Below are 55,855 nucleotides of genomic sequence, written 5' to 3'. Positions count from 1 at the left end.
CGGAAATCGAATCGTCGCCCTGCAAGCCATAGATCGCGAAGGAGCCCGACTGCGTCAGGCTGAAACTGTCACGCGCGTTGGTCAGGATACGCTTGATCGTCGCCATCGGTCATACTCCTTGTGGGCGTCGCGCGGAACCGACCAGCGGGCTCCGGATGAAGGACGCTCCGGCTAAGCCCGAGCGCCGAGGTGCTGCTGCGAGCGCATCCGCGCCCGCAGCAGCTGGTCCCCGTTCTCAGCAGTCGACCTGCGAGATCGAGTAGGCGTTCGAGTTGGCGCCGCCCTCACCCGCGAAGGTCTCGGTCGCAGCGAAGGTGTAGACATTGTCACCCAGGGCCTCGGCATCCGCCGCCGCCTCGGCCACATAGCCATCGAGGTTGAGATCGATACAGGTATTGTGGTTGACGCTGCTCGAGATATCCGTTTCGCCGTAAAAATCCCAAGCGATGGCGAGAACTTCATCCATAATTCTTCTCCTCTAACAAAAAGCTGGATTTCTTTTCCAGCAAAGAAATTGTGCCATTCAATATTCGCTAATTAAAGCATTAATATGGCTTATACGACTTAGGCGGTAGAGTTATATTTAAAAATATTGCTATTAAGTCATTTCTATATTTTATCTGCTCACGCAACTGTCGCGAAGATGTAACCTGAGGCGATCGACAGCCCGTCTGTCGCAAAACTATCCGTGAAAGCCTGGGCCAAAGCGGCGTCGCCATAGGCACTTGCTTCCGCCGAAACTTCGGCCTGGTGCCCAGCGGGCATATGGACAGGGCCGCCGCCGCCTTCACGCCAATCGTAGCCACCTCCTTCGCCGCCCCAGGGCCGCGACCGCTCGATCGAGAAGTCCATCGGCCCGTCGCGAAAGTCGAAGCCCTCGATATCGATCGCGATCACCTCGATATGCGCTTCGGACGCGGCCCAGCTCCCATGTCGATTATTCCGGCCGGAATCGTGCTCGACCACGTATGTGAACACGAAATCGGCCCCCGACACCGCAGCGTAGACGTCGGCGTCGGCCATGATGGCCTCGCCCCTTTCGCCCGTTGCGAGGGCGCTGAAGCTCGCCTCACCGCGCGCGACGCTGACTTCTCCCAGGTCACGAATTTCGCCCTCGACCACGCCTTGCGCGCGCGTGGCCCGGCCAGCCGCAAGGGCCTCGCCTCCCATATCGAGAGCCAGTGGGCCGTCGCTGCCATCGTCGGCAACGATGTCGGCGTTTCGACCAGTCATCGCGCGCTCGAACTGGCGGAAAGCCGATGTGAAACGCGGTAGATGCGCGAATTCCGCCAACGACTCACGCAGCGAATCGAAAAGCCCCCCGATTGGAGATCGATATAGGCTTTGCTCCATGACTCCTGCTCCCTTTTCCGGACAGAAGAGTATCGACAAGTAAATGTATTTTCCTAGGCAAATATAGATACACATCCTTCTGGATATATACGCCGTTTGACGTAGATTCGGCCTACCGATACGGGCGCCATCCTGCGACCCGTATGCGGTTCGTCAGGGACCCCCGGTTCGCGGGACGAGGCGAAGCGCCCCCGGGCGGCCGACATCAGTCACGCAGCTGCGGTCGGCCGCGACGGTCTCCCGCCTCGGCTCGAGATTCGTGTCCTGTGCCACCATGGACGAGCGCAGAGCTGCCTCGGTGCGGTTTCTGACGCCGAGCTTGCGCATGATTTCGCGCACGTGCACCTTGACGGTGGCCTCTCGCATGTCGAGTTCGCGGGCGATCACCTTGTTCGGTTTGCCGAGCCTGAGCCGTTGCAGGACATCGTCCTGGCGCGACGTCATCTTCTTCTCAGACGAACGCTCGTGGTTCAGCACCCTGCCGGGGCGGGACGCAGCATGATGCCGGCCATGCAGAAGCGCCGCCGGCGGAAAGAATACGCCGCCAACCAGGATGAAGCTGAGCGCTTGCAGCGCCACCGCCGGAAGCATCGAGGCTGGAATATAGCCTCGAATCCCCTCGCGCAGGACTGAGGCGACATACTGCGGATTCTCCGATTCCGCGAACACCACGATCGGAATCTGCGGAGCCGTCAATCGAACCTGCGCCACCCAGCCGCGCAAGCCTGTACAATCAAGTGTTTCCGCTCCGAGATTTATAATAATCAGATGAGGACCGTCTTCGAGTCGCGGAGCCCTGTCGCTGGTTTCGATACTGATGATGTCGAATCCGGCCGAATTAGCCCAAGCCCTGAGAAGGCTGACAAGGCTCTCGCGTCGAAGTCCTAACCTATCGACGACGACGAGCTTGCCCGATGAGGGCTGATTGGCTGCATCTTGGATCATCGGCCGTCTCCCGCTGCAAATCCGGATCGGTGGAGAAACTCGCGCTCACCGCTGCCCGGAGCCCCAAACGTGCGTGGGCGACGAACTGCATGAATTCGCCCGCGCTTCGGTTGATCGACTATGCGACGATCAGCTTCCGTAGGGCGTGAAAATGGGTTCCCGTACGGCGTGAGAAAACCGTGAAATCGCGGTGCGACCTGTCGACCTTTCGAACTTGATGAGCACCCATACCGGCTTCACGGCTTTCGAGAAGACGGGCACGTCGACCTGGGCGAGATGTGGGCCGGGTCAGTGACTAACGGCAATGTCGTGGCTGCGCCGGCTCGCTTGCTGGCGGGGTCGATACGAGTGTGATCCTCAGCCCGGGAGTGGCGCTGACAACGGGTGCGAACAACACGAGCACCGTCTTTAGCGGCGCCATTGGCGGCATTTTCGGTGATGGCTCCCTGACCAAGATCGGCACCGGCAGCTTCACCCTGAACGGGGTAAACACCTACGAGGGCGCGACCCTGGTCAACGCCGGCTCGCTGATCGTGAACGGCTCGATCGCGGCATCGTCTGGCGTGACGGTTGCGGCTGGCGCGACGCTCGGTGGTTCGGGCGTGGTTCCGACGGCAGTGATCAATGGCGGCACATTGTCGCCGGGCAACTCACCGGGAACACTGACTGTGCGGGGAGACCTGACCCTCAACGCGGGCTCGACCTATCTCGTCGAGGTGCAGGGTGCGAATGCCGACCGGGTCGACGTCACCGGCACGGCTTCGCTGGCGGGAACATTGCGGATCGTGCCGCTCGGCGGCGCCTATACCTTCTCCTCGCCCTACACGCTGCTCTCGGCGACCGGGGGCCGGACCGGCACCTTCAGCCCGGTCGATATGACAGGCAGCTTCGGCGATGGCGTCATCACGACAGTGAGCTACACGAGCAATGACGTGCAGCTGACGCTGACGCCGAAGCCGCTGACGCCTGTCGATCCACCCGTCACACCTCCGGTGACGCCTCCCGGCCCAGGCCTTATCGGGATGACGGAGCCGAAGAATGCCTACGCCATTGGCAAGGCCATAGACCGAGCGGTGGCGAATGGTGGTGATCCGTCCTCGCTGTTTGGGATCTACAATCTGCCGGCGGCATCGATTCCGGCTGCGGTGAACAGCCTGTCAGGCGAGGTGCACACCGCTGCACCTGCAATGGCGAATGCCGCGTCCGACCAGTTCCTGCGGGTGATGCTCGATCCGACGGCCACGGGTCGGCACGGCGATGCCGGGGCGGCTGGGCCAGGCACGGCAGCGTTCTCCGGCCTCGTGCGCAAGGGCGCGAATCGACCTGCTGGCCCCTCGCGTCTCGACCTGCCGTTCTATTCGGTCTGGGGCTCGGCCTATGGCTCCCATGGCCGCACCGACGGCAGTGCCTATATCGGCTCGGCCAGGCGCACGATCGACGCCGCGCATCTGGCGACGGGTATCGATGTTCGGCTGCTGCCGGGGACAGTCGCGGGTGTCGCGGTTTCGGGCGGCAAGGCGCAGGCTTCGCTGCCGGGCGTGCTCGGCAAGGTCGATGCGGAGGTGTCCAGGTAGGCCTCTACGGCGTGACGCAGCTCGGCCCGGTCAGGCTCGCCGCAGCGTTGAGCCATGCCAGACTCGAGAACGATGTCGGCCGCAGCATTCCGGTGCTGGGCTCGAGCCTGTCCTCCTCCTATGCCACGACGGCGTGGAGCGGGCGGCTGCAGGCGAGCGCGGCGCTGCTGAACTGGAACGGGCTCTCGCTTTCGCCATTGGCGGCGATCCAGGCGACGCGGCGCGCAGCCCGGGCGTGATCGAGGCGAACTGGGCGGGTGCCAATGCCGGCGCGCTCGCGCTGGCCAAGCGCGGCGATGTCACGGCCCGCAGCGAGCTCGGCCTGCAGCTCGATGCCGATCCGTGCTCGGCGGTGTTGCCGTCACCGGCTATGTCCGGGCGGCCTGGGCGCACTATTTCCGGCGTGATGCCGACCTGACCGCGAGCCTGATCGGACTGCCCGGCGCGAGCTTCACCGCGACTGGCGCTCAAGCCGACCGCAACAGCGCCCTCGTCGGCGCCGGCGTCATAGCCAGGTTCAGCGAGCGCGTCTCGCTCGGCCTCAGCCTCGACAGCGAGCTCTCCGCCAACAGCAGCCGCATCGGCGGATCGGCCCAGCTCAGGATCAGCTTCTAAGGGCAGATGATTTGTAGCAGAGGCGCGGGACGGTCGCCGCAGCCGACGCATGGGACGGTAATATGTCGACCTCAGGACGTTGAAGCCCGACGTCGCTTGAGCCAGCGACGAATGTCCAATTCCGGGCAACCACCCAACGTCTGGAGTTGGGGCTCAGCTAGCAGGTTCGTGGCGGCGCAGTCCGATCAGGATGACGTTGGTCATCGCCGTCGCGGCCGCGGCTGCATCCCGTTCGGCGATGGCGTCCACGATCTGCTCATGGGCCGCGACGGTGGCGCGGTAGTCGTCGGAATCCCTGGGTGCGCTGAGCTGGAACGACGCTCGCAGCGCCGCTTCGATGGCGGCGCCGATCGAGCGCATGAAGGGGTTTCCCGCGGCGTTGGCGACCGCGATGTGGAGGCTGAGATCGGCCTCGGCGAAATCCGCCGTCTGTCGAGCGGCCTCGGCACGCATCCGCTCGATCGCGGTGCGCATCAATGTGAGATCGGTCTCCGTCCTGCGCTCGGCGGCGAGCGCAGCGGTGCGCGGTTCGATGGCGAGACGGATCTCGGCGAGATCGGTCAGGAAACTTTTGTCGATGCCGGCGTCGAGGTGCCAGGCCAGCACGTCGGGGTCGAACATGTTCCAGGCGGCGCGCGGCCGGACCACCGTCCCGACACGCGCCTTGGTGCTCAGCAGTCCTTTGGCAACGAGGGTTTTCACCGCCTCGCGCAGCACCGGGCGCGAGACGCCGAAGGTGAGGGTCAGCTCGGCGTCGCCGGGCAGCTTCGCTCCGTCGGGATAGCGGCCGACGATGATGTCGATCCCGATGCTGCGCGCTATCTCCGCATGGTTCGAATGGGATCGGCGCGCCCGGATGACGATCAGGGGGGAGGTCATCGCGCCCCGGCTCCGAACGCGCGCGGGCGTCGCCGGCGCGCCAGAAGCAGCATCAGTTGTTGCAGGGCGATGAAGCCGAAGAGCAACAGGCCCGTCGCGATCTTGGCCCACCAGCTCGAGAGCATGCCGTCAAAGCTGATATAGGTCTGGATCAGCCCCTGGATCAGCACGCCGGCGAACGTGCCGAAGATGAAGCCGTGGCCACCGGACAGAAGCGTGCCGCCGATGACGGCCGCGCCGATGGCGTCGAGCTCGACCCCGACGGCCGAGAGCGAGTAGCCGCTCGAGGTGTAGAGCGAAAAGACGATGCCGGAGATGCCGGCGAGCACGCTGGAGAGGGTATAGATCAGCACCGTCGTGCGCCCGACCTCGATGCCCATCAGCGCAGCCGCGCTGCGGCTGCCGCCGAGCGCGTAGACATTGGCGCCGAAGCGCGTGAAGTGCAGCAGCATGGCGCACAGCGCCACCACGGCCAGCATGATCATGGCCGGCACCGTCAACCTGAAGCCGCCAGGCAGCAGGAGCGCATGTTCGGCGAGCTCGCTGTAGAAGGGCGCCGTGATCGGGATCGACTCGGTCGAGAGCAGGAAGCTCGCGCCCCGGGCCAGAAACATGCCTGCCAGCGTCACGATGAAGGGGGGCAGTTCGAAATACTGGATCGCCGCGCCCATCACTGCACCGAACAGCGCGCAGAGCAGCACGACGACGACGAAGGCGGCCAGCGGCGGCATGCCGGCCCGCTCGATGGCGAGCGCGAGGAAGACGGTCGTGAACCCGATCACCGAGCCGACCGAGAGGTCGATGCCGCCGGAGATGATGACGAAAGTCATGCCAACCGCGACGATGCCGAGGAAGGCGTTGTCGGTGAGCAGGTTCATCACCACCCGCGGTGAGGCGAAATTCGGATAGATCAGCGAGCAGATCGCGAAGCCGACGGCGAATACGACCGTCGTGGCGAGCACGGGCATGAAACGGTTCACGGGCGCCGCCTCCGCAGCAGCAGGCCGAGCCCGGCGAGCCGCGGCGACTGGGCGAGCAGCACGGCCAGCACCACGATCGCCTTGACGATGAGATTCATCTCCGGTGGGAAGCCCGACAACAGAATGCCTGTGTTCATCGCCTGGATGATGAGGGCGCCCAGCACCGCCAGGACCAGGCTGAAGCGGCCGCCGAGCAGCGAGGTGCCGCCGATCACCACCGCGAGGATGGCGTCGAGCTCCAGCCAGAGGCCGGCATTGTTGGCATCAGCTCCCATGATGTCGGCCGCGGCGACGATTCCCGCGAGCGCGGCGCAGAGCCCGCACCAGGCATAGATTGCGATGGTGATGACACGGGTGCCAACGCCAGCCAGCGCGCTCGCCCGGCTATTGCCGCCGGTCGCCTCGATCAGCAATCCGAGCGCGGAACCGCGCACGACGAGCAGCGCCAGCCCCAGCATGGCGAGTGTCAGGACGATCGGAGTCGGCAAGCCCAGCAGCGAGCCGCTGCCGAGCCAGGCCAGATCGGTGTTGGCGAAGGTGACGATGCGCCCCTCGGTGATGAGTTGCGCGATTCCTCGCCCTGCCACCATCAGAATGAGCGTCGCCACGATCGGCTGGATGCCGAGCAGTGCGACGAGCACCCCATTCCACAGCCCGCACATGAGGCCGGCGCCCAGCGCGCAAACAAGGACGAATCCCAGGGCATGGCTGTCCGCCAGGCTCGCCGCGATTGCGCCGCAGATCGCCATGACGGCGCCGACTGAAAGGTCGATGCCCCGCATGGCGATGATCGGCGCCATGCCGAGCGCCAGCAAGGCGACCGGCGCGCCCCGGTTGAACACATCGACGAGACTGCCGAAAAGTCGGCCGTCCTGTACCCGCAGCTCGAGAAAATGCGGCGAGAGGAAGCTGTTGATCGCAAAGATGACGATCAGCGCGACGATCTGCGGCATCCCAAGCCTCGGCAAGACAAACGACACGGCCTTGCGCGGCATCAGGCAGCCTTCGCAGCTTCGGCGGCGATCACCGCCAGGATGGTCGGCACACTCACCGCCTCGCCCTCCAGCCGCGCGACATGGGCCCGGTCGCGCAGCACCACGATCTCGTCGGCGTAGGTGACGATCTCCTCCAACTCGGACGAGGCAACGAGCAGGGCCATGCCTTCGGCGCAGAGCGCGCGGATGAGCTGGATGATCTCGGCATGGGCGCCGACGTCGATGCCGCGCGTCGGCTCGTCGAGGATGAGGATGGCAGGCTTCGTCGCGAGCCAGCGCGCCAGCAGGGCCTTCTGCTGGTTGCCACCGGAGAGCAGGCCGATCGGCCGTTCCGGGTCGGGCGGGCGGATGTCGAGCAGCCGGATCAGGCGGCCGGCGATGTCGTCCTGCTCGCGGCGCGAGAGCGGACGCAGCACGCCGCGTCTGGCCTGCAGGGCGAGCACGATGTTCTCGCGCACGGTCAGCTCGGCGACGATGCCTTCGGTCTTGCGCTCCTCCGGACAGTAGCCGAAGCCGAGCCGCATCGCCTGGCGCGGCGAATGGAGCGTGACCTCCTGCCCTCGGGCGGTCACGCTGCCGCTGTCGGCGCGCTCGGCGCCGAAGACGAGACGGGTGGTCTCGGTGCGACCGGAGCCCAGCAGGCCGGCGAGCCCGACGACATGGCCGGCCCGCAAGGTCAGATCGAAAGGCTCGACATAGCCGGCCTTGCCGAAGCCGCGGAAGACCGCGACCGGCTCGCTCTCGCGCGGTGCCGATACCGGACGCGCGGCCGTCGCCTCGCGCAACTCGCGCCCGAGCATCGTCCGGACGAGCTCCATGCGCGGCAGTTCCGCGGTGGCGGCCGAGGCCGCGAGCCTGCCATTGCGCAGCACGGTGATCCGGTCGCAGATCGCATAGACCTGATCCAGGAAATGGGTCACGAAGACGATGCCGATGCCGCGCGCGGCGAGCTGGCGCATCACCGCGAACAGGATCGTGACCTCATGCGCGTCCAGGCTCGCCGTCGGCTCGTCGAGGATGAGGACGCGCGCAGAGAGATCGACCGCGCGTGCGATGGCGACGATGTGCTGGACCGCGACCGAATAGCTCTCCAACGGCGCGCCGACGTCGATGTCGAGGTCGAATTCGGCGAGCAGCGCCCGCGCCCGGCGACGCATCTCGCCTTCGCGGACCAGACCGAAGCGTGTCGGCTGACGACCCAGGAAGAGATTCTGCGCCACCGACAGGTTCGGCGCGAGATTGACCTCCTGGTAGACTGTGGCGATGCCCGCCTTCGTCGCCTCGCCGGTCGAACGGGGAGCGATCTCGACGCCGTCGAGTTGCATCGTGCCGGCGTCGCGCGCGACGACGCCGGTCATCGTCTTGATCAGCGTAGACTTTCCCGCGCCGTTCTCGCCCAGCAAGGCATGGATTTCGCCGCTCTGCAGCGTGAAGTCGACGCCATCCAGCGCGTTGACGCCGGCGAACGACTTGGAGAAGCCGCGCAGCGCCAGCAGTGGAGCGATCTCGGGCGGGATCATGCGACCTCTGGATGTGTGCCGCGCGGGGTGGGCGCCGCGCGCGGCAGCGCCCACATCGAGCTTCGGCTCAGTAGCCGAGGTCCTTCTTGCTCTCGTAGACCGCCTGCGGATTGTCGGCGCCGGTGTAGAGCTTCGACACCGTCTGGATCCATTTCGGCGGGGTCGTGCCCTTGGCCTTGTAGGCGATGACGGCATCGAAGGCAGGTCCGGCCATGTCCGGGGTCAGTTCGACAGTGGCGTTGGCCTCGCCGGCCGCCATGGCCTTGAAGATGTCGGGCACCGCGTCGATCGAGACGGTCAGGACATCGGAGCCCGGCTTCAAGCCCGCTTCCTTCATCGCCTGGATGGCGCCGACCATCATGTCGTCATTATGGGCATAGACCGCGCAGATCGACTTGCCGCCGCCATCGGCCTTGATGAAGCTTTCCATCACTTCCTTGCCCTTGGCTCGGGTGAAATCCCCGGTCTGGCTGCGCACGATCTTCAGATTGGCATGCCCGGCGATGCCCTGCTCGAAGCCCTTCTTGCGGTTGGCTGCGACGCTGGCGCCGACCGTGCCTTGCAGTTCGACGACGTTGCAGGACTTGGAGCCCACGGTCTTGACCAACCACTCGCCGGCGACCTTGCCTTCATGGACGCTGTCGGAGGTGACTGCGGTCAGATAGAGGTCTTTCCCGGACGGATCGATGTCGCGGTCGAGCAGCACGACCGGAATCTTGGCTTCCTTGGCCTCCCTCAGCACGGCGTTCCAGCCGGTGGCGACGACCGGCGCGAGGAAGATGGCGTCTACGCCCTGGGCGATGAAGGAACGGATCGCCCTGATCTGGTTCTCCTGCTTCTGCTGGGCATCGGCGATCTTGAAGTTGATGTTGCGCTTCTTGGCCTCCGCCTTCGACACTGTCGTCTCGGCGGCGCGCCAACCGGATTCGGAGCCGATCTGGGAAAACCCGATCGTCAACTCCTTGGCGCCTGCACCCGAGCAAACGAGCGCGCCGCAGACTACGACAGCGGCATTCAAAGCCTTGAAATTCATGGGCGTTTCTCCGTTTCGTCGTTCGCTACGCGCCTCTGGAGAGCGCTTGTTGCAACGGGACCATGCCACAACCTCTAAGGGCTGAATAGTCATATTGTTTGACTTATCAGCGCCATTTCCAGCCCTTAGCCGAGCCTCCAAGCCGCGGCAAAGGCATCTTTTCTCCATGCCCAGATTGACACGGCGGCGGCGACTTGAGCGGAATCCAAGGCCGGAAGAACTGCAAAAGAGGTCCGCTTTTGGCCGTTGTGCCGGAGTCCGCAGGCTGGCGCATTTAGCCTCTAAGCTCTCTCAGCCGACGTAAAGTCAACGGCGACGACGGGACTCTGCAAGGCTGTTCGAGGGTCGTGGCTTCCGCAAAGGTCAACCGTCGGTGCAGAGCATCTGCCGAAGGTCTTCGTGGAGATCATCTTGATGCTCCAAACCGATCGACAACCGTACCAGCCCTGCTGGACAGTCGGATGCCTCTCCTTCCGTGCTTCGCCTGTGTTCGATAAGGCTTTCGGGCGATCCGAGCGAGGTTGATGAACGGAATATCTTGGCGCGGGAGCACAGGGCAACGGCAGCCGCGGCATCATCGAGCTCGAAGGAGAGCATGCCGCCGAAGCCGCCCTTGAACTGGCGGCGGGCCAGTTCATGCTGGGGGTGCTGAGGCAGGCCCGGATAATGCACGGCCCGCAGCTGGGGCTGGAGCACAAGCCATGAGGCTAGCGCCCAGGCCGTCTTGGAGACACGTTCCATCCTGAGCGCCAAGGATCGCATGCCGCGCAGGAGGAGCCAAGCCTCGAAGGGCGGCAGGATACTGCCTTGTGCCTCACGGGCGGCTACGATCTCACGCCACCACGCATCGTTCTCTGACGCGACGAGGACGCCGGCGACCAGATCGCCATGGCCGTTGAGATACTTCGTCGCCGAATGCAGCACGAGATCGGCGCCCAGCGTCAGCGGCCGGCAGAGCACCGGAGTCGCCGCCGTCGCATCGACCAGCAGCCTGGCGCCGTGACGATGCGCCAGTGCCGCCAGCCCAGCGAGATCCGGCACGCGCCAGAGCGGGTTGCTCGGGCATTCGGCCCAGATGAGTCGTGTCGGCGCGGCAGCGAGACTCTGGTCGACCGCATTGAGATCGCAGAGATCGACTTGCTCCAGTCCTAAGCCGAAGCGCATGGCGAACGCGCCGATAATGCGTCCAAACTCGTAATAGAGGCCGCTGTCGACCAGCAGCCGATCGCCCGGCGTGAGGGTTGCGAGCACAGCCTGAGCAGCAGCCGCGCCCGCCCCGAAGGCAGCCGCCGCCTCGCCACCATCGAGCTGGCGAAGAATGGTCTCGACGAGCGTCGCTCCGCCGTTTTCCGAGCGGGCATAACCCATCGCGCCGTCGCTGCCCGATCGTCGATGGGTCACGCCAGGATGGATCGACGGTACCAGTCCGCCTGTCGAAGGATCGGCGACGTGATCAAGCTGGGCGAGAATGGTTGCGGCGTGCATCGAGAATATTCTGTTCCAAGGGAGGCTTACTTTAAAAGTAGATTGTCGATTGTCGATCCTCGATCCAATTGCGATGGCTAAGGATCTGTGCGACGTTCCGTCTCCCTTACCGTCCGTCAGAGCTGAGATGACCGCCGACCGACCCAACGATCCCGCCGCCGATATCGAGCGACATGTTGCGGCCATCGAGCCGCAACTGATCGTGGTCCGGCGCGATATCCACGCTCATCCGGAAATCGGTTTCGAGACGGTGCGGACGGCCGAGCTTGTCGCGCATGAGCTGGAGCGGATCGGGCTCGCGCCGCAGCGTGGCGTGGGGCGCACCGGCGTCGTCGCCGAGATCGCCGGCCGGGCGCTTGGCCCTTGCCTGCTGATCCGCGCCGACATGGATGCGCTGCCGATGCAGGAGCGGACGGGGCTTCCCTTCGCCAGCACCATTCCCGGCAAAATGCACGCCTGCGGCCATGACCTGCACACGGCAACCCTGCTCGGCGTCGCCTCAGTGCTGCAGGCGATGGCACCTCAGCTGCGAGGCAGCGTGCGGCTGGTGTTCCAGCCGGCGGAGGAGACGGTGGAAAGCGGAGCCGCCGCCATGGTCGCCGATGGCGCGGCCGACGGCGCCGCCATCGCGCTCGCTTTCCACAACCGGCCCGAAATGCCGGTCGGCCGCTTCGGCTATGTTCGGGGAGCGTCCACAGCCTCGAGCGACGAGTTCGACGTGATCGTGCGTGGCAAGTCCGGCCACGCGGCCCGTCCGCATTCCGCGCTCGATCCGATCGTAGCGGCGTCGGCGATGGTCATGCAGCTTCAGACCGCGATTTCGCGCGTCATGGACCCGACGCGCTCGGCGGTGCTGACGATCGGCCACATCCAGGGCGGCTCGACGCACAACATCATCCCCGATAGCTGCCTCTTCCAGGGCACAGTCCGCTGCCGCTCGCCCGAAAGCCGCGACACGATGGAAGCCGCCTTCCGCCGCATCTGCGAGGGTGTCGCCGCCTCCATGGGTGTCACCTGCGAAATCGACTACAAGCGCGGCGCTCCGGCGCTGATCAACGATGACGGCGTCGTCGATGCGGTGATCGCCTCGCTCTCGGCACAGTTCGGCGCCGAACGGATCGACCAGCTCGAAGGGCGCTTCGGCGCCGAGGACTTTTCCTATTTCTCGGAGCGGATCCCATCCTGCCAGCTGCTCGTTGGTTCGTCGCAGCCGGGGCGCGACGACCGCGTGCACAACTCCGATTACCAGCCCGACGAGCGCTGCATCGGGCTCGGCGTTGCGGCGCTTTCCCGCGCCGCGCTCGACATTCTGTCCTGATCCCCCGCCATTTCGACAAGGCCCCGGAGACCTCGCCATGACCATCACACGCTCCGATTTCCTCAAGCTCGGCCTCGGCGCCGCAGCCGGTATGGCGCTCGGCGCCGCCCCACGCTCCGCCACTGCAAAGGAGTGGAAGCTCATCCGCGTCGCCACCGAGGGCGCCTTCCCTCCCTACAACATGCATGCCCCCGACGGCCGCCTGATCGGCTTCGAGCCGGAGCTGCTGCAGGAACTGTCGACCCGTATGGGCGTCAAATGCGAGATGATCGCCCAGGCCTGGGACGGCATGATCGCCGGCCTGACCGACGGCAAATACGACGCCATCATGGACGCGGTTTCGATCACGCCGAAGCGCGAGGAGGTCATCGCGTTCTCCCGTCCCTATGCTGCCGCCGGCTCGGGCTTTGCGATCATGAAGGAAGGCAGCATCAAGTCGCTGCCCGGCACAGGCGCGCCGCGTGTGCCCTTCGCGGATGAGGCCGCCGCCAAGAAGGCGATCGACGAGCTCGCCAAGTCCCTCGCCGGCAAGACCGTCGCCGTGCAGGTCTCGACCATTCAGAACGATGTCCTCAATCGCTACTTCAAGGATGTGCTGACCATCCGCACCTATTCGTCCGGGCCCGACACATTCCTCGACCTCAAGAGCGGCCGCGTCGACGCGGTGATGGCTTCGCAGATCAACATCCAGGCTAATGCCAAGAAGTCGAACGGCGAGATGATCCAGTCCGGCTATCTGTTCACCGGCGGACTGCTCGGCGTGGGGTCAGGGGTCGGCCTGCGCAAGAGCGATCCGGAACTGAAGGAGATGTTCGACAAGGCACTGAAGTCGACCATCGATGACGGGACCCTGAGGAAGCTGGCGCTGAAGTGGTTCGAAATGGATATCACCCCCGCGAGCTGACGCAGGCGGATCCAACGGGATGGACGACAGCCTGACATTGCTGGGCTTCGGCCCCGAGGGCTGGGGCCATGCGCTCTTGAATGGCGGGCTGATGACGCTCGCCGTCTCGGCCTGTGCCTTTGTGCTCGGCCTCGGACTGGGCACGTTGCTCGCATGGGCCCGGATCGCCGGGGCAGTGCCGGTGCAGCGTCTCGCGCAGGGCTACGGCGTCGTCATGCGCGGCATCCCGGACCTGCTGGTCATCTATCTGTTCTATTTCGGTGGCCGGCAAATCGTATCCGCCGTCGCGAAGCAATTCGGCCACGCAGGCCCGGTCGAGATCAGCGGCTTCGCGGCCGGCTGCCTCGCCATCGGCCTTCTGTCGGGCGCCACGCAGGCGGAGGTGCTGCGCGGCGCCTTCCACGCCATCGCACCAGGCACGCTCGAGGCGGCGCGGGTCACCGGCATGGGCCGCTGGACGATGTTCCGGCGCATCATCGCGCCGCTAGCGCTGCGGACGGCGCTGCCCGGCCTCGGCAACCAGTGGCAGTCCGTCATCAAGGAATCGGCGCTGGTCTCCGTCACCGGGCTGGTCGAGACGCTGCGCGCCGTGACAGTGGCGGCCAACTCGACCGAGCTGCCCTTCCTGTTCTTCCTCGCCGGAGGCGCGATCTATCTCGCCATCACCACCGTCTCGGGTTTCGTGTTCCGCATCGCCGAATGGCGCTCGATGCGGGGGCAGCCCACCACGGCCGGGCGAGGCTGAGCGATGGATCTCGCCTTCATCGCCCAGACGTTCCCCAAGCTGCTCGCCGGCCTGCCGCTGACCCTGCTGCTGGCGGTGCTGTCGCTGTTCGGCGGCGGCCTGGTCGCGCTCGGCCTTTCAGGTCTGCGGGCCTCGTCCTGGGTCGGCGCACGTATCGCGGATTTCTACGTCTACATCTTCCGCGGCACGCCGCTGCTGATCCAGATCTTCCTGATCTATTACGGGCTCGCCCAGTTCTCGGCCGTGCGCCATTCCGTGCTGTGGCCGCTGCTGCGCGAGCCCTATGTCTGCGCGTTGCTCTCGCTGATGCTGAACGACGCCGCCTATACCTCCGAGATCCTGCGCGGAGGCCTTCGTGCCGTGCCTGCCGGAGCGATCGAGGCAGCCCGCGTCGCCGGGATGACGCGACTGACGCTTCTGCGCCGCATCGTCCTTCCTCTCGCCTTCCGCCAGGCACTGCCGGCTTATGGCGCCGAGATCACCAGCATGGTCAAGGCGACCTCGCTCGCCAGCGTGGTCACGCTGATGGAGGTGACGGGCATCGCCCGTGCGGAAGTGTCCGAAACCTATCGTGCCATCGAAATCTTCCTTTGCGCGGCGGTGATCTATCTCGTGCTGGTGACGGTGATCGCGCGGGCGGTCGACCTGCTCGAAAACCACCTCACCCCCTATCGCCGCCCGACGAGCGCCCGGAGCGTGGCATGAAGCCGATCACGGTCAAGCTGAACCACATCCGCAAGAGCTTCGGTGGCCAGGAGGTTCTGCGCGGCGTCGATCTTGCAGCCCGCGATGGCGATGTCATCGCCATCATCGGCGCCAGCGGCTCCGGCAAGAGCACGCTGCTGCGCTGCATCCCTCTCCTCGAAATCCCGGATCAGGGCGAGGTCAGCGTCGGCGATGCGCAGATCCGCATCAAGGATGCCGGCCACCGTTTCTCGCGGGCCGAGCGGGAGACCGTTCGCCGCCTACGTGGCCAACTCGGCTTCGTCTTCCAGAGCTTCAATCTCTGGCCGCATATGACGGCGCTTCAGAACGTGATGGAGGTACCGCTGCACGTGCAAGGCCGCCCCCGCGCCGAATGCCGCGAAGAGGCCGAGGCGATGCTCGCCAAGGTCGGCCTCGCCGACAAGTTCGACGCCTGGCCGGCGCATCTGTCCGGCGGCCAGCAGCAGCGTGTCGCCATCGCCAGGGCCTTGGCAATGCGGCCGCGCGCGCTGCTCTTCGACGAGCCGACCTCGGCGCTCGATCCCGAGCTCGTCGGTGAGGTGCTGCGCGTCATCCGGGCATTGGCCGAGGAAGGGCGCACGATGCTGATCGTGACACATGAGATGGCCTTTGCACGTGAGGTCTCGAACCACGCCATCTATTTGCAAAACGGGCGTATCGAAGAGCAGGGTGCGCCTGAGCAGGTCTTTCTCGATCCGCAATCCGAACGCACTCGCCGTTTCGTCGGCATGCAGCGCGGAGGCTGAGGAGGTCATCATGCCGCTGACAAGCGACCAGCAGCCGATCGAGCGGCTCAGCCTCGCGGATGTGGCGATGCGCCGCCTGCGCGACGAGATCGTGCACGGCCGACTCTTGCCGGGCGAAGTGCTGACAGAGATCGCTCTGGCGGCCCGGCTCGGCGTCGGGCGCGGCACGGTGCGCACGGCGCTGTTCGCGCTGGAAGCCGACGAACTCATCGTGCGCGCGCCCTATTCCAACTGGCGCGTCGCCAACCTCGATGACCAGGTCATCTGGGAAATCTACACGCTGCGCGAGGCGATGGAGGGGCTCGCCGCCCGCATTCTCGCCGAACGGGCCGAACCGCGGTCAAAAAGTGTTCTCGTCGCCGCCTTCGCGCAGCTGGCACCGGCGGAAGCGGGTTCGATTGATGAGCGTGTCGCGGCCGATCTCGGCTTTCACCGTGCGATCGTCGAGACGACCGGCCACCGCCATCTGATCAAGCGATACGCTGCCCTCTCAACCAAGATGGAATGGCTCTACCGCTGGTCCGAAACGCATTGGCCGGCGCGCTTCCCGCTCGTAGACGATCATCGCGCTTTGTTTGAGGGCGTGATGGGCGGTACGCCCGACGAGGCGGAACGCGCCGTGCGCGCCCATATCGACCCCAGCCTCGCCGCCGATCTCGAGGGATATCGGGGACTCATGGCGGCCGGCGGCACAGTCTCGGAAGCAGCAATCATGAAGAGCGGTCAGTGATGGCAGGGCAGGTTATCGTGCTCGATGGCGGGATGGGCCGCGAACTAAAGCGCATGGGCGCGCCGTTCCGCCAGCCCGAATGGTCCGCGCTGGCGCTGATGGAGGCACCGGAAACTGTGGTCGCGGCCCACCGCGCCTTCATCGAGGCTGGCGCCGAAGTCATCACGACCAACAGCTATGCGGTTGTGCCCTTCCATATCGGAGAGCAGCGCTTTGCGCAGGACGGCGCGCGGCTGGCCGCTCTTTCGGGCGAACTCGCGCGGCGTGCCGCCGATGAGGAGTTTCAACGCAGCGGGCGCGCCATCAGGGTAGCCGGATCGCTGCCGCCACTGTTCGGCTCCTATCGGCCTGATCTCTTCGACGCCAAGCGGGCCCCCGCCATGCTGGCGGTGCTGATCGAGGCGCTGCTGCCTTCCGTCGATCACTTCCTCGCCGAGACGCAAAGCTGCATCGAAGAAGCGCTGGCGGCCTGCATGGCCGTCGCTCCCACGAGCAAGCCGATCTGGATCTCCTTCACACTGCATGATGAGTGCGGTGTCAGCGGCCTGCCAGCACTCCGCTCTGGCGAAAGCGTCGCGGAGGCCGTCGCCGCTGTCCGAGAGGCTGGAGCCGCCGCCGTGCTCTTCAACTGCAGCTTGCCGGAGGTCATGGGCCCGGCTGTCGACGTCGCGCGCTCTGTGCTCGGCGATACCGGGCTCCCGATCGGCGTCTATGCCAATGCCTTCCCGGAAAAGACCGGGACCGCGGCGGCCAACGAAGGCCTAAGCGATCTGCGCGACGATGTCGGGCCTCAAACCTATCGCGACTTTGGACGAGATTGGCGCCGCCGCGGGGCACGTATCATCGGCGGATGCTGCGGCATCGGCCCCGATACGGTCTGCGCGCTCCACGCTGAATTCAAAGCCGATTGAACGTCCGCTTCTGGCCAACGCGCCAAGGTCAGCTTATGGCGCGGTGACGCCCTACAGCTACTGCGATCGGCTCGCCGCGATGTTGTCGAGGGCTGCGATCGCGTCGTCCGGCAGGATCAGTGATGCGGCCGCGATGTTTTCTCGTAGATGCGCTACCGAGGAAGTGCCGGGGATCAGGAGAATGTTCGGGGCGCGCTGCAGCAGCCAGGCGAGCGCCGCCTGCATCGGCGTCGCGCCGAGCCGCGCCGCAACCTCGGAGAGGGTCGCCGATTGCAGCGGGGCAAAGCCGCCCAAGGGAAAGAACGGCACATAGGCGATGCCGTCTTCGGCCAGGGCGTTGATGAGCGCGTCGTCGCCGCGGTGTGCGAGATTGTAATGGTTTTGCACGCAGACGATCTCGGCGATACCACGGGCTTCCTGCACCTGCGCCGGCGTCACGTTGCTCAGGCCGATCTGCCGGACCAGTCCCCGTCGCTGCAGCGTGGCGAGCACCTCGAGCGGCGCGGCGATCGAGCCTTCGGCCGGGCCGTGGGCATCGAACATGATCCGAAGGTTGACGACGTCCAGCGCCTCGAGGCCGAGATTGCGCAGATTGTCCTCGACCGCCCGAACGAGTTCCTCCGCGCTGAAAGCCGGCAGCCAGGAACCGTCTTCTCCCCGGCGCGCGCCGATCTTGGTCACGATCACCAGATTGTCCGGATAGGGCGACAGCGCCTCGCGGATCAGCCGGTTGGTGATATGCGGGCCGTAGAAGTCGCTGGTGTCGATGTGGTCGACGCCGGCGGCAACCGCCTCGCGCACCACCGCAAGCGCCGCGTCCCTGTCGCGCGGAGGCCCGAACACCCCCGGTCCGGCGAGCTGCATGGCGCCATAGCCCAGCCGCGTCACGCGACGGTCTCCGAGATTGAAGCTGCCGGCCTGGTGGATCGTCTGCATGTCCATCTCCTTTGATGGCCATCAGCTAAACCTTGCCGATTTTGGAGATAATCCGGCATTGTCCGCACAGGCCGTGCGGGAATCCGAACAGTGAAAGCCGACCTCAGCGATCTCAGGGCCTTCCTCGCGGTGGCGCAGGCGCGCGGCTTCCGCGACGCTGCCCGCACCAGCGGCGTCAGCGCGTCTGCCCTGAGCGAGGCGGTTCGCCGCTTCGAAGTCGAGCTCGGCGTTCGCCTGCTCCATCGCACCACCCGCAGCGTCACCCCGACGGAAGCGGGAGCCCGGCTGATCGACCGCCTGGGGCCGGCGCTCGGCGAGGTGGAGGCGGCGCTCGCGGTAGCGAAGAGTCTGGGCGACGAGCCTGCCGGCACGCTTCGCCTCAATGTGCCGGTCAGCGCCGCCCGCCTCGTGCTCCCGGCGATCCTGCCCGGCTTCCTGGCCGCCTACCCGAATGTCAGCATGGAGATCGTCGCGGACGACAGCTTCGTCGATGTGGTGGCCGCGGGTTGCGATGCCGGCATCCGCTATGACGAGCGCCTGGAGCAGGACATGATCGCCGTCCCGATCGGGCCGCGCGTCCAGCGCTTCGCGACGGCTGCGGCGCAGGGCTATCTCGACCGGCATGGCCGCTCCCGGCATCCGAGGGACCTGCTCGGCCATGCCTGCCTGCTCGGCCGCTTCGCCAGCGGCGCGGTGACAAGCCCCTGGGAGTTCGAGCATGAGGGCGCCGTCGTGCGCGTCGAGCCGCGCGGACCATTGGTGGTGCGCGTCGGCGGCGCCACCGATCTTGCTGTCGAGATGGCCGTCGCCGGTGTCGGGATCATCCAGCTGTTCGAGGAATGGCTGCGCCCTCATCTCGAAAGCGGCGCTCTCGAGCCGGTTCTGGAGGATTGGTGGCAGCCGTTCTCGGGACCGTTCCTCTACTATTCCGGCCGCCGCCTCGTGCCCCCCGCGCTGCGCGCCTTCATCGACTTCATCAAGGCAAGGCCGTGACGGGACCTGCGCAACCTACTCGGTTCAACCGGTGCCGACTCATGAGGTGAGTCGGATCTGTCGATGTCCGCTTGAGGGCGGCGAGCCAATGTCCGTAAATGGCGCATACCGTGAGCACCCCGACGAAGGTTGTTGTCTTCCAGTGACCGGGCGGAACGGTACACCGCAGCCTTTCTCAGCGCAGACCTCGCGGCAGCTTGCGCGCATTCGCGCGTGCCGGGTCGGCCTTCCAATCGTCAACGGATAGCGTCGGCAGGTCGAAATAGTCCCGTGTCGTCGCGTAGCCCTGTCCGCCCATGCGACCGACCGCGTCGAGCGCGGCAGGGTCGACATGCAGCCGCTCATTGACCGTATCCGCCCGGAAATGCGCGTAGACGACCTCACCCAAGATGATCTCGCGCGAATTGCCGATGCCGAGCGTGGTGTGGTGGCGGCATTCGAAGGCGGCCGGCGCCTCGCCAATCCAGGGGCAGGGCACCTTTTCGCCGGGCATGGCGGTAAGGCCGGCTTCAGCGAGCTCGTCGGTACCTGGCTCGAACGGCACGGCGCAGACATTCATGCCGGCGACCAGCGCGTCGGAAACGATGTTCACCGTGAAGGCGAGCGTCTCGCGGACATTGCGGCCGGTATCCTTCTGCGCGCCGGTCGGCCGGTACTCGACGCCGAGGGCCAGGATCGCCGGATCGGCCGAGAGGCAGTTGAAGAAAGAGAACGGGGCCGCGTTGACGATCCCGGCCCTGTCGACCGTGGTGACAAGCGCGATCGGGCGCGGCACCACGGCGCCGATCAGGAGCTTGTAACGCTCGCGCGGCGTCAGCGCGGCAAAGTCGAAGGTGACGATGTCGACGGCGGGGGAACTGGTTGATGTCGCGAGCGCGGCGGTCACGGTACGGTCAATCCTTCGCTTAAGGGTACGAGACCTCGCGGATGTCGCGCTCGCCGCGCGGAGCGATCATTGCGCGGGTGACGACGACCTTGAGGTGACGATTCATGAGACGGTGGCATGCGCGGCGTCGCGCGCCAGACCCTGATCAACTCGCGATCATTACGCTCGTTGTTTCGGAAACGGAGCCACTGCGCACCTCGTTCAAACCGCAACGCGGTGCGTTGCCAGTGGCGTATGGCAGCTCAGGTTCTCGAACCCGTCATGCGTCACGGCGTAGAAGTCGCCGAGATTGGCGCCGGCCGAGAGCGGCTCCAGCCACTGCGCGTGCAGGACGAAGACCATCCCTTCCTCCAGGCGGTCATAGTTGTGGGAAGCGAGGTTGAAGCTGTTGCCGGCCCCAGCCATCCCGACTGCGTGGCCGATATTCGGGTTATGGGGGCCGTGCGTCGCCGGATAGACGTGCATCAACTTACGGCCCTGCGCCTCCCAGTCGGGCGCGCTGACCTGTTGCCGCTTGATCAACCGCGGCCCGCCATCATCGGCCGTGCTCCAGTTATAGGGCATGATCCGCGTTTCCGGCGAGGTCAGCAGCCCCTTCTCGATCAGGGGCCCGAACGCGGCGTTGTTGACGTCCCTCATCAAGGCTCCGGGCCGGATCAGCTTTTCGGCGCGCTTGACGCCTTCCTCGCAGGCAGAGAGCACCAGTTCCTGCCGATCGGTGATGTCGCCGAAGGCGATCATGCGGGAGGTCTGGGCGTTGTAGCCGCGGAAGGTCACGTTCGAGATGTAGAGATTGGCGATATCGCCGGGCCGCATGACGTGGCCATAGGGCTTGCCGCAATGGGTTCCGAAGGCGTTGGCGCCGATCTGGTAGCCATCAGCCGATTCACCGCCGCGCGCCAATTGCGCGTAGGTGAAGGCGGCGAAGATCTCGTGATCGGTCACGCCGGGCCTCGCCACATGATAGGCGGCCTGAATGCCGATATCGATCAGCTGCGATGCCGCCCGGAACATGTCGACCTCGCGCGGCGAGCGCACGCGCTGCATCCGGTCGATGATGCTGCTGTCGTCGATGAACTTGGCGGCCGGAACCAGTTCCCTCAACAGGCTGATGAATTCTCCAGACCGGGCGTCGCCCATCCAGCCGATCTGCGGGCGGGCGGGAACGAGGCTGCCAAGCAGCTTGGCGCAAGCCTCGGCTGTCTTGACGACCGACGAGCCCGGCCGGTCGGCATATTCGCGCCCGATCGCGCCGATCTGCCAGATGTCATCGACCAGGACCGGCTCACCGCCCGGCGGCAGGATGACGGCCTGGGTGAAGAAGGAGAGCAGCGTCAGCGGCTTGTCCTCGTCCATCGGGACGATCAGCACGCCTTCGCGCATCCAGTCGCAGAGATAGCGCAGATAGGCGTTCGAGGTGTGAAACCAGCCGATCATGTCGGTGTGGACGATCAGGACGTCGTGCCCGGCCACGACGCATTCGCGGCGAACCTTGCGCAGCCGCTCCTCGAACTCCTCGAGCGGGAGCGGCAAAGGCGCGTTGAACTGGAAATCGGGCTCGAAATCGGCCAGCAGGGCTTCGATGCGGCGGTGGCCGGCAGGCGGCATGAATGTCACGGCTGTGATCCTTCCAGGAGACTGGCTTTGAAGCATGCCTAGCCTTGGCGCTTGGGCTCGAGCGCTCGCCAGGAGACGATGAGGCAAAGCAGAACCGCCCCGATCAGCAGGCCGGAAATCGCAGCGACCCGCACGTCGAGCGATTCCTCGATCATCTGGAACATCCGCAGCGGCAGCACCGTGGTGCGCGCGTCGGCGAGGAACAGCGTCACGGAGACATTGTCGAGCGACTGCATGAAGACGAGGAACATGCCGGCCAGGATGCCCGGCAGCATCAGCGGCAGCGTCACGCGCAGGAATGTGCGCAACGGCCCGGTCCCGAGCAGGGCCGAGACCTCCTCCAGACTTGGATCCAGCCGCTGGGTGATCGCCGCGCATGAGCGGTACATCAGCGGACCGAACACGACGATGTGGCCGAACACGACGAGTCCGAAGGAAGGACTGAGGCCCGCGCGCCCCGATGCGATCAGCGCAGCGAGACCATAGACGAGGCTCGGCAGCACGAGCGGCGCCAGCATCAGCGGCTCGACGGCTGCAGAGGCTGCAGGCTTGAGCCGTGTCACGCCATAGGCGGCCGGTGCGGCGACGAGCACAGCGCCGAATACCGTCAGGACGGCGATCTGCACGGAGTGAAGGATCGCAGTGTGGATCGGGGCCGACTGCGCCGGGTCGAGCAACGCGCTGTACCAGCGCAAGGAGAGCCCGTCCGGCGGGAATTTCAGCGTCTGCCCCGCGGTGAACGACATTGCGAGGCCGACCGCCACGGGGGCGATCATGAAGGCGATCGCGAGGCCGCCTAAGCCATAGACGAGGAGTCGGTAAGCCCAATCGGATAGGCGGGAGCCGTCAAGCATGGCCGGCGAGCCTCGGATGGCGGGAGGCGGCCGTCATCGCCAGCATGACGATGCTGGTCGCCGCCAGCAGCACGAAGGCTGCCGCGGCCGCCGATGGCCACTGAAACAGCACGCCGACCTCGCGATAGACGAACTGCGGCAGATAGATCAGCCGGGCGCCGCCGATGACCGACTGCGTCACATAGGAGGTCGTCGCGCCGGCGAAGACCAGCACCCAGCCGGCGAGGATGCCGGGCGCCATCATCGGCAGCAGGATCGTCGACAGGACGCGCCAAGGGCCGGCTCCGAGCGTCGCAGCGGCCGCGGCCAGACTGCCGTCGCTGCGCGTCATCACCGCGATCACCGGCAGGACGAGCAGCGGCAACTCGATCTGGGCAAGCACCACGACGAGCGCGGTTTCGTTGAAGAGGAGGCTGCGCGGCGCCGGGAAGAAGCCGAGCTCGACCATCGCCTGGCTGATCGGCCCCAGTCGGCCGAGGATGACGATCCAGGCGAAGGTGCGCACGACGTTGCTGGTCAGCATCGGCAACAACGTCAGGAAGACGATGACGCGACGCATCCTCGGGCCGGCATGCCAATAAAGCAGCACGATCGGCAGGGCGATGAGCGTGGTCAGCGCGACCACTTTCGCACCGAGCCCCAGCGTGTCGACCAGGACACTCAGGATGAACGGGTCGGCGAACAGGCGCCGATAATTCTCCAGCGTCGGCGCGCCGGAGGTGTCGACGAGGCTGAAGACCCCGAGCAGAGCGAGCGGCACGAGGAACCCTGCCAGCGACAATGCCAGCATGGGCAGCAGGAATGGCAGTGCGTTGCGGTTCATCGTGCGCTCGCCTCCGTCCGTTACTTGCGGACGACGCGGTCAAACTCGGCCGTCCAGGCGGCGCGCTTGGCGTTGATTTTCGCCCAGTCGGGATAGACCAGCGTCTTCATCTGCTCGTCCGAGACGAAGGCCTTGATGCCGGGAGGCAGCGGCACGTCCCCGTTGGTCGGGATCATCTCGGTCGGCGGCAAGGCGAGCTTTGCCTGCGCGTCGGCCGAGATTGCCGCATCCATGTATTGGTAGACGCCCTCGGGATTGGCCGCGCCCTTGGCGAGGTGGATCGTCACGGGAACGCTGGGCGAGCCGCTGGCGGGATGGACGAATTCGCAGGGCACGCCGAGCGATTTGAGGCGCGCGACATTGCCGGTGCTCGCCATGAAGACGGCGATCTCGCCCTGCTGGAACATCGTCATCTGCTGGCTGCCATTATTGGCGATGGCGCCGATCTTCGGCAGATGCGCGGCGAGCAGCTTGAAGACCGGCGCCATGTCGTCCTCGCCGCCGCCATAGAGCTTGGCGATCTCGACCCAGGCCATGGTCGCGGTGTTGGAGCCGAAGCCGATCCAGGCGACCTTGCCGTCATAAGCGCGGTTCTCGAAGAGATCCTTGTACCCGGCGGGCTTGGGCACCAGGCTTGGGTTGTAGGCGATGCCGTTGATCTCGACGGTGACGTTCGGCCCGTATTCGGTTCGGGCGGCGGCGCCGAGCCTGCCCCAGTTCTTCAGCTTCGATGGGTCGATCTTCTCGATCAGCCCGCGCGACGCCGCCTCCGCCGTCTGGCCCGGCGACATCAGCAATGCATCGAAGGGCGGCTTGGAGGGGTTGGCCAGCAGCTTGGCGAGCTGGTCCTGCGCCAGTGCCGGCGCGACCACGAGCTCGGTCCCTTGCGCCTGGACGAGCGGCGCGACGATCTTGCGGTAGGCGTCCTCCCAGGCGTTGGGAAACGAGGCGGCGACGACGGAGCCTGCCGCGCGAACGGACTCCGGCGACAGCAGCCCCAGTGCCGGGAGGCTGGCAAGGCCGGCGGTGAATTGACGACGGCTGAACGGATGGCTGGTCATGGCGGCGATCCTTCTGATGGCGGTCAGGGAGCAGGGAACAGGCGGCAGCGATCGAGAGCGAAGGTCACGAAGACGTCTTCCGGCAGGTTGTCGGTCGAGGATCCGGGCACGCGGTTTTCGGCGGCGCGGACCTGATGCGTGCCGGCGACCAGAAGGTCGTGCATCATCAGCGGTCCCTGGGGGACGGAGAGCATGCGCTTCGCAGGCAGGGCGCCGGCGGCTGGACCCGCCCGAAGCATCACGTGCTCGGGCCTGACCGCGAGCACGACGGGCGAGCCCGGCACGAACCCAACCGGAGCGGGCATCGGCAGCATGGCGCCGGAGCTCAGCCGCAACAGGCTGGTGCCACCGGCATCCGTCTCGACGATGGCATCGAGCAGCGAGGCGTGGCCGACGAAGCCGTTGACGAACAGGCTCGCCGGACGATCGTAGAGCTCAGCCGGCCGGCCCGCCTGTTCGACGCGGCCCCGGTTCATGACGATCAGCCGGTCGGCGACCGACTGCGCCTCGTCCTGGTCATGCGTCACGATGATCGCCGTAATGCCCAGGCTGCGCTGGAGCCGGACGAACTCAAACTGCAGATCGGCCCGCAGGCCGCGATCGAGCGCCGCGAAAGGCTCGTCGAGCAGCATGATGGCCGGGCTCGGCGCCAAGGCACGCGCAACTGCGACCCGCTGCTGCTGCCCGCCGGAGAGCTGCCGCGGCAAGCGATCTGCAAACGGGGCGAGCCGCACCAGCCTGAGCATCTCGTCGACACGCTCGCGGCGTTCCGCCCGCGGAATGCGCGACAGGCCGTAGGCAATGTTCTCGGCAACCGTGAGATGCGGAAAAAGCGCATAGTTCTGGAAGACCATGCCGACGCTGCGCTCGCGCGCCGGGACATTTGAGACGTCGCGCTCGCCAATCCGCACGGACCCCTCGGCCGGGCGCAAAAGCCCGGCAATGACGCGCAGCATGGTCGACTTGCCGCAGCCGCTCGGTCCCAGGATCGCGGCGATGGTTCCGGCCGGAACCTCGAAGCCGACATCCTCGATGGCTGCCGCCCCGGCATAGGCGTGGCTGACGCCTGCCACGGCGAGACGCTGTCCGAGCCGCGGCGCAGAAGCCTCCTGGTTCGTCTCGGCCGCCATCGACATGCTGCGCCATCCGATCGTTTGCGATCGAACGCATTGACCATCCGCGATGATCGCCAGCGCTCGTCTCTCTGCGATTCCCGAAGAGTGCTTGGCAAGGCGCATGCCAACCAATGACGGAATGCCGAAAAGGCCGCGCTAACGCTCTGAAAAGAATATCAAAAATATGTTTCTGCCGTAGGTATCAAGCTAAAAAACAAAACTGTTTTTATATTTGAAACCAATTTTGGTTGCACAAAATTCGACACGCTGCGCATTAAACGGGCTGTATCGTGATGCCTTGGGACGCTATCTGTGATCGGCATGATGACGGCAGCCGGGGAAGCAAAATGAACGAGCGCGGCAGCGATGTGTCCGGCGACGACATCGTCGTGCGCATCTGCGACACGCTGTCGGAGGCGATCGCCGAAGGAGCGCTCCGGCCGGGCATGAAGCTTCCCGAGGACGTGATCGGCGCGCATTTCGGCGTGAGCCGGACGGTCGTTCGCGGTGCGATCGCAGTGCTGCAGCGCGATCACATCGTCGAACGCAAGCGCTACCGCGGCGCCTTCGTCGCGGAACCCGGCATCGAGGAGGCGCGTACCCTTCTGGAGGCCCGACGTAGCCTCGAATTGCTGATGCTGGAGCGTGCCTGCGAACGCGCTGACCCAAAACAGATTGCAGCATTGGAGGAGCTCACGATCGAGGAGGAGCGCATTCACGCTGCTCCCGATGCCGCTGCGAAGTCCCGGCTCGCCGGCCGCTTTCACGTCGAGCTGGCCAGACTCAGCGGCAACGCGGTGCTGCTCGAACTGCTGGAGAAGGTTCTCGCAAGGATTTCGCTGGTCGATGCCCTATACCGGCGCAAGAATGGCGATCAGTGCGGCGCCGATCATCATCGTCAGATCATCGAAGCGGTGGCTCGCGGGGACAAGGCAGGTGCGGTCGCTCAGATGAGCGAGCACCTCGACGACCTCGAGAACCGGCTTGTGCTCGACGAGGCTCAGGGCGAAAGCCATAATCTGACTGCGGTGCTGGAGCGTTTTTCGGCGCGCTCTTAGAGTCACCTGGAGCGAGGAGCTGGCGTCCACGACCAGCTGGGAAGCGGCACTCATCCCGATCGATCACGAATGTCCGGTCCAGGGCAAGCTTCGACGTCGGCTATCGGCGCATACCGCCAAACTCAGGATGAACCGAACCGGCTGAGTGCTGCCTTCGCGGGCAACGCTCAATCGTGTCGCTGGATCGTCGGACGATCACTTCCGCAGAAAACGAATGAATCCAAGGCGAAGTGTGCGCCAATTGGCGTCACTTAGTTGGTGGCAAAGCGAGCTCCACTGCTTACGGACGCCTCGCCTCGCGCAAACGCAGCTCGCCCAATGGTCAACTAATCCGTTGAAATACAAAAAAATGGCGCGCCCGAAAGGATTCGAACCTCTGACCCTCAGATTCGTAGTTCTGTGATCAGGATTTATGCATTAAATTCAATGTGTTACGCTATCTGACGCATTGCGAGTTGGCGAGGTCGGTGACCAGACGTCTGGAGTTCTCAATCGCCATTGCTTCTATCCGCCGCACGATCAGCTCTCGAAATAGCTCGTGTTGCGCCCACCGATCACGATGTCCCATCGATACAGGGTTTCGCCATTGACGCCCTGCCCGGCGGGCTGTCCGAAATGCCGCGGCTGCGCGTCACCCAACAGGATGAACATCGGGTCGCGGGCGAGATTGGGGTCGCCCTCGAAATACATCTGCGCAATCAGCCGCGCCGAGCCGCCGCGGATCGAGACATGCACATGGGACGGCCGCCAGCGGCCGATGTCAGGGCGCGCCAGATAGGAGCCGGGCCGGATCGTGCGGAAGCGGTAGGCGCCCTGATCGTCTGTCATCGTGCGGCCGAAGCCGAGGAAGTTTGGATCGAGGCGCTCCCGAAGGGGGTCTTTCACATGAGTGTAGCGGCCCCATTTGTTCGCGTTCCAGATCTCGACCAGCGTGTTGCGAACGGGGCGGCCGAATTCGTCGAAGACGTGGCCCGAGATCTCGATGACCTCGCCTTCCGCCTGCGGACGACCGGGCGCGATCCGGGTCAGGTCGTTCTCGCCGATTTTGAGGCCGGGCAGATCAGAGACCCACGGGACGAAGCTCAGGCGCGCCGCCTCTGGGATGAGATGCAGGCGTTCGGTCGGCACGCGCCGTTCCGCCGACCCGTCGGTCGGTCCAGGCAGCATCAGGCGTCCGCGGTTCATCAACATGGGCTTGCTCCGCTCGTCAGCTCGAAAGGTCGTCGAAGAAGGGTGTCTCGCCGGCGCCGCGCATCACGATCGCGATCTCGTAGATCGCAGGACCGTCGCTCGGGGCGGACGTTAGCCTGGCGACAAGCCGGTCGCGCAGCTCCGCGGGCAGGCTCTCGAGCAGCGGGTCGCGCGCGTTGGCCTCGGCCTCGTCGCCGAAGAAGATCTGCGTCACCAGACGGGTGATGCCGTCGGAGAAGATCGTCACCGTGATGTGCGGCGCGCGCGCGGCAATGCCCTTGCCGGCCGCGATCGCGCCTGGCTTGACGGTCTTGAACGTGAACGGTTCCAAGGTCGTAATAAGCCGGCCGAACCCGTCGAAATAGGGGTCAAGCAGTGTGTCATCCTGGATGTCCGGCGTGCGCAAGACACCAGCGGCGTTCGCCTGCCAGAACTCCAGCAGCGCGTCGTCGACAGGCTGTCCCTCGCAATCGATAAGGCGTCCGCGCAGGATGATCGGCTTGCCCTGCGGGCTGACGCTGAGCCCGTGATGGAGCCGCGTGAGGTCGCTACGGTCGCCGTCGAGGAAGGAATATGGGTAATAAGGACCGACCGTGTCCTCCGCCAGTGGTGTCAGACGGTTGCTGGAATGAGACCGGCTGCTCATGTCGTTGCTCCGTTGTCAGGGCGTCTTCAGCCGGCGCTCGACGAGGCCCGTCAGCCAGGACAGGGCGAAGACGATGGCGATGTATATGCCCGCCACGGCCGTCAGGAACTCGAACTGCCGATAGGACACGCTCGCGGCGCGCTGAGCCTCGTACATGATGTCGGCGACCCCGATGACGCCGACGATCGAGGAATCCTTGACGACGATGATCAGCTGGTTGGCGAGCGCGGGGAGCGCCGTCCGCATCGCCTGTGGCAGCACGACGTCGAGGAAGGCATGCCGCCGCGACAGGCCGAGCGCCGTCGAGGCTTCGACCTGCCCTGGGTCGACACTGTCCAGCGCCGATCGATAGATTTCGGCGACATATGCGCTGTTCAGCAGGGTCACGGAAATAATCGCTGCCGTGAGCGGGGTGATCGCGAGCCCCAGGAAGGCGGCTAGTCCGAAATAGATGAACAGGATGTAGACATAGAGCGATAGCGAGCGGAAGAGCTGGATGTAGAGGAAGGCGATGGCCTGCAGCCAGCCCGCCGACGAACGCCGCAGCACGGCCACGACGAGACCCAGCAGCAGCGACGCGACGAACGACGTAACGGCGACGATCGCCGTATAACGCAAGCCGATCAGCAGCGCGGGAAGCTTGACCCAAACGGGCAGCCACTGTGCCTGGAGCTCTGCGAGGAACGCGGTCATGGCAACCTCAGGGCGCGTTCGGCGGCGAGGAATACGAGCGAGAACCCTAAGACGACCGTGATCAAGATGATGGCGACCGCGGCGAACGCCTCGAAAGGCCGGTAGAAGGCGACGCTCATCTCCTGCGCCTGGAAGACCATCTCGGGCACCGCAATCGCTGCGGCGAAGGTCGCGCCCTTGATCTGGCCGACGAAGACGTTGCCGAGCGGAGGAATGACGACCCGGATCACCTGAGGTAGCAGGACGTCGAAATAGCGATGGCGATGGCTGAGCCCGATCGCGTCCGAGGCTTCGAGCTGGCCTGCGTCGATACTCAGGAAGCCGCCGCGGAAGATTTCGGCTGTCTTGCCGGAATCGGTGATCGCGAGCGCGATGATGGTGCAGGTCACTGCGCTCAGCGCCAGATCAAAATAGCTCGCGACGCCGAAATAGAGCCAGAGCAGCAGAACGTAGAAGGGGATGCCGCGCGTGATCTGCGTGAAGCCGTAGGCCGTGCGCGACAGGAGTGCCCACGAGCTGCCGCGCGCGCTCTGGATCAGCAGCCCGAGCATGCAGGCGGCGATCGTGCCGACGATGGCCATGTAGAGATCGAGAACGACGCCCTTCGCCAGCAAGGGCCATCGATCAAGGACGAAATTCCAGTCGAGTTGAATGGCTCGGTTCATGCGTGCGCCTTCATGCCGGCTGCGGTAGCGGCGGCCCTGCCGGCGACCACGGCCTCGGTCATGGCCGGCCCCAACGAACCACCCGTTCCGGGGTAGCCCGGTCCCATCGGACCGGCTGCGACGTTGCCGCAGGCGTAGAGCCCGGCGATGACGCTCCCGTCAAACCGAACCACGCGCCCCTGACCATCCGTCGTCAGGCCGCCCTTGGTCCCGTTGTTGCCGTGGAGGATGGGGATGGCAAAGAACGGCGGCTCGGTCAGCGGTGCGAGGCAAGGGTTGGGCCCGTGCTCCGGGTCGCCATAGGCGAGGCCATGCCGGTCGGCGCCGCGCCTGAATTCGGGATCCTGCCCATCGCGTGCGGCCGCGTTGAAGCGCCGAATGGTTGACTCAAGTCCGCCGGGCGCGATGCCCACGTTTGCCGCGAGTTCGGCCAGCGTATCGGCTTGCCTGAACCAGTCAGGCGCAGGCGCTGCCGCGGCGACGTTGACGATCTGGTAGCGGCGCTTGAAGCGCGCGTCGAAGATGAGCCAGGCCGCCTGGTTGGGATGACGATAGCCGCCCGGATCGAAATGCTGAAAGGTCTTGCCGAGGTCATGATAGGAGCTCGCCTCGTTGACGAAGCGCTGACCGGCGTCGTTGACGAGGATCGATCCAGGCAAGGCAAGCTCGCGGACGATGTTGCGGGTCATGGGACGGCCATCCCACTGCTCGCCAGGCACCTGCACGGCGGCCGTCCACCATGCTTCCGTCATATGCGCGACGCCGGCGCCCAGGCGCAGACCCATCAGCAGGCCATCACCTTCGTTCCAGGGGGGCGAGGTCGGCGCGCGGTCGGCCGGCGCCAGAAAGGCATCCTTGAGGGCATCGCTCCATTCGAAGCCGCCGCTTGCGAGCATGACGCCCGAATGGCTGCGGATGGTGTGCCCCTCGCTCGTGCGGCAGCCGCGCACGGCGCCGCCTTCCAGCATGAGATCGGTGATGCGGATGTCACTCTCAAAGGCGACGCCCCGGTCGAGGCAGGCCTGAACCAGGCCCGCGACCAGGCCGGCGCCCTGCGTGCGCACATCCCTGGCTCGACGCTCGGCGAGAAGATCGGGGTTCAATCCAGCACGCAGTTCGCGTGACGTTGCCGGCCCTCGCAGCGGCGAGGTGCGGATCCGGCTGCGCCATTCGCCGAGCCGGGTAGTGTCGTAGGGCAGTGGCTCGAACGCGCGGCCGTCGCGTGCCCCGAGGAAGTCCGGGTGGTAGTCGGGACGCTCGATCTGGAAGAAGCGCAACTCCGTCCAAGCTTCCAGGCATTCAAGCAGGGCGGGCGATGCGTCGAGGTAGTGCGACAGCCGTTCTTCCCCGACAGCGCCGAGTGTCACGCGTGACAGATAGTCCAGCGCCTCGTCGCGATCGTCGGCCGCGCCGGCCCGCTCCATCAGCGCGTTGAGCGGCGACCAGATCTGGCCCCCCGAGATCGCGCTGGTGCCGCCGATGAGGGGCGAGCGCTCGAGAATGAGAACTTTCGCGCCCGCGACAGCCGCCGACAGCGCGGCCATCAGGCCGGCGGCACCGGATCCAACGACGACGAGATCGGGCGTGGCTTCTGGGAGCATCGGGATGGCCGGCTTCCGTGGCAGGTCGGTCAGTTCGAGCGGATCGGCTGGCCAGCGGGGCCGACGGCGACCGTCTGGAGCTTGTACTTCTCGCGGCTGGCAGTCCCGACGAAGCGCTCATAGAGCGTCGCCAGGGTGCCGATCGAGGCGTGGTAGCCGATCCAGTTGCTCATCCAGTTCAGCGTCCGGGGATCGCCCTGGCGCATGAAGAAGCTGACGCTTTCCAGATAGAGCGCGCCGGTCGGCAGCAGCTTGATGCGCGCGCCGGCATCCAGCGCCCGCACGATGCTCGACGAGGATTGCACGGTCGCATCGGCGCGCCCGGACGCAACTTCGTTGATGGCGTCGGTCGCCGAGGGGAAGGAGGCGAACTGCGCCTTCGGGAAGGTGCGCCGCGCAACGGCGAGCTGCGAAGTGCCCTGGAGCGTAGCGAAGCGGATGTTTTCGGCGTTCAGATCTTCGGGCTTCTGCGCGGTCGAATTCGGCTTCAGGCCGACATAGACCGGCGCATAAAACGCCGGGATGGGCGTGAAATCGCCGCGCAACGCGCGTGCCGGCAGGTTCGTCACCGGCTCGATCATGTCGCAGCGCCCCGATTCCAGCAGCGAGAAGAGCTGTCCGAACGGAACCTCGACATAGTCGATCGTGATGCCTTCGCCGAGATCGGCGGCGAGCAGCTTGGTGAGCTCGATCGTATAACCGGCCGGCTCATTGGTGGTCGGATCGCGATACTGCATGGGCGGCGTGCCAAACTCGTAGCCCAAGGTGATCTTCTTAGTCCGGATCCACTTGTCGATCAGCGCTTCGTTCGCCGGCGCTTGCGCCTGCGCGGCGGTTGGCCGCGCGAGGTTTGCGGCCAGGGCGGCGCCGGCGCCGACAAGGCCTCCGGCGAGCAGGAGCGAGCGGCGGCTGGCGGCGGCAGTGGCGTTGAGGTCGGTCATCAGTATCCCCTTTCGTTTTTGCGTTGTTGGGTTGCTTGGCTGTATTCGGCTGCCGTCAGACGATCGTGTAGCCGCCGTCGACCACGAGCGCGGCACCGGTGACGTAACTGGCGTCGCGCTCGCTCGCGAGGAACAGGATCGAACGGGCGACTTCGTCGTAGCGGCCCTCGCGGCCCATCGGGATCACGCCGCCGGCCTTCTTGGAACGCTGCTCCAGCATCTCGCCGGTCATATCCTGGCGGCGGTCGGTCATGACGGCTTCAAGGATGCCCGGGCAGATGCAGTTCGAGCGGATGCCCGACGTCGCATAGTCCCGCGCGATCGACTTGGTCAGGTGGATGAGCGCCGCCTTCGAGATGCCGTAGATCGCTTCCTGCGAGGAGGCGGTGATGCCGGCGATCGAGGCGGTGTTGACGATCGCACCGCCGCCCTGCTTCAGCATGATCGGCACGACCGCGCGGCAAAATAGATAGGCCGATTTCAGATTGACCGCGATGACCTGGTCGAAGACCTCCTCGCTCGTGTCGGGCAGGGCCTTGGCGTTCCAGGGATCGATGGCGGCGTTGTTGACGAGAATATCGATGCGCCCGAATCGCGAAAGCGCCTGCTCGACGGCGGCCTTCGCGACCGCGCTATCGGAGACATCGCCGGCCACGGTCTCGACGGCGGCTCCCTCCTCGCGGAGGCTTGCCGCAACGCGCTCCAGGGACGCCGCGTTCAGGTCGACCAGGACGAGGCTGGCGCCTTCCTGGGCGAATTGCCTGGCAGCTTCGGCCCCGAGCCCGGACGCCGTGCCCGTGGCGATGACGACCTTGCCGGTGAAACGATCAGTCATTGGAGCACTCATGCGGCGAGGACGGATTTGAGGAAGGATTGCGTGCGCTCGTGCTTGGGATCGCCGATGACCTCGCGCGCGGGGCCTTCCTCGACGATGACACCGTCCGCCATGAAGACGACGCGGTTGCCGACCTCGCGCGCGAAGGCCATCTCATGCGTGACGACGACCATGGTCATGCCCTCGCCGGCCAGTCGCTTCATCTGGTCGAGGACGCCGCCGCGCAGCTCGGGATCGAGCGCCGAGGTCGGCTCGTCGAAGAGCATCACCTCCGGCTTCATTGCCAGTGCTCGGGCGATCGCGACGCGCTGCTTCTGGCCGCCCGAGAGCTGGCTCGGATAGGCGTCTGCCTTCTCTTTGAGTCCGACGCGGTCGAGTTCGGCGACCGCGACGGCACGCGCTTCGGAGGACGACATCTTTCGTATCCGCTTGAGCGCCAGCATGACGTTCTCGGCCGCTGTCTTGTGCGGGAACAGGTTGAACTGCTGGAACACCATGCCGATGCGCCAGCGCAGCTTCTGCAGCCGTGCGCGGGCATCGCTACCGTCGGGCCATTCCCCTTTCCCATCCGGGCGCCAGCTTTCGCCCTCGAAGACCATCTCGCCGCCGTCGAAGGGCGAGAGCAGGTTCATGCAGCGCAGAAGTGTGCTCTTGCCCGAGCCGCTCGGCCCGATGAGGACGAGAACCTCGCCTTGATAGAGCGACAGATCGATGCCCTTCAGCACCTGAATGGGTTTCGCCGAGGTCCGCGCATAGGACTTCTCGATGCCCTTGAGCTCGAGAAGCGACCTCCGCGGGACGTCGGAAACGGTCTCGGCGAATGTCGTGTGCTGCATAATAGCTCCCTGTTTTGTTTATACACAAAACTTTGTTTTATGCAAATGCAGCATCGGAGCGGTCTTGTCCGCTGCCTTCAGAAACGGCCGGCATCCGTCTTGATGCGCTCGCCGGTCAGCGAGGACGAGGCATCGGAAGCCAGGAAAAGAGCCGCTGCGGCGACCTCATCCGGGGTCACCCAACGGCGAAGCGCCGCCACATCCGTATAGTTCTCCTTGATGATGTCGGCAGGCTCCCGACCTTCGGCGGCCGCGCGGCGCGCCACGACGCGGTCCATCAGCTCGCCCGAAATCGCACCCGGGCAAAGCGCGTTGACGCGGACGCCCGACGGACCGACCTCGCGCGCGACCGTCTCGGTCAGGCCGATGACCGCGAACTTGGTGGCGCAGTAGGCGCTGCGCATCGGGTAGCCCTTCAGCCCCATCAACGACGACATGTTGACGATCGAGCCGGAGCCCTGGGCACTCATGATACGGGCGCCGACTCGCAGGCAGTTGACGGTGCCGAACAGGTTGATTTCGACGCAGGCCCGCCAAGCGTCGAGATCGACGTCGGCGATGTTGCCGATCGGCCCGCTCTGCCCGGCATTGTTGACGAGCACGTCGATCTTGCCACTAATCGCCAAGGCCTGCGCGAACATCGCCTCGACGTCGTCGAGCCTGGTGACGTCACAGATGACGGCAGTGCCGCCGATCGCTCGGGCGACCGGCTCGATCGTCTCAAGTGTGCGGCCCGACACGACGACATGCGCGCCGGCCCGCGCGAAGGCCTCGGCGATGGCCTTGCCGATGCCGGTGCCGCCGCCGGTGACGATCGCGGTGCGTGCGTCGAGACGATTCAAATCCGTAGACATAAGGTCTCTCGCTGTTGATCAGGCTGCCGGCGCAGTTGGGTTGGAAAAGCGGCCGGGATCGAAGAGCGGCAGCTCCGGCTCGCGCCCGAGGATGAGCTCGCCCATCAGCGCGCCGATATAGGGGCCGATGGTGTAGCCGCCGCGGACGCAGCCGAGCAGGAAGGCGTTGTCGACGCCGGGCGCCGCCCCGGCGAGCGGGTAGAAGTCCGGCACATTGGCTTCGAAGCCGGTCCAGGAGCGCACCACGCGGAAGCGATCGAGGCCAGGCACGGCGAACATGGCGAGCCGCAGGTTCGGCAGCAGCGTCTTAGGATCGACCCAGCCGCGCCCCTCATCCGGCGAGCCGCTGCCCTGCCAGCCGCCGCCGATCAGGACGCTGCCGTTCGGCTTTTGCTTCAGCGTGAGCAGGCCGGTGGCATGGCCGATCACCGTGCCGACCAGCACCGGGCCGCGCTCGGTGACCGAGACGGTGTTGACGCGGGCCCGGACAGGCAGGTCGAGGCCGATCATCGTGCCGGCGCGCCGGAGCCAGGCACCGCAGGCGAGCAGCAGCCGCGTCGCGCGGATTTCACCCGCCGGCGTCGCCAGCTGGAAGGCGCCGCCGCCGCGCTCGATCGCCGTGACCGGCGTGCGCTCGCGAATTTCGACGCCGGCCGCTTCGAGCAGGGCGCGGTAATAGGCGCCCGACAGGCTGGCATTGGCGTAGCCATCCTCGGCGCACCAGCTCGCCGCGACGACCTTGCGCGACAGATTGGGCTCGAGCTCGGCGACCCGCGCCGGCGAGATCAATTCGATCGGCGCGCCGGCCTCGCGCTTCAGCGCCATGCGCTCATTCAGGAGATCGGCCTCGCGCTGGTTGAATGCGAGCGTGATGCCGCCGGTCTTGTGGAAGCCGACGCGCTCGCCGGCCCGCTCCCAGAGCTCATGGCCCTTGATCGCATAGGGCATCAGCTTGACGCGCTTGATCTGCAGCGAGAGCGTGCCGGCATTGACGCCGGAGGCGCCGCTGCCGAGCGTCTGCTGCTCGATGACGATCGTGCGCATCCCGCCTTCCGCGGCGCGGCAAGCGGCGGCGCTGCCCAGAATGCCGCCGCCGATGATGGCCAAATCGTAGAGCGCGCTCATAGCGGGGCCGGGGCGGGGATGGGCAATTCGTCATAGTCGAACGCGCCGGTGATCGCGGCGAGCGGGACTGGTCGCAGCGGCGGGCGGGCGCTCGGCTGGCCGATCGCCACGCGATCCGAGCCGGTCGCAGCGGCGATCAGCATCGCCGCCGCTTCGCCGCAGACGCGCCCACCGCAAAGACCCATGCCGCAGCGCGTGGTCGCCTTGAGGTCGGCGAGTGTCCTGGCGCCGGCCGCGATCGCAGCGTCGAGGGTTGCGCGCGTCAGCCCCTCGCAACGGCAGACGGTCGCTCCAGCCTCGATCATCGCGGCAGCGCCGGGCGGCGGCATGGCGAGCGCCGACATCGCCGCGCCGAAGCGTGCCGATTTGCGCCAAGCGCTATCGATCCTCGCGACCTGGCTTGCGAGATCGCCGCCGCGCCCGAGCCGGCTGGCGACGCCGAGCGCCGCAAGCTCGCCGGAGAGCGGGGCGGCATCGGCGCCGCGGACGCCGGCGCCGTCACCGGCGACGAACAGGCCGGGCACGGAGGTCTGGAGCGAGGCATCCACGGCGGGGACCCAGCCGCCCAGCTCCGGTTCATGGCGATGCTCGGCACCGAGGAGGCGCGTAACCTCGGTCGACGGCAACAGGCCGAAGCCGAGGCAGACGGCATCGGCCGTGATCGTCCGCTCGGCATCGCCAACCGGCCGCCAGTCGCCATCTACGGGGCCGATCGTGACGGATTCGACGCCATCCGCGCCATGGATCGCGCGGATGGCGGCGCCAGAATGGATCGGAACCCGCGCCTTCAGCAGCGCGAGCAGCCAGCCCGCTCCCCTGGCCATCAGGTCGGGCCGCGCCAGCATGCTGCCGAGCCGCGCCAGCCAGGCTGACCGCGGCGCGGCATCGACCAAGGCGGCGACCTCGCCGCCCGCGGCGACGATCTTGCTGGCGACGAGCAGCAGGAGGGGGCCGGAGCCGGCGACGACGACCCGGCGCCCCGGCAGCACGTCATGGGCCTTGAGCAGGATGGTCGCGCCGGCCAGCCCGATCACGCCCGGCAAGGTCCAGCCGCTAATGGGGATATGCCGCTCGACCGCGCCGGCGGCGACGATGAGATTGGGCCCTTTGAGCGTCATCGGACCGTCGGGGCCGATCGCGATGACGGAGAAGCCCGGTGTCAGGGACCAGACCCGGTGGTTCGCGTGCAGGACGGCGCCGCTGGCGGCGAGCTTCGCCCGCAACTCCTCGCCCTTGCGCCGGTCAGAATCGGGCTGCGTCGCCATCAGCGCCGGGGAGGGAGCGCGATAGACCTGGCCGCCGGCTGACGGTGCCTCGTCGATCACGGCGACGGAGAGGCCGAGGCTGCGGGCCTTGATCGCCGCCGCCGCACCGGCGGGGCCGGCGCCAAGCACGATGAGGTCATAGGCGCCGCTCACCGCACCGACTCCACGACGAGCCCATCATGCACCGGCGTGCGGCAGGCTTCCGTCAGCCTGCCGTCGATCGAGACGACGCATTCCTGGCAGACGCCCATGAAGCAGAACGCTCCGCGCGGGCCGCCATCGTCGCGGCTTGTGCGCAATGTGCGTCGCCCCTGCGCATACAATGCGGAGGCGAGCATCTCGCCCTCGCAAGCCGTCAATGTCTCGCCGTCGAAGCGGAAGCTGACCATCCGCTTACAGGCAAAACCGATACGCAGGTCGCCAGCCATCTCAGCGGCCGGGCAGCAGGCCGAGCTCGTCGAGCGTGGCGCGGAGCTTCTCGAGCTGGGTCCCGCCGAGCGGCAGCAGCGGATCGCGCGGCACGCCGGCGGGCAGGCCCTGAAGGTCGAGCGCCGCCTTGAAGGAGGAGGGCCAGGTGCCGAGCGACATCAGCGTCTCGTAGACGATGGTCAGCTTCTGATGGGCGTCGACATAGTCGGCATCGGGCGCCTTGCGGCCGATCTCCATCAACCGGCCGGCGGTCTTGCCGAGCAGTTCGGGCCCGGTGGCGATGAAGCCGGGCGCCCCGAGCGCACTGCCGACCAGGATGTAATAGGACGGGCCGACCATCACCGCGATCCTGTCGCCCATGCGGCGGATCAGCCGGGTCAGGTGACCGATGTCACGATTGGACTCCTTGATGCCGACGACCGGGGCGACGCTGGCGATCGCCTCGACATCGTCGATAGAGAGCTCGATCACGACGCGGCGCGGCGAATTGTAGAGCACGATCGGGATGTCGACGGCCTTGCCCAGCAGCTCGAAGCGCCGCAGCAGCTCCTCCCGTGTCGCCTTCAGCACATAGGTCTGCGGCATGACCAGGATACCGCTGGCGCCGGCTTCTTTGGCCGCCTGTGCATACTGGATCGTCTGCTTCGAGCCGGGAGCGGTGCAGCCCATCATCACCGGCACCCGCCCGCCGCTGTGGTCGACGGCGATGCGGGTCAGGCGGGCGCGCTCGTCGAGATTGAGCGCCCAGCTCTCGCCATTGTCGCCGGCGACACAGATGCCCTGCGCGCCGATGCCGATCAGGTGCTCGACCAGATGGACGAAAGCGTCCGCCATGATCTCGCCACGCTCGTCGAAGGGCGTGACGATGGCCGGCACGAAGCCCTTGAGCGTGTCCTTCGTCAGCATGGTCATGAGGATCGTCCTGATGGGGCGGCCGCAAGAAGCGTGGCCATGGGAATGCGGAAGACGCCGCCGGTCTGCGCCTCGACGATGAACAGGTTCGACTGGTCCGGCGAAAAGGCGCAGGCCGTGGTCCAGAGCCCGCCCGGCGTGTGCACGACCGCCAGCGGATCGCCGAGCGCATCGACGAGATAGAGCCGTCCCGCCTGCGCCTGGGCGATGGCGAGCCGCCCCGAGGCGTCGACCGCCAGCCCATCCGGGCCGAGGCCGCCGGAGAGCTGGAGGAAGGTGCCGACCATCGGCCAGGCCGGATCGGGCGCTTCCGCCAGGAAGCGCCAGACGGCATTGGCGCGCGTCGCGGCGAGGTAGACCAGCTTGCCGTCCGGCGAGAGCGCGATCCCGTTCGGATAAGGCACGTTTGCGAGGATCAGTTCGGGCTTCGTTTCGCCCTGTCGCAGCCGGTAGACCCGCCCGGTCGGATCCGAGAGGCTGGTGCGGCCGGAATCGGTGAACCAGACATCGCCATTGGGCGCGACGGTGAGGTCGCTGAGACCGCGGAATGGCTCGGTGTTCACTCTGGCGCACAGCGTCGTCACTGTCTTCGCCAGGGAGTCAAAGGAAAGCAGGCCGTGGCGGTAGTCGACGATCAGCCAGGTGCCATCGCCGCGCGGACGTAGTGCGTGCGGTTCGCCGTCATATTGGAAGGCGAGCTGCCAGCCCCCCTCCGGCGCAATCCGGAACAGGCGGCCATAGGGCACGTCCGCCAGCCAAAGATGTCCCTCCGCGTCGAAGCAGGGGCCTTCCAGGAAGGAGTGCAGGCGCTGGCCCGGCCGCGTCGCACGGACCCAGTCGGTCGGCTCGCCGGTCCAGTGCAGGGCCTCCGGCAGGCGCGTGAACAGCTCGGCGTCATGCCGTGGGAAGGCGGCGCCGATCATGCGATCACACCCTGCGCTCTCAGGGCTTCGACCTGAGCCGGTGAGCGCCCGATCTCGCGGAGGATTTCGGCGCTGTGTTCGCCGAGCCGCGGCGGAGGGCGGTCGATCGCCGGGCCGGCGGCGGCAAAGGTGAAGGGGGCGAGCGGGACCGCGACGGGCGCTGCACCGGGCAGGGCGGCATCGAGCGCGTGAAAGAGGCCGCGCTTGCGCAAATGCGGCAGGCGGGTGGCCTCGTCCAGCGTGCGCACGCGCTCGGCGGGGATGCCGATCGCGTGAAGATACTCCTCCCATTCCGCGGCGATGCGGGTGCGCATGATCGGCACGAGTGCCTCGCGCATTGCCTGCGCGGCGGCCCATAGCTCCGGCCAGTCCTTCAACGCAGCGAAGTCGGGGCGGCCGAGTGCATCCCATAGACGCCTGTTCTGGCGCGTGTTGAAGGCGCCGAGCATCAGGAGGCCGTCGGCCGTCTCATAGGTGCCGAGCCCGGCTTCCTTCGGGCGCGGCTGGACGGGACCTTCGTAGAGCGCGGCGGCGGCTTCGGGCGCCATCAGCGTCAGGGCAGTATCGAACATCGCGCAGTCGATGATCTGGCCTTTGCCGCTGGCCTGTCGTTGGAACAGAGCCGCCGAGATCGCGAAGGCCGCGGCGTAGCCGGTGGCGTAGTCGATGAAGGAGGCGCCGGATTTCACCGGCTCGCCCGAGCGGCCGGTCGTGCGGGCCATCACGCCTGAGGCCGCCTGGATGACGTTGTCATAGGCGTTGACCGCTTCGCGCTCGTGGCCGCGGGCGAAGCCGGTGATCGAGCAGTGGATCAGCTTGGGATTGCGGGCGCAAAGCGCCTGCGGCCCGAGCCCGAGGGCCTCGAGCGCGCCGGCACGATAATTTTCGACCAGCACATCGGCCCCGTCGACGAGGTCGAGCAGGATTTCCCGCCCGTCCTCGGAGGCGAGGTCAAGCGCGAGCGAGCGCTTGTTCGAGCCCTGGACGAGATAGTTGATGCCGAGGCCGACGGCATTGAGGGCGTCGTCCGGCCCGCGGCCGCGGGCCGCATCCGGCATCTGCGGCGGCTCGATCTTCACGACATCGGCGCCGAGCAGAGCGAGCTGGTAGGCGCAGAACGGCCCGGCGAGCACATGGGTGAGGTCCAGGACGCGAATGCCGTGAAAGGGACGCTGCACTGACGGGTTCAAGGATGGGTCACTCCGTTCTTGTTTCTTATACGGAACTATGTTTTGTATATCAACAGAATTTTGGAAGCGGCAAAGAGCACCATGTCAAATCCGACTCCCCGTCCGAGCTCGTCGGCGATCCTGCATCGCAACTTACGCAAGACCCCTCCGCTGGCTGTGACGGGTGACGGCGTCCACCTCGTCGATGCCGACGGAAAGCACTATCTCGACGCCAGCGGCGGAGCGGCAGTGTCGTGCCTGGGCCACGCCCATCCCCGCGTCATCGAAGCGATCACAGCCCAGCTCGGCAAGCTCGAATACGCCCACACTTCCTTCTTCACGAACGAGCCGAGCGAGAGGCTGGCACAGATGCTCGTCGAGCGCGCCCCGGCCGGCTTCGGACACGGCCGCGTGGCCTTTCTCGGCAGCGGCTCGGAAGCCATGGAAGCGGCGATGAAGCTTGCCAGGCAATATTTCGTCGAGATCGGCCAGCCTGGCCGGGTGCGCTTCATCTCGCGGCGCATGAGCTATCACGGCAACACGCTGGGCGCGCTCGCTGTTGGTGGCCATCCCGGCCGCCGGACGATGTATCAGCCGATGCTGATCGAGACCTCGCAGATCGCGCCTTGCTACGCCTACCGGAACCAGCGGGATGGCGAGACGGCGGAAGCTTATGGCCTGCGCGCCGCGGATGAACTCGACGCCGAGATCCGCCGCCTCGGCCCCGAGAGCGTCGCCGCCTTCGTCGCCGAGCCGATCGTGGGGGCGACGCTCGGGACCGTTCCCCCGGTTCCGGGCTATCTCGCTCGGATCCGTGAGATCTGTGACCGGCATGGCATCCTCTTCATCGCCGACGAGGTGATGTGCGGCATGGGCCGCGCCGGCGCGATGTTCGTCACCGGGCAGGAGGGTGTGCGGCCCGACATCATCACCATCGCCAAGGGGCTGGGGGCCGGCTACCAGCCGATCGCCGCGACCATGGCGAGCGAGCGCGTCGCCGGGGCGATCGAGGCCGGCTCCGGGCTACTCGCCAATGGCCACACCTATATGAGCCATGCGGTCGCCTGCGCCGCCTCGATTGCGGTGATCGAGACGATCGAGAATGACGGGCTGCTCGACAACGTTGATCGCTTGGGGCGCCTACTGTCGCGCCGGCTGCACGAGGCCTTCGGGCAGCACCCCCATGTCGGCGACATCAGGGGGCGTGGCTTGTTCCAGTCGCTCGAACTGGTCGCCAATCGCGAGACCAAACAGCCCTTCGTCGCGAAGAACCAACTCGCCACCAAGATCAAGCAGGCGGCGCAGGATGTCGGACTGATCTGCTATCCCTCAAGTGGCACGGCCGACGGCGTCAACGGCGATCATGTCCTGCTCGCGCCGCCCTTCACCATTAGTGAGAGCCAAGTCGACGAAATCGTCGAGAGGCTCCGGGCGGCATTGGAGGCAACTCTGTCCGCCAAGATTGCGGCTTGAGGAGCCATCTCGTGTCCCGCAAGACGATCCTCACCTGCGCCGTCACCGGCAACCTCACGTCGCGCGAGCAGCATCCTGGCCTTCCCGTCACGCCCGCCGAGATCGCCTCGGCTGCCATCGAGGCCGGAAAGGCAGGCGCTGCCGTCGTCCACCTCCACGCGCGCGACCCGGTCTCGACCAAAGGCAGCATGGATCTGCGGCTCTTCAGCGAGATCGTCGATCGCGTCCGCCAGTCCGGCTCGGACGTCATCATCAACCTCTCGACGGGAGAAGGCGGCCGCTTCGTCCCTGGCCTTGATGAGCCGGCCGTCGCCGCTCCCGGGACGACACTGACAACCCCCGAGCGGCGCGTGGCGCATGTCGAGGCGCTGAAGCCCGAAATTTGTACGCTTGATCTCAATACTATGTTCTCGGGCAGCGCGGTGGTCATCAATACCCCGCGCAACGTGACCGAAATGGCCAGGCGTATCTATGCGGCCGGCGTCCTGCCCGAGCTGGAGCTGTTCGACGGTGGCGACCTCCAGCTCGCTCTAGCCCTGCAGTCGGATGGCACATTGCGAAATCCGCTGCTGATCCAGATCGTCCTGGGCGTCCGCTACGGCGCGATTCCCAACCCGGAGACCTTGTTCTATTTCGCCTCGCAGCTTCCGAAGGATTGCATCTGGGCTGCGTTCGGGGTCGGACGCCACGAGTTCCCGCTTTTGGCGCAAGCCTTCCTGCTGGGCGGCCATGTCAGGGTCGGGCTCGAGGACAACGTCTATATCCGCAAGGGCGTGCTTGCCCGCGACAATGCCGAGTTGGTCGAGAAGGCCGGCACGATCGTCGAGAATCTCGGCGGATCCCTCGCGACACCGGCCGAAGCACGTCAGATCCTCGGACTGCCGGCGCCGTGACGGCTGCCCTTCCCAAGCCTATCCCATACGCTGGGAAATTCGCGCGGCCGTGGCCTGAACCGCGCTCAGGTAGCGTCCTTCGATTTCGCCCAGATTGAAGGCGGAATCCGGTCCCGAAATATCGATGGCCCCGACGATTTCCTTGCGCCGGTTGATGATCGGCGTCGAAATCGAGCTTCCCGAGGCTTCCATGGCACCCCGGCTGATGACGTAACCGCGTTGTCCGGCTTGCTTGACGATATCCAGCAGCGCTTTGACGGAAGTCGGAGTTTGGTCCGTCAGCGGCACGAAAGTCTCGTTGCGGAAAAGCACCGTCAACTCCGCCGGCGGCAGGCCCGAGAGCAGCAGCCACCCCATGGGCGAGGCGTAGGCCGGCACTCGCGAGCCGACATTCATGTTGCTGAGAAAGCCGGACCGCGTCTGGACGCAGCTGAGATAAAGCACGTCGCGCTCGTCGCGGATCGCGAGATGTGCGGAAACCTGCGTGTCATCGCGCAGTGCTTCCAGCTCAGGGCGGGCAATCTCGATGATGTCCTTGGAGGCGAGAAAGGCGAATCCGATATTGAGAACGCGCGGTCCCAGCGTGAAGTGCTTGGTCTGCTCTTCCTCCAGGAAACCCATATGCCGGAGTGTGTAGACTAGGCGAAACACCGAGGACCGGGTCAATCCGAGTTCCGACGCGATGTCCGTAATGCTCAGCGGGCGCTGCGCCGCCGCTACGATCTCCAGCACACGAAGGCCGCGATGCAGGCCGGGGACGAAATAGACCGAGTGGTTCTTGTGCTGCGTCTCGGCATCGACCGCATCCGTCACGTCGTCCATTCGATTTTGATCCGCCTGGTTCCTTGATTTGTCTATAAAACGATTTTTTGTCTGGGTCACGCTCGCCATCTTTTCCACCTGGCGCCCCCACCCTCTGCGAATTCCCATCTGATGTGCGACGCTCGGCTTCTACCGGCGGTTTTCTGATTCAGCTTCACGCCGATCCAGGAACCCAAAATCGACCACTCAGCTCGAAACCCGCTTCAGAACAGTGCCTGAGAGGGCGCTGGGTCTGCGCGCAGGCAGCTCCGGCCATCACGGCCGAGTAGCATGACCCCTGTTTTGGAAATTGGCGCTCCCCGCACGTGCGTTCTTTGGCCCATTGCTGCCCTCTAGGATGTCTGGTTTCTGGCGATCCGAATGGGAGTGGGTAACGCGATCGAGGCCCATGCCGGACTCTTGCGGAGTCCGGCATGGCGGTCTCAGCGAACGCTGACAAAGGCGGACTGATAGGGGCTGACCCCCATTTCAGAATTTCGACATCGTCGAGACAAAACGTCGATCCGGAAACATATTCCAGACCCCGCGCCCAATGAAGCCGGCGAAGCAGTTTGGCAACGACGAGCGCCGCGGTGATGAGGCCGACAAAGGGAACGCCGACCGTACGGGACGCAAGCTGCGCCAGGCCACAGGCGCCTATACCTGCCTTCTCCAGCGCGTCATAGGCAGGCATAGAGGAGACATCGACCGTTTTACCCTCCTCTGCTGCCGCCCCCAGATGCGGTCAGGCGTGAGTGAGGACGGGAAGCTGTGCATCGAGGAATTTCGGAAACCGCCAGGACCGCCCCCGAGGCTGGCTTTGACGACAAGGTCGAAGCCCGGCTTGTCGAGTTCTGATCGCGCCAACGCATTACCGACACCGCACAGCGCCACGCCGGGATCGTGCGGGCCGTGAAAGATCCATCGGCCGAATCGGCGCTCTTTGATCACGGTGCGAAAGCCGATCTACTCAAGCCACCCGGGCACAACCCTGACCTTCTTCTGACCGATCAGCGGCAGCGACGACAACAGCGACGTGCTGTCATTCGACCCGGCCATCTCGTCGAAGTCCTGAAGAAGCAGCTCAATCTGACTGCGATCGGGGTAGGGCAGGCAGGCGAGCAGCCACGAGATCGCCTAGCCGAGATTGCCGAGGCCGATCAGCCAGAGGCGCGACGGCAAATACGAAAGCTCGGGCTCGCTGGCATCCTTCTCCAGCCAACGACACCTCAGGTGACCTTGTCGGACAGGAACATGGGCAGCGGCTTTCGGTGACGGGAAGAGGCCGGGCGTGGCCTCCGCGGCCGCGCCCGGCTGCCTTGAGGTTCGCGCGGATCAGCCCTTGGCTAGCCCGCCGGCCTTCATGAAGGCGCCCATCGCCTTGTCACTATCGGCCATGAAGGAGCCGAAGGCGTCCGCATCGGCGTACTTCATCGTCAGGCCGCGCGAATTCATGAAGTCCTTGTACTCCTGCGAGTCATAGATCTTCTTGAGCTCGGCCGAGAGCAGCTTGGCGACATCCGGCGGCAGGTTCTTCGGCCCGCCGATGCCGCGCCAGGAGCCGAGCGGCACCTCCAGCCCCATGGCCTCCTTGAGGGTCGGTACGTCCTTGAACTGCGGGTTGCGCTGCGCGGCCATGATCGCGAGCGATCTCGCCTTTCCGGCGTCGATCATCGCGCGGGCTTCCGGTACCGAGCACGTCACGAGGTCAAGACCCCCGGCGGCCAGATCCTGCATCGCGGGGGCTGCGCCGTTGGACGGAACCCACGCGACATGGTCGGGCTTTAGCCCCATCGCCTGCATCCAACCGACCAGCGCCAGATGCCAGATGCCGCCCTGGCCGGTGCCGGACGCCTTGAACTTACCGGGAGGCGCCGCCTTGATCGCGTCCGCCAGCTGCTTGACGTCCTTGTACGGAGAATCCGACTTCACCTGCACGCCCGGCGGGTCATCGTTCATCAGCGCCAGCGGCGTGTAGCTGGCATAGGTCAGCTGCGTCAGCCCCTGATGGTGCATCATCGCGATCTCGGAGGTGATGATGCCCAGCGTGTAGCCGTCAGGCGCAGCCGTCGCGATTGCCGAATGGCCGACCACGCCGGAACCGCCGGTGCGGTTCACCACGCTGAAGGGCTGGCCGAGGCTCTTTTCCAGCAGCGAGGCGATGATGCGGACCACCGCATCGGTACCGCCGCCGGCGCCCCAGGGGCAAACCAGCGTGACGGGCCGGGACGGGAACTTGGCCTGGGCGATGGTGGGCGCGGTGATGAGGCCGGCCGCGCCGGCAGCCGCGCCTTTGAGCACACTACGTCTGTCGATGAAGGTCATTCGGGCGTTTCTCCGCTAAATCGATTGAGTGTCCGGGCGTTCCTCGTCCGCGACGGGGCTTGGGCGCCTTCAAGCGTAGAGAAGCCGCGGTGCGGCCGACAGGCGGCGGACTTAGGTTCGAGCTTCCGTTTACAAATAGGCTCCGGAGCAGGCGAACCGGCTCCGGCACCATTGTTGTCACCCTTACGGCTTGGCACTCGCGGCCATGGCGGCGCGCGCCTGTTCGACGAGATCGAGCCCGATCTTTTTGCTGTACTCTGTCACGACAGGCGCGACTCGTTCGCTCATCGCTGCCATCGCCTCAGGCGTGGGTCGGGTAATCTTGAAGCCCTTCGCCTGGAGCTCGCCTTCCAGCTGTTCTGCCGCCTTGCGAGAAAGATCGCGTTGGAAGGCTGCAGATTCCTTTGCCGCTTCCATGACCAGCGCCTTGTCCTTGTCCGAAAGACTTCCAAACCATTTGCGGCTGGCAAGAAGAACGAACGGCGTATAGACGTGCCCAGTCTTGGCTAGATGGCTCTGCACCTCATAGAATCTTGCGGTATAGATCAGTGCGTACGGCGTTTCCTGAGCGTCTACGGCACGATTTTCGAGCGCGCTGTAAAGTTCGGGCCAGGGAAGAGGTGTCGGATTAGTTCCGAGAGCTGTCCAAGTCGCGATGAACAGAGGGTTTGGTATGACCCGGATATTGAGCCCGGCCATATCCTGAACTGTGTTAACGGGGCGTTTTGCGTTGGTCATATGACGGAAGCCGTTGTCCCACCATGCCAACCCCACTATACCGGTCTTTTCCTTCAGCTGTGCAAACAGCTTTTCGCCGACCGCGCCGTCCATGACAGCATCGACCGCAGCAAAGTCTTTATAAAAGAATGGAAGGTCGAAGATCATGAACTGAGGAACTACGCCGACCAGATTGGGCGTAGGGCCAACCATAATGTCAATGAAGCCGGCCTGAACCGACGCTTGCATCTCGGGCTCGCTTCCGAGCACGCCGTTGCCGAATGTTTCGATCTTGATGCGGCCTCCAGTCTTCTCTCCAACCAGCTTCGCAAAATGACGCGAAGCTTGTCCAACCGGATGATCGTCTACAGGCACGTATCCCAATCGCGGATTCTGCGCCATGGCCGGAGCGGCCGCCAGAATAAGTCCTAGAAGTGCAGCAGTTAGAAACCTCATTGTCATCGTATAACCTCCCATTGAGTTTTGTTATTAGAAACAAGGGTGCAGAAACTGTCTCCGAGAAGGGAGCAGGGCTGACCCTAGGATATGGATATTTCAACCGTGGAGAGTTGCGCCCTCTACGTTGAAGCGAAAAGTCCGCTACCTATAGTGACCTCCACATTGAAGATGGCGCCACCGACGGTAGTGTGATCCTCAAGTTTCGGAGTTTGCGATGGCGGAACCCAAGAACAAATTGGTCAATGCCTCCCTCCGCCGCCAAGGTAGGTAAAACCCAAGGTCCGCCCGCGAGGAAACGTGCCATTGGCAAGGTCACTCCAAGTATCCCTCGGACCCGACCCAAACCTACAAACCAGGTGCATGTCCATAATATGGACAGAATGTCCAATAATTTATGATGGGCAGACAAAAACCAATTGTCAACGCTTCATCACCGCTCTCTGACCCCCGCGATCGGCTGCTTGTCAGTCGGATTAAGATCATGGCTGCCGTTCGTTGTCGGCGTAGAGGCCGCGACTCCGATCGGATGCCGTCTGGAAGACGTCCGGTTATTCTGGATCGTATCCGGAGGCTTTGAGCTCGTTTCCGCATTCTGCTGGCTCAAGGAGGCCGATGAGAGAGTCGACGATGCCTCGGAGGTCATCGATTCATCGCTCGGCCTTTGCGCGGAGCAGAGCCTTGAGTTTTGAGAATGCTCTCTCGATGGGTTTGAAGTCGAGACTGTAGGGCGTCAGGTAGAGCAAGCTCGCGCCGGTCGTCTCGATCTCGGTTTGAACGCCGGCAGCCTTGTCGGCCTGCACGTTGTCCATGACGACGACGCCCTGAGCGAGGGTGGGAGCCATGATCTGCTCGACTTAAACCAAGAACACGTTCCCGTTTGTAGCGCCGTCGTAGACGAAGGGCGCGGTAATCTCGGCCTTAACCGCTGTTTTCAAGCCAAGGCGCTGAGCGGCGGCGGTATCGCGGCAACCCGGAGGCGGTGCTTGACAAGGCAAGACTTCCCCATACACATATAATGGACAGTATGTCCATATAATGGACATTGGCGCTGATCGTCGTGCGTTTGTATGCGCCGGCTAAACGATGGCGTGCCGTACGCCACGATGGCTGCAGCGATGCAGGTGGGTGGAATATCAAGGAGAGCGGCAGCGTGCATACCATAACCTATCTTACAAACATCAATTTCGGGCTGGGAGCGTCCGATTCGTTGGCGGAAATGCTGCGCGAACTCGGCGTGTCGCGCCCTTTGGTGATCAGCGATCACGGCATCAAAGCTGCCGGTCTGCTCGAGCGCCCGGGCTTCGCGTTCCTAAAGTCGGCTCCGGTCTTCCTGGACGTTCCCACCAACCCCACGGAAAGCGCGGTTGCTGCTGGTCTCGAACTGTACAGGCAAGGCGGCTGCGATGGCGTCGTGGCGATCGGCGGGGGATCTCCGATCGACCTGGCCAAGGGCGTGGCGCTGCTTGCCACGCATGATGGCGAACTGGAGCGGTACGCGGCCATCCTGGGCGGCGTGGCTCGCATCACGAGCGCAGTGGCGCCGCTCGTGGCCATCCCGACAACGGCTGGCACGGGGTCCGAAGTTGGGCGTGCGGCACTGATCACGCTGGATGACGGCCGAAAGCTCGGCTTCATCAGCCCGTTCCTAATCCCGCGCAGAGCGGTCTGTGACCCGGCCCTGACAATGGGGCTTCCTCCGGGTCTGACGGCCTCGACAGGTCTCGACGCATTGTCGCACTGTATCGAAACGTACCTGTCCCCCCGCTTCAACCCGCCCGCCGAGGCAATCGCCACGGACGGATTCAAGCGCATCTGGAAGGCTTTGCCTGTTGCGTACGCGGATGGCGCGAACGCCGAGGCGCGGATCGAACTCATGATGGGCGCTCTGGAAGGCGGTATGACGTTCCAGAAGGGTCTCGGAGCGGTCCATGCGCTGAGCCATGCGCTGGGCGGTCTCAAGGAGGCGAAGCTTCATCATGGAACGCTCAACGCCATCCTGATGCCGACCGTCCTTCGGTGGAACGTGGAAGTTGAAGCCGTCGCCAAGAAGGTCAGCCAGCTCGAAAGCCTGGCAGGACTTGAAGAAACAACCCTCGCAGACGCACTGGACGAGTTGAACATCCGATTGGGCATTACACCCAAATTGTCCGAACTTGGAGTGCCTCGCCGCGTCATCGATTGGGTGTGTGAGCGAGCCATTGCAGACCACAGTCACCCCACCAATCCACGTCCCTTGAGCAAGGAAGACTACGCAGCGATCCTCGAGGCCGTTTTCTAAGCCGGGAACGCCCAGGGAAGGACCGAGGAGGTAGTTCCGTGAGACCGATCGTGATCGTGACGGGCGCAAGCCACGGCATCGGTAGAGCAACGGCCAGGCTGTTCGCCGCTGAAGGCTACGATGTTTGTATAAACTATCTCTCGGACAGCGCCGCAGCCTCCGAGGTCGTTGAGGCTTGCAGGGCCGCGGGCGCCCGCGCCATCGCGGTACAGGGAGACGTGGGCAAGAGGGAAGATATACAGGCTCTATTCAGCGCCTGCGACGATAAACTTGGGAGAGTGACCTGCCTGGTCAACAATGCCGGGATCATCGGGAAAGCCGGCAGGATAGAGGAGTTGCAGCCTGCGGTGCTGGAAGCCGCCTTCAGGATAAACGTCTTCGGCGTCATGTACTGTATCCAGGAGGCCGCGAGACGCATGTCCACCCGCAAGGGCGGCCAAGGCGGGACGATCGTGAACATGTCGTCGCTGGCCGCCTTCCTCGGCAGCCCCAACGAATATGTCCACTACGCCGCCACCAAGGGGGCCGTGGAATCCATCACCTTCGGCGCGGGCAAGGAACTGGCGCCGGAGGGCATCCGCGTGAATGCCATCCGTGTCGGGACCACCAACACGCGGATACACACGCAAGGGGGAAATCCCGAGCGCCCAGCCCGGATTGCAGCGGCAACGCCCATGGGGCGCATCGCGGAGCCCGAGGACATCGCGCGCGCTGCCCTGATGCTCGCGTCTCCCGGCTCCGGATTTATGACAGGCACCTTGATCACGGTCGCCGGCGGGCTCTGATGCTCTGCGGTCGGGGATATCACAGAGGGGTGGCGGGCTGACCCGGCCCGCCTGCTGAGACCGGTGCGCGTCTCGTCCACGGACGTTCAGTCCAACGCGATCGCGGCGCGACGCCCGTTAAAAGCCGTCGACACTGTCCCGCTCAACTCCTCGACGGTCGAAGCCTCAATGGAGCCATCTCGCTGGCACGGTCACCAATGTCGGGAACAGAACCAGCAGCACAATGAGGGCCATCTGAGCCAAAAGGTAGGGCATGGCCCCCTTCGTCGCCGCCTCCAATGAAACTCCGCTGATCCCGCTCACCGTGTTGAGGACCGTTCCGACAGGAGGTGTGATCAGGCCGACCGCGTTGACCATCATGAAGATGACCCCAAAATAGACCGGGTCGATACCGGCCGCTTTGACGATCGGCATGAGGATGGGCACCAGAATGGTGATGCAGGGTGCGAAATCGAGCGCCGTGCCGACGATGAACACCACCAAAACGATCATACCCATCAGCAGGATCGGCGATTTGATGAATGGTCCGAGGAGACTGACGAGCTGGGCGGGCATATTGGAGATCGTCAGCATGAAGCCGGAGATCATGGAGGCTGCCACCAGAAGCATGATCACTGCCGTCAGGCGTCCGGCAGCGAGCAGCGCGTCATAGAGCAACCGCGGTGTCAGCTCGCGATAGACGAACAGCCCCACGAACAGAGCATAGGCGGCGGCTACGACGCCGGCCTCGGTTGGCGTGAAGATGCCGAACCGCAGTCCCGCGAGGATGATTACCGGCATCATCAACGCCCAACCGGCGGTCACGATGGTTTTCGGGAGATCCCTGCGCGGCGTCTTGAGCCGAACCGTCGCCATCTCCTTCTTGGAGAGGAACCACCAGGCGATCATGAGGCTCAGCCCCATCATCAGCCCTGGCACGATCCCGGCGAAGAACAGGCCGACGATGGAAATGTTTGCGGTGACGCCCAGAATGATGAACCCGACAGATGGCGGGATTACGGGTGCAATAATGCCTGTCGCCGCCATCAAGCCTGAGGCTCGACCCATGTGGTAGCCGGCATCCCGCATCAGCGGGACCAGCATGACCGCGAGCGTCGCCGTATCCGCGATTGCGGAGCCGGAGACGCTGGCAAGTATCAGGCCCGTGCCGATGACCACGTAACCGAGGCCGCCACGGATGTGACCGACGAGCGCCAAGGCCACGTTCACGATGCGACGGGAGAGGCCGCCGGCGTTCATGAGCTCGCCCGCGATGAGAAAGAAGGGGATCGCCATCAGCGGATAGCTGTCCGCGCCATTGACCAAGCGTTGCGCCAGGATGTTGGCATCCAGATTTCCCATGAGCAGCATCATCGCAACCCCCGACAGCATCAGGGCGAAGGCGATGGGAACCCCGATGGCCATCGTACCAAGGAGGGAACCGATAAAAACCAAGCCGCTCACGGTGTTTTCTCCGAAGTAAGCGCGGGGGGCACGACCGGTAGCGGCTCAACATGCTCCACTCCCGACCAGGGGGCGGGCAGGATGCCGCGCAGCGAGCGCAACAGATCGAGAAGGAGAATCAGGGCCATCAGGATCGCAGCGACCAACCCCGCAGCGTAGATGGCGCCGACGGGAATTCCCGACATTGCCTGGACGTTGCTCCACTCGATGACAGTTAGCGACCAACTGCCCTCTCCCAAGAGCCAGCAGCACCACAACATCAAGCCGTATGAAACCAGAAAGCAGACGAAACGTGCTCTTGGAGGCAACCTGACGACCAGAGACTCGACGCCGAGATGCGCGCCCTTGGCCAGGGCCACCACGGAACCCATGAAGATGACCCAGACGAGGACGACACGGGACACTTCAACTGCAAACGGAATGCCTGAGCTGAAGCCATAGCGCAGCACGACATTTGTAAAGATTAGGAGGCTGATGACGGCCATTCCGATGACGACGAAGACGTCAAAAGCCTTGAATAGCCACTGCAACGCTGAAGACATGACCGCTCACAAAGGTTGTGCGCGCATGCGGCGACTTTCGCCGCACTCTGACGAGGATCCGGAGATTTTGAGCCGAGCACTTCCAGCAGGCTGGGCGGGTAAGGCCCACTTAACGTATCCGGTCGAACTGCGCGCAAGATAAAGGCGACTATTCCTCCAGCCGGTATGACAGGAGGCCCCAGGCAATTCGTCCGGTGTCAGACACCTTCCACCACGGCCAGATGCACCTTGGCATGCTTCTCTCGGGCCTTGATAGCCCTCTGATACTCGGGAGAGTTGTAGCAGGCGAGCGCGGTCTCGTAATCCTTGAACTCGATTACTGCCAGACGGTTCGCGTCAGGGCCTTCCATAACCTGGCTCTGTCCGGCGCGAACAACAAAGGCCGCCCCGTATTTTTCGAACGCCGCCTTGTTCAACGCAATGTATTCTTTGTACCCCTCATGGTCTGCAATATCGACCATTGCAACCCAGTAGCCTTTCTTGGACATTTGCTTCCTCCCAGCATGAACTCCGCGCCCTCTCTTGCGGAAGGCACGGACGGCCCGATCCATTCACATTCAGCGTTTGAGAGTTTGCCGTTGATCCTCCTCGATCACGCGGCTAGGACCGAAGAAGAACATTGACTACAATGTGGACATTCTGCCCAAATTTGTGTAGTGCCGTCATGTTCCGTTGTCAAGCTTGCGAGGTATTTCCGTGACCCAGAGTGAGCTGCAGGACGAGGGCGATGTTGGAGCGCCTAATCACGTGCAAGGAGCGGCCTCGTTCTCGAAGTTCATGGCGGTGCTGCAAATCATTGCCGATGCCCCCGGAACGCTGAACATTGCCCAGCTTACAAAGCGCGCGCCGTTTCCCCGGGGTACGATCTACCGCCTCGTTTCGGCGCTCATCGCGGAGGGGCTCGTCACGCAGGCAGGAGAGAGCGGAACGTTTCGTCTGGGGCCACGCCTCCTCCAGTTTGCTGCAAAGACCTGGGAGGACTCCGACTTGCGGACGATCGCAAGGGATTTTCTGGTGTCGCTTCGCGACGCAACGGACGAGACCGTGCATCTTGCGGTGCCGAGCAACAACCGGATGGTCTACATAGACAAGCTGGTGGGCTCGAACAGGGTGCAGATGAAAACCAGTATTGGCGGCCAGGTCGAACTCCACTCTACATCCGTAGGCAAGGCGTGGCTGTCTGGCCTGCCGGACCAACGGCTCTTGGACGTTCTCAAGGACCTGGACCTGAAGCGCCACACCGCAAAGACGTTCACGACGCCCGTAGCGCTGTTAGATGAATTGAAGCGGACGCGTGAGCAGGGCTTCGCGTTCGATGACGAGGAAAACGAGCCGGACATTCGCTGTTTAGGCAGCCCGATCTTCAATCGTTTGCGGGAGCCGATTGGAGCGGTAAGCATCAGTATGCCGGTGTACCGGCACGACGAGCGGCGCCACGAACTCTGCGGAAGGCTGGTGCGTGAAACGGCCCAACTGATCAGTGCCGAATTGTCCAGGATGCTGTAGCGCCGGGCGCGCCACCGCGTCCTGCGGCATCATTGACGTACCGCCCTAACGACATCGCTATCATTCGACGCTGAGAAAGATGGCTGACCCTGCAGCAACGAAGTGGTCTGCCCACCTGCTCAGCGCTCGGTCCGCTTCCCGGCGAGCGGACTGCATAGACGAGCGCTTCGCCCAGCCGCGCTCGCGAGGTCGCCGCCAAGCGCTCCACGCCCAGTAAAGTAGGCGCGCGAGAGCCAACGCGCGATCGTCTCCCTGAAGCAGGGCTGGTTGGTTGACGACAAGGCTGGCGAGCTCGGCAAGCGGAATGTTCGCGATACCTCGACGCGCCTCGGCATCGATCGGCGCGCGATAAGCAACGATCGGCACAACCGTGCCGGGCTTCGGCGGCAGTTTGAGAGTTGTCTCCGAGTGGGCCACGCCCCCCGGCGGCGTGCCGAAAAGGCCGATGCCGGTACCCTTGCCCGCATCCCCTCCCCCGCACGATAGCTCTCTTCATGACGACGGCCGCGACAAGCACTCACAGGCGGAAACGGTTCTCATCGCCGCCATTGAGAGCGGCCTGCCGCAGTTGGTGAAGGCCCGCGAGATTATCTCGGACTTCCATCAGATGATCCGTACCAAGGCCGTCGCCGGCATGACATTGTGGATGGAGCGCGCTACCGGCAGCCTTGTGGCGTCATTCTGCAGCGGCGTCAGAGGACGAAGCGGCCGTCCGCGCCGCCATCACTTCATCCTGGTCGAACGGGCAGGCCGAAGGCCAGATCGCGAAACTCAAGCTCGTCAAACGCCAGATGTACGGCCGCGGAAAGATCGACCTGCTTCAGGCACGCCTTGTCGGAGCAGGATGACCCCAGGCTGCAGCGAGATTGCGTCAGACTCAATATTGGACGCCGATCGGGGGGACAACATTACGTGCCGTTTGACGCCCCGCAGGGAGCGCGAAATGCGGCCCCTGGCAACAAACTCAGTGCCCTGCGATGCCGATCGGCACTGGCGTCCCGCGCCGATTTACACTGCAGCGAGCGCACCGTCCGTCTCCCAAGCCAAACCCCGAGGAGGCCCAGGGAGGCTCGGATCAGGCCCAAACACCTAAGCGCTGATCATACGACCACTGTCGATGCATTGCCGTAGCCGCCGGGCCGCGATCCGGCCGATGGTGACCGGCCCCATATCGCCGCCGAGCGACAGGCTGCAGCGCCCGGCTTCCTGCCACTCCACCCGCTCCAGCTGATCCAGGTTGACGATCAGCGAGCGGCTGATGCGGACGAAGGGCGGGCTGGGCAGCTGAGCCTCGAAATGCCGCAGCAGACGGCAGACCAGATAGTCCCGTGCGTCCTTCAGGAAGACGCGGGTGAAATCCGCCTCCGCGGCCAGCATGGAGACCGTGCGGAGCGGCGCAATCACCGACTTGCCATCGATGCGCAGATGGATGCGCTGCTGCGGTCCGCCGTGCTTGGGATCGATATCCAGTTCGACATCGTCCTGCCGTTCCCGACCGGGTGCCACGGCGCGTGCGGTGTCCTGCCGGTGCCGACGCAACCGCTCGACCGTCACGGCCAGCCGCCCTGGATCGACCGGCTTCAGGAGGAAGTCGACGGCCGAGACGTCGAACGCCTTCACCGCGTAGAGATCATGCGCGGTGACGAACACGATCGCCGGCATCGGCAGCAACTGTGCGATCAGGTCGAATCCGCGGCCGTCGGTCAGCTCGACATCGAGGAAAATCGCATCGGGGCGCAGCGCGGA

56 protein-coding genes and 2 pseudogenes (1 of these 58 cut by a window edge) are annotated in these 55,855 nt (G+C 65.1%); 18 read left to right on the top strand and 40 right to left on the bottom strand.

The annotated features are described in order from the left end of the window. The 4 genes from ACSQ24_RS27870 to ACSQ24_RS27855 form a co-directional block, all read right to left on the bottom strand. Window positions 1-106, bottom strand: the 5' end (the start) of a protein-coding gene (locus tag ACSQ24_RS27870) for a calcium-binding protein (protein ID WP_436098035.1). It extends 2,543 nt beyond the left edge of the window; only the first 106 of its 2,649 coding nucleotides appear in the window; the start codon lies at window positions 104-106; its stop codon lies off the left edge, out of view. A gap of 129 nt (window positions 107-235) precedes the next feature. Next, entirely contained in the window at window positions 236-466 is a 231-nt protein-coding gene (locus ACSQ24_RS27865) for a hypothetical protein (RefSeq protein WP_436098034.1), read from the bottom strand. Window positions 467-624: 158 nt separating this feature from the next. Continuing rightward, the gene (locus ACSQ24_RS27860) at window positions 625-1,392 is read right to left on the bottom strand and encodes a hypothetical protein (protein WP_436098033.1); all 768 of its coding nucleotides are present in this window, start codon (window positions 1,390-1,392) and stop codon (window positions 625-627) included. 114 nt (window positions 1,393-1,506) lie between these two features. Beyond that, window positions 1,507-2,298, bottom strand: coding sequence for a LuxR C-terminal-related transcriptional regulator (locus ACSQ24_RS27855; protein WP_436098032.1), 792 nt, complete (start codon window positions 2,296-2,298; stop codon window positions 1,507-1,509). A 350-nt stretch (window positions 2,299-2,648) separates the two neighbouring features. On the opposite strand from ACSQ24_RS27855, the gene ACSQ24_RS27850 reads away from it, so the two are divergent. The 3 genes and pseudogenes from ACSQ24_RS27850 (at window position 2,649) to ACSQ24_RS27840 (ending at window position 4,487) form a co-directional block, all read left to right on the top strand. After that, complete coding sequence (locus ACSQ24_RS27850; RefSeq protein WP_436098031.1) at window positions 2,649-3,872, top strand: autotransporter outer membrane beta-barrel domain-containing protein; 1,224 nt, start codon at window positions 2,649-2,651, stop codon at window positions 3,870-3,872. Continuing rightward, window positions 3,863-4,111, top strand: a pseudogene (locus ACSQ24_RS27845) (autotransporter outer membrane beta-barrel domain-containing protein); the annotation flags it as partial. The gene ACSQ24_RS27850 and the pseudogene ACSQ24_RS27845, both read left to right, overlap by 10 nt. 103 nt (window positions 4,112-4,214) lie before the next feature. Then, complete coding sequence (locus ACSQ24_RS27840; protein WP_436098030.1) at window positions 4,215-4,487, top strand: autotransporter domain-containing protein; 273 nt, start codon at window positions 4,215-4,217, stop codon at window positions 4,485-4,487. A gap of 153 nt (window positions 4,488-4,640) precedes the next feature. On the opposite strand, the gene ACSQ24_RS27835 is transcribed toward ACSQ24_RS27840, so the two are convergent. From ACSQ24_RS27835 to ACSQ24_RS27810, 6 genes are all read right to left on the bottom strand, one after another. After that, entirely contained in the window at window positions 4,641-5,366 is a 726-nt protein-coding gene (locus ACSQ24_RS27835) for a FadR/GntR family transcriptional regulator (protein WP_436098029.1), read from the bottom strand. Further along, entirely contained in the window at window positions 5,363-6,334 is a 972-nt protein-coding gene (gene yjfF / locus ACSQ24_RS27830) for a galactofuranose ABC transporter, permease protein YjfF (protein WP_436098189.1), read from the bottom strand. The genes ACSQ24_RS27835 and yjfF overlap by 4 nt, the downstream gene beginning before the upstream one ends. Window positions 6,335-6,342: 8 nt before the next feature. Further along, entirely contained in the window at window positions 6,343-7,326 is a 984-nt protein-coding gene (locus tag ACSQ24_RS27825; protein ID WP_436098188.1) for an ABC transporter permease, read from the bottom strand. A gap of 14 nt (window positions 7,327-7,340) precedes the next feature. Then, complete coding sequence (locus tag ACSQ24_RS27820; RefSeq protein WP_436098028.1) at window positions 7,341-8,861, bottom strand: sugar ABC transporter ATP-binding protein; 1,521 nt, start codon at window positions 8,859-8,861, stop codon at window positions 7,341-7,343. A gap of 67 nt (window positions 8,862-8,928) precedes the next feature. Continuing rightward, a complete protein-coding gene (gene ytfQ, locus ACSQ24_RS27815; protein ID WP_436098027.1) occupies window positions 8,929-9,894 on the bottom strand; it encodes a galactofuranose ABC transporter, galactofuranose-binding protein YtfQ in 966 nt (321 codons plus the stop codon). 363 nt (window positions 9,895-10,257) lie between these two features. Next, window positions 10,258-11,379, bottom strand: coding sequence for a trans-sulfuration enzyme family protein (locus tag ACSQ24_RS27810; protein ID WP_436098026.1), 1,122 nt, complete (start codon window positions 11,377-11,379; stop codon window positions 10,258-10,260). 127 nt (window positions 11,380-11,506) lie between these two features. Here ACSQ24_RS27810 and ACSQ24_RS27805 point away from each other — a divergent pair, with 127 nt between their 5' ends. From ACSQ24_RS27805 to ACSQ24_RS27775, 7 genes are read left to right on the top strand one after another with little or no spacing between them, the layout of a single operon-like run. After that, on the top strand, window positions 11,507-12,697 hold the full coding sequence (locus ACSQ24_RS27805) for a M20 metallopeptidase family protein (protein WP_436098025.1): 1,191 nt from the start codon (window positions 11,507-11,509) through the stop codon (window positions 12,695-12,697). Window positions 12,698-12,734: 37 nt separating this feature from the next. Continuing rightward, window positions 12,735-13,601, top strand: coding sequence for a transporter substrate-binding domain-containing protein (locus tag ACSQ24_RS27800; protein WP_436098024.1), 867 nt, complete (start codon window positions 12,735-12,737; stop codon window positions 13,599-13,601). 19 nt (window positions 13,602-13,620) lie between these two features. After that, on the top strand, window positions 13,621-14,346 hold the full coding sequence (locus tag ACSQ24_RS27795; RefSeq protein ID WP_436098023.1) for an ABC transporter permease: 726 nt from the start codon (window positions 13,621-13,623) through the stop codon (window positions 14,344-14,346). Window positions 14,347-14,349: 3 nt separating this feature from the next. Next, window positions 14,350-15,051, top strand: coding sequence for an ABC transporter permease (locus ACSQ24_RS27790; protein ID WP_436098022.1), 702 nt, complete (start codon window positions 14,350-14,352; stop codon window positions 15,049-15,051). Continuing rightward, complete coding sequence (locus ACSQ24_RS27785; RefSeq protein WP_436098021.1) at window positions 15,048-15,818, top strand: ABC transporter ATP-binding protein; 771 nt, start codon at window positions 15,048-15,050, stop codon at window positions 15,816-15,818. Before ACSQ24_RS27790 ends, ACSQ24_RS27785 begins: the two co-directional genes overlap by 4 nt. Before the next feature lie 10 nt (window positions 15,819-15,828). Beyond that, the gene (locus ACSQ24_RS27780) at window positions 15,829-16,548 is read left to right on the top strand and encodes a GntR family transcriptional regulator (RefSeq protein ID WP_436098020.1); all 720 of its coding nucleotides are present in this window, start codon (window positions 15,829-15,831) and stop codon (window positions 16,546-16,548) included. Next, a complete protein-coding gene (locus ACSQ24_RS27775; protein ID WP_436098019.1) occupies window positions 16,548-17,459 on the top strand; it encodes a homocysteine S-methyltransferase family protein in 912 nt (303 codons plus the stop codon). The genes ACSQ24_RS27780 and ACSQ24_RS27775 overlap by 1 nt, the downstream gene beginning before the upstream one ends. 57 nt (window positions 17,460-17,516) lie before the next feature. On the opposite strand, the gene ACSQ24_RS27770 is transcribed toward ACSQ24_RS27775, so the two are convergent. Next, window positions 17,517-18,395: an aldo/keto reductase family oxidoreductase gene (locus tag ACSQ24_RS27770; protein WP_436098018.1), complete on the bottom strand. Its 879-nt coding sequence runs from the start codon at window positions 18,393-18,395 to the stop codon at window positions 17,517-17,519. Window positions 18,396-18,485: 90 nt separating this feature from the next. Here ACSQ24_RS27770 and ACSQ24_RS27765 point away from each other — a divergent pair, with 90 nt between their 5' ends. Beyond that, window positions 18,486-19,388 (top strand): LysR family transcriptional regulator, encoded by a 903-nt coding sequence (locus ACSQ24_RS27765; protein ID WP_436098017.1) that lies wholly within the window; start codon window positions 18,486-18,488, stop codon window positions 19,386-19,388. Window positions 19,389-19,563: 175 nt separating this feature from the next. On the opposite strand, the gene ACSQ24_RS27760 is transcribed toward ACSQ24_RS27765, so the two are convergent. The 6 genes from ACSQ24_RS27760 to ACSQ24_RS27735 all read right to left on the bottom strand — a co-directional run bounded on the left by ACSQ24_RS27760 (window position 19,564) and on the right by ACSQ24_RS27735 (window position 25,765). Beyond that, on the bottom strand, window positions 19,564-20,274 hold the full coding sequence (locus tag ACSQ24_RS27760) for a flavin reductase family protein (protein ID WP_436098016.1): 711 nt from the start codon (window positions 20,272-20,274) through the stop codon (window positions 19,564-19,566). 201 nt (window positions 20,275-20,475) lie between these two features. Beyond that, window positions 20,476-21,882: a M24 family metallopeptidase gene (locus tag ACSQ24_RS27755; RefSeq protein WP_436098187.1), complete on the bottom strand. Its 1,407-nt coding sequence runs from the start codon at window positions 21,880-21,882 to the stop codon at window positions 20,476-20,478. 47 nt (window positions 21,883-21,929) lie between these two features. After that, window positions 21,930-22,745, bottom strand: a complete 816-nt coding sequence (locus tag ACSQ24_RS27750; RefSeq protein WP_436098015.1) for an ABC transporter permease — start codon at window positions 22,743-22,745, stop codon at window positions 21,930-21,932. Next, entirely contained in the window at window positions 22,738-23,568 is an 831-nt protein-coding gene (locus ACSQ24_RS27745; protein ID WP_436098014.1) for an ABC transporter permease, read from the bottom strand. The genes ACSQ24_RS27750 and ACSQ24_RS27745 overlap by 8 nt, the downstream gene beginning before the upstream one ends. A gap of 20 nt (window positions 23,569-23,588) precedes the next feature. Continuing rightward, window positions 23,589-24,629 carry an extracellular solute-binding protein gene (locus ACSQ24_RS27740; RefSeq protein WP_436098013.1) on the bottom strand — a complete coding sequence of 347 codons (1,041 nt, stop codon included), beginning with the start codon at window positions 24,627-24,629 and terminating at the stop codon, window positions 23,589-23,591. A 23-nt stretch (window positions 24,630-24,652) separates the two neighbouring features. Further along, entirely contained in the window at window positions 24,653-25,765 is a 1,113-nt protein-coding gene (locus tag ACSQ24_RS27735; RefSeq protein ID WP_436098012.1) for an ABC transporter ATP-binding protein, read from the bottom strand. A 326-nt stretch (window positions 25,766-26,091) separates the two neighbouring features. Between ACSQ24_RS27735 and ACSQ24_RS27730 the strand changes: the two genes are divergently transcribed. Continuing rightward, the gene (locus tag ACSQ24_RS27730; RefSeq protein WP_436098011.1) at window positions 26,092-26,802 is read left to right on the top strand and encodes a GntR family transcriptional regulator; all 711 of its coding nucleotides are present in this window, start codon (window positions 26,092-26,094) and stop codon (window positions 26,800-26,802) included. A gap of 519 nt (window positions 26,803-27,321) precedes the next feature. Here the strand turns inward: ACSQ24_RS27730 and ACSQ24_RS27725 are convergent. From ACSQ24_RS27725 to ACSQ24_RS27655, 15 genes are all read right to left on the bottom strand, one after another. After that, window positions 27,322-27,993 (bottom strand): protocatechuate 3,4-dioxygenase subunit beta, encoded by a 672-nt coding sequence (locus ACSQ24_RS27725; RefSeq protein ID WP_436098010.1) that lies wholly within the window; start codon window positions 27,991-27,993, stop codon window positions 27,322-27,324. A 16-nt stretch (window positions 27,994-28,009) separates the two neighbouring features. After that, window positions 28,010-28,639 (bottom strand): protocatechuate 3,4-dioxygenase subunit alpha, encoded by a 630-nt coding sequence (gene pcaG, locus ACSQ24_RS27720; protein WP_436098009.1) that lies wholly within the window; start codon window positions 28,637-28,639, stop codon window positions 28,010-28,012. A 15-nt stretch (window positions 28,640-28,654) separates the two neighbouring features. Next, window positions 28,655-29,332, bottom strand: a complete 678-nt coding sequence (locus ACSQ24_RS27715) for an amino acid ABC transporter permease (protein ID WP_436098008.1) — start codon at window positions 29,330-29,332, stop codon at window positions 28,655-28,657. Next, complete coding sequence (locus ACSQ24_RS27710; protein WP_436098007.1) at window positions 29,329-29,997, bottom strand: amino acid ABC transporter permease; 669 nt, start codon at window positions 29,995-29,997, stop codon at window positions 29,329-29,331. Before ACSQ24_RS27710 ends, ACSQ24_RS27715 begins: the two co-directional genes overlap by 4 nt. Next, the gene (locus tag ACSQ24_RS27705; protein ID WP_436098006.1) at window positions 29,994-31,598 is read right to left on the bottom strand and encodes an FAD-dependent oxidoreductase; all 1,605 of its coding nucleotides are present in this window, start codon (window positions 31,596-31,598) and stop codon (window positions 29,994-29,996) included. The genes ACSQ24_RS27710 and ACSQ24_RS27705 overlap by 4 nt, the downstream gene beginning before the upstream one ends. 29 nt (window positions 31,599-31,627) lie before the next feature. Next, a complete protein-coding gene (locus tag ACSQ24_RS27700; RefSeq protein WP_436098005.1) occupies window positions 31,628-32,539 on the bottom strand; it encodes a substrate-binding periplasmic protein in 912 nt (303 codons plus the stop codon). Window positions 32,540-32,594: 55 nt separating this feature from the next. Then, the gene (locus tag ACSQ24_RS27695; RefSeq protein ID WP_436098004.1) at window positions 32,595-33,374 is read right to left on the bottom strand and encodes an SDR family NAD(P)-dependent oxidoreductase; all 780 of its coding nucleotides are present in this window, start codon (window positions 33,372-33,374) and stop codon (window positions 32,595-32,597) included. An 8-nt stretch (window positions 33,375-33,382) separates the two neighbouring features. Next, window positions 33,383-34,210 (bottom strand): amino acid ABC transporter ATP-binding protein, encoded by an 828-nt coding sequence (locus ACSQ24_RS27690; RefSeq protein ID WP_436098003.1) that lies wholly within the window; start codon window positions 34,208-34,210, stop codon window positions 33,383-33,385. A gap of 77 nt (window positions 34,211-34,287) precedes the next feature. Beyond that, window positions 34,288-35,064: an SDR family NAD(P)-dependent oxidoreductase gene (locus ACSQ24_RS27685; protein WP_436098002.1), complete on the bottom strand. Its 777-nt coding sequence runs from the start codon at window positions 35,062-35,064 to the stop codon at window positions 34,288-34,290. A gap of 18 nt (window positions 35,065-35,082) precedes the next feature. Further along, window positions 35,083-36,189 carry an NAD(P)/FAD-dependent oxidoreductase gene (locus ACSQ24_RS27680; RefSeq protein ID WP_436098001.1) on the bottom strand — a complete coding sequence of 369 codons (1,107 nt, stop codon included), beginning with the start codon at window positions 36,187-36,189 and terminating at the stop codon, window positions 35,083-35,085. Continuing rightward, a complete protein-coding gene (locus ACSQ24_RS27675) occupies window positions 36,186-37,607 on the bottom strand; it encodes an NAD(P)/FAD-dependent oxidoreductase (protein WP_436098000.1) in 1,422 nt (473 codons plus the stop codon). Before ACSQ24_RS27675 ends, ACSQ24_RS27680 begins: the two co-directional genes overlap by 4 nt. Further along, window positions 37,604-37,882: a (2Fe-2S)-binding protein gene (locus ACSQ24_RS27670; RefSeq protein ID WP_436097999.1), complete on the bottom strand. Its 279-nt coding sequence runs from the start codon at window positions 37,880-37,882 to the stop codon at window positions 37,604-37,606. The genes ACSQ24_RS27675 and ACSQ24_RS27670 overlap by 4 nt, the downstream gene beginning before the upstream one ends. Before the next feature lies 1 nt (window position 37,883). Further along, complete coding sequence (locus tag ACSQ24_RS27665; protein WP_436097998.1) at window positions 37,884-38,795, bottom strand: dihydrodipicolinate synthase family protein; 912 nt, start codon at window positions 38,793-38,795, stop codon at window positions 37,884-37,886. After that, window positions 38,792-39,718: an SMP-30/gluconolactonase/LRE family protein gene (locus ACSQ24_RS27660; protein ID WP_436097997.1), complete on the bottom strand. Its 927-nt coding sequence runs from the start codon at window positions 39,716-39,718 to the stop codon at window positions 38,792-38,794. Before ACSQ24_RS27660 ends, ACSQ24_RS27665 begins: the two co-directional genes overlap by 4 nt. Further along, on the bottom strand, window positions 39,715-40,896 hold the full coding sequence (locus ACSQ24_RS27655) for a CaiB/BaiF CoA transferase family protein (RefSeq protein WP_436097996.1): 1,182 nt from the start codon (window positions 40,894-40,896) through the stop codon (window positions 39,715-39,717). Before ACSQ24_RS27655 ends, ACSQ24_RS27660 begins: the two co-directional genes overlap by 4 nt. Window positions 40,897-40,989: 93 nt before the next feature. Here ACSQ24_RS27655 and ACSQ24_RS27650 point away from each other — a divergent pair, with 93 nt between their 5' ends. Further along, complete coding sequence (locus ACSQ24_RS27650; RefSeq protein WP_436097995.1) at window positions 40,990-42,360, top strand: aspartate aminotransferase family protein; 1,371 nt, start codon at window positions 40,990-40,992, stop codon at window positions 42,358-42,360. 11 nt (window positions 42,361-42,371) lie between these two features. Continuing rightward, window positions 42,372-43,253 (top strand): 3-keto-5-aminohexanoate cleavage protein, encoded by an 882-nt coding sequence (locus tag ACSQ24_RS27645; protein ID WP_436097994.1) that lies wholly within the window; start codon window positions 42,372-42,374, stop codon window positions 43,251-43,253. A gap of 18 nt (window positions 43,254-43,271) precedes the next feature. Here ACSQ24_RS27645 and ACSQ24_RS27640 read toward each other — a convergent pair whose 3' ends face one another. After that, a complete protein-coding gene (locus tag ACSQ24_RS27640; protein ID WP_436097993.1) occupies window positions 43,272-44,144 on the bottom strand; it encodes an IclR family transcriptional regulator in 873 nt (290 codons plus the stop codon). A gap of 822 nt (window positions 44,145-44,966) precedes the next feature. Between ACSQ24_RS27640 and ACSQ24_RS27635 the strand changes: the two genes are divergently transcribed. Continuing rightward, entirely contained in the window at window positions 44,967-45,329 is a 363-nt protein-coding gene (locus ACSQ24_RS27635; RefSeq protein ID WP_436097992.1) for a hypothetical protein, read from the top strand. Window positions 45,330-45,389: 60 nt separating this feature from the next. On the opposite strand, the gene ACSQ24_RS27630 is transcribed toward ACSQ24_RS27635, so the two are convergent. The 3 genes and pseudogenes from ACSQ24_RS27630 to ACSQ24_RS27620 form a co-directional block, all read right to left on the bottom strand. Then, window positions 45,390-46,379 carry a tripartite tricarboxylate transporter substrate binding protein gene (locus tag ACSQ24_RS27630; protein WP_436097991.1) on the bottom strand — a complete coding sequence of 330 codons (990 nt, stop codon included), beginning with the start codon at window positions 46,377-46,379 and terminating at the stop codon, window positions 45,390-45,392. A gap of 183 nt (window positions 46,380-46,562) precedes the next feature. After that, entirely contained in the window at window positions 46,563-47,558 is a 996-nt protein-coding gene (locus ACSQ24_RS27625) for a TRAP transporter substrate-binding protein (RefSeq protein WP_436097990.1), read from the bottom strand. A gap of 545 nt (window positions 47,559-48,103) precedes the next feature. Then, window positions 48,104-48,466: pseudogene (locus tag ACSQ24_RS27620) on the bottom strand (transposase); the annotation flags it as partial. A gap of 239 nt (window positions 48,467-48,705) precedes the next feature. Between ACSQ24_RS27620 and ACSQ24_RS27615 the strand changes: the two are divergent. Together ACSQ24_RS27615 and ACSQ24_RS27610 are read left to right on the top strand one after the other, a co-directional pair. Continuing rightward, the gene (locus tag ACSQ24_RS27615; protein ID WP_436098186.1) at window positions 48,706-49,833 is read left to right on the top strand and encodes an iron-containing alcohol dehydrogenase; all 1,128 of its coding nucleotides are present in this window, start codon (window positions 48,706-48,708) and stop codon (window positions 49,831-49,833) included. Between the two features lie 38 nt (window positions 49,834-49,871). Continuing rightward, window positions 49,872-50,618 (top strand): SDR family oxidoreductase, encoded by a 747-nt coding sequence (locus tag ACSQ24_RS27610; protein WP_436097989.1) that lies wholly within the window; start codon window positions 49,872-49,874, stop codon window positions 50,616-50,618. Between the two features lie 165 nt (window positions 50,619-50,783). Here the strand turns inward: ACSQ24_RS27610 and ACSQ24_RS27605 are convergent, their stop codons facing one another. The 3 genes from ACSQ24_RS27605 to ACSQ24_RS27595 form a co-directional block, all read right to left on the bottom strand. Further along, window positions 50,784-52,061, bottom strand: a complete 1,278-nt coding sequence (locus ACSQ24_RS27605) for a TRAP transporter large permease (protein ID WP_436097988.1) — start codon at window positions 52,059-52,061, stop codon at window positions 50,784-50,786. Then, entirely contained in the window at window positions 52,058-52,603 is a 546-nt protein-coding gene (locus ACSQ24_RS27600) for a TRAP transporter small permease (RefSeq protein ID WP_436097987.1), read from the bottom strand. Before ACSQ24_RS27600 ends, ACSQ24_RS27605 begins: the two co-directional genes overlap by 4 nt. A gap of 197 nt (window positions 52,604-52,800) precedes the next feature. Next, a complete protein-coding gene (locus tag ACSQ24_RS27595) occupies window positions 52,801-53,091 on the bottom strand; it encodes a DUF1330 domain-containing protein (RefSeq protein ID WP_436097986.1) in 291 nt (96 codons plus the stop codon). 208 nt (window positions 53,092-53,299) lie between these two features. Between ACSQ24_RS27595 and ACSQ24_RS27590 the strand changes: the two genes are divergently transcribed. Beyond that, entirely contained in the window at window positions 53,300-54,109 is an 810-nt protein-coding gene (locus ACSQ24_RS27590; RefSeq protein ID WP_436097985.1) for an IclR family transcriptional regulator, read from the top strand. Window positions 54,110-55,198: 1,089 nt separating this feature from the next. Here ACSQ24_RS27590 and ACSQ24_RS27585 read toward each other — a convergent pair. Next, window positions 55,199-55,855 (bottom strand): LytR/AlgR family response regulator transcription factor (locus tag ACSQ24_RS27585; protein ID WP_436097984.1); only part of this gene is annotated, 657 nt, incomplete at its 5' end.

The organism is Allobosea sp. LjRoot237 (assembly GCF_964253285.1).
In the GTDB taxonomy this organism is placed as follows: domain Bacteria; phylum Pseudomonadota; class Alphaproteobacteria; order Rhizobiales; family Beijerinckiaceae; genus Allobosea.
This window is presented reverse-complemented; position numbering and strand designations above follow the sequence as displayed.

Excerpts from the sequence above, each read along its gene's own strand:
- ACSQ24_RS27855 (WP_436098032.1), bottom strand. The coding sequence starts at position 2,298 with ATGATCCAAGATGCAGCCAATCAGCCCTCATCGGGCAAGCTCGTCGTC.
- ACSQ24_RS27685 (WP_436098002.1), bottom strand. The coding sequence starts at position 35,064 with ATGTCTACGGATTTGAATCGTCTCGACGCACGCACCGCGATCGTCACC.
- ACSQ24_RS27865 (WP_436098034.1), bottom strand. The coding sequence starts at position 466 with ATGGATGAAGTTCTCGCCATCGCTTGGGATTTTTACGGCGAAACGGAT.
- ACSQ24_RS27665 (WP_436097998.1), bottom strand. The coding sequence starts at position 38,795 with ATGACCATGCTGACGAAGGACACGCTCAAGGGCTTCGTGCCGGCCATC.
- ACSQ24_RS27810 (WP_436098026.1), bottom strand. The coding sequence starts at position 11,379 with ATGCACGCCGCAACCATTCTCGCCCAGCTTGATCACGTCGCCGATCCT.
- ACSQ24_RS27595 (WP_436097986.1), bottom strand. The coding sequence starts at position 53,091 with ATGTCCAAGAAAGGCTACTGGGTTGCAATGGTCGATATTGCAGACCAT.
- ACSQ24_RS27755 (WP_436098187.1), bottom strand. The coding sequence starts at position 21,882 with ATGCCGCCTGCCGGCCACCGCCGCATCGAAGCCCTGCTGGCCGATTTC.
- ACSQ24_RS27715 (WP_436098008.1), bottom strand. The coding sequence starts at position 29,332 with ATGACCGCGTTCCTCGCAGAGCTCCAGGCACAGTGGCTGCCCGTTTGG.
- ACSQ24_RS27770 (WP_436098018.1), bottom strand. The coding sequence starts at position 18,395 with ATGCAGACGATCCACCAGGCCGGCAGCTTCAATCTCGGAGACCGTCGC.
- ACSQ24_RS27735 (WP_436098012.1), bottom strand. The coding sequence starts at position 25,765 with ATGTCGATGGCGGCCGAGACGAACCAGGAGGCTTCTGCGCCGCGGCTC.
- ACSQ24_RS27650 (WP_436097995.1), top strand. The coding sequence starts at position 40,990 with ATGTCAAATCCGACTCCCCGTCCGAGCTCGTCGGCGATCCTGCATCGC.
- ACSQ24_RS27785 (WP_436098021.1), top strand. The coding sequence starts at position 15,048 with ATGAAGCCGATCACGGTCAAGCTGAACCACATCCGCAAGAGCTTCGGT.
- ACSQ24_RS27745 (WP_436098014.1), bottom strand. The coding sequence starts at position 23,568 with ATGAACCGCAACGCACTGCCATTCCTGCTGCCCATGCTGGCATTGTCG.
- ACSQ24_RS27750 (WP_436098015.1), bottom strand. The coding sequence starts at position 22,745 with ATGCTTGACGGCTCCCGCCTATCCGATTGGGCTTACCGACTCCTCGTC.
- ACSQ24_RS27795 (WP_436098023.1), top strand. The coding sequence starts at position 13,621 with ATGGACGACAGCCTGACATTGCTGGGCTTCGGCCCCGAGGGCTGGGGC.
- yjfF (WP_436098189.1), bottom strand. The coding sequence starts at position 6,334 with ATGCCCGTGCTCGCCACGACGGTCGTATTCGCCGTCGGCTTCGCGATC.
- ACSQ24_RS27705 (WP_436098006.1), bottom strand. The coding sequence starts at position 31,598 with ATGCTCCCAGAAGCCACGCCCGATCTCGTCGTCGTTGGATCCGGTGCC.
- ACSQ24_RS27800 (WP_436098024.1), top strand. The coding sequence starts at position 12,735 with ATGACCATCACACGCTCCGATTTCCTCAAGCTCGGCCTCGGCGCCGCA.
- ACSQ24_RS27680 (WP_436098001.1), bottom strand. The coding sequence starts at position 36,189 with ATGAGCGCGCTCTACGATTTGGCCATCATCGGCGGCGGCATTCTGGGC.
- ACSQ24_RS27640 (WP_436097993.1), bottom strand. The coding sequence starts at position 44,144 with ATGGCGAGCGTGACCCAGACAAAAAATCGTTTTATAGACAAATCAAGG.
- ytfQ (WP_436098027.1), bottom strand. The coding sequence starts at position 9,894 with ATGAATTTCAAGGCTTTGAATGCCGCTGTCGTAGTCTGCGGCGCGCTC.
- ACSQ24_RS27625 (WP_436097990.1), bottom strand. The coding sequence starts at position 47,558 with ATGACAATGAGGTTTCTAACTGCTGCACTTCTAGGACTTATTCTGGCG.
- ACSQ24_RS27775 (WP_436098019.1), top strand. The coding sequence starts at position 16,548 with ATGGCAGGGCAGGTTATCGTGCTCGATGGCGGGATGGGCCGCGAACTA.
- ACSQ24_RS27740 (WP_436098013.1), bottom strand. The coding sequence starts at position 24,629 with ATGACCAGCCATCCGTTCAGCCGTCGTCAATTCACCGCCGGCCTTGCC.
- ACSQ24_RS27805 (WP_436098025.1), top strand. The coding sequence starts at position 11,507 with ATGACCGCCGACCGACCCAACGATCCCGCCGCCGATATCGAGCGACAT.
- ACSQ24_RS27780 (WP_436098020.1), top strand. The coding sequence starts at position 15,829 with ATGCCGCTGACAAGCGACCAGCAGCCGATCGAGCGGCTCAGCCTCGCG.
- ACSQ24_RS27600 (WP_436097987.1), bottom strand. The coding sequence starts at position 52,603 with ATGTCTTCAGCGTTGCAGTGGCTATTCAAGGCTTTTGACGTCTTCGTC.
- ACSQ24_RS27630 (WP_436097991.1), bottom strand. The coding sequence starts at position 46,379 with ATGACCTTCATCGACAGACGTAGTGTGCTCAAAGGCGCGGCTGCCGGC.
- pcaG (WP_436098009.1), bottom strand. The coding sequence starts at position 28,639 with ATGAGCAGCCGGTCTCATTCCAGCAACCGTCTGACACCACTGGCGGAG.
- ACSQ24_RS27690 (WP_436098003.1), bottom strand. The coding sequence starts at position 34,210 with ATGCAGCACACGACATTCGCCGAGACCGTTTCCGACGTCCCGCGGAGG.
- ACSQ24_RS27710 (WP_436098007.1), bottom strand. The coding sequence starts at position 29,997 with ATGAACCGAGCCATTCAACTCGACTGGAATTTCGTCCTTGATCGATGG.
- ACSQ24_RS27820 (WP_436098028.1), bottom strand. The coding sequence starts at position 8,861 with ATGATCCCGCCCGAGATCGCTCCACTGCTGGCGCTGCGCGGCTTCTCC.
- ACSQ24_RS27725 (WP_436098010.1), bottom strand. The coding sequence starts at position 27,993 with ATGTTGATGAACCGCGGACGCCTGATGCTGCCTGGACCGACCGACGGG.
- ACSQ24_RS27790 (WP_436098022.1), top strand. The coding sequence starts at position 14,350 with ATGGATCTCGCCTTCATCGCCCAGACGTTCCCCAAGCTGCTCGCCGGC.
- ACSQ24_RS27700 (WP_436098005.1), bottom strand. The coding sequence starts at position 32,539 with ATGACCGACCTCAACGCCACTGCCGCCGCCAGCCGCCGCTCGCTCCTG.
- ACSQ24_RS27695 (WP_436098004.1), bottom strand. The coding sequence starts at position 33,374 with ATGACTGATCGTTTCACCGGCAAGGTCGTCATCGCCACGGGCACGGCG.
- ACSQ24_RS27670 (WP_436097999.1), bottom strand. The coding sequence starts at position 37,882 with ATGGCTGGCGACCTGCGTATCGGTTTTGCCTGTAAGCGGATGGTCAGC.
- ACSQ24_RS27660 (WP_436097997.1), bottom strand. The coding sequence starts at position 39,718 with ATGATCGGCGCCGCCTTCCCACGGCATGACGCCGAGCTGTTCACGCGC.
- ACSQ24_RS27730 (WP_436098011.1), top strand. The coding sequence starts at position 26,092 with ATGAACGAGCGCGGCAGCGATGTGTCCGGCGACGACATCGTCGTGCGC.
- ACSQ24_RS27835 (WP_436098029.1), bottom strand. The coding sequence starts at position 5,366 with ATGACCTCCCCCCTGATCGTCATCCGGGCGCGCCGATCCCATTCGAAC.